The following is a 57671-nucleotide window of genomic DNA, read 5'->3' as shown; positions in this document are numbered from 1 at the left end:
ATCGAGCAAGCCAGCCCTTGGCTTTGTAAGCGAAGTTTCACTGAAAGTTGAATATAAGGTCAGCAGAGATAATACCTTGTATAACTAACCTTATATTATCAATGTATTGGTATTTTTAGTTGCTGAATATATATATGCTGTGTGGGGAGTAAATAAATCAAAGGTTGTAATTTAATGTTTAAAAAACTGTTGTTGCTACTTATCGTTATTAGTTTAACCAGTTGTAAAAGTACAGCCAATCTTGCCTCACTTCGCAGTGCCGAAACATTTATTAAACAAATAAAATCTGAAGACCCAGACCTCATTGCTATTGCTCAACAAGCGGTTAAAACAAATAAACTTATTCTACAAGATGTTAACAATATCAAGGCGTTGTTTGAAGAATTAACGAAACAGATTAACGAAGTTTGGGGCGAAGATAAGCCAAAAATACCTAACAATAAAAAGCTTGTTAAATATACCAACAACTACAAAGCGCGTGCCATTGTTGATTTTGAAAAAGGAACAATCTTAATCGAAACTTTAGCTGATAAGTCTTACGCTAAAACGCTGAATAATTTACAGCAAGCAATAGTAACAACTTTATTATCGACATCTGATCCTCAAAAAACTGATATATTTTCAAGCGACGCACCACTGTTATCAGGGCAACCTTACTTATACCAACAAGTGGTTGACCGAGACAACAAGCCGATTAAATACCAATGGCGCGCGAATCGATTCTCTGAGTATTTAACCGAATTTAAATTACAAAAATACAAAATAAATAAAAAACAAATTTATGCGGTTAGCATCAAAATGGTTGAAAAACATCAACACCTGCGTGAACAAAAATACAGTGTTCATGTACTGGCAGCCGCTAAACGTTATCAAATATCACCGCAACTTATATACGGTATTATTGAAACTGAAAGTAGCTTTAATCCATTTGCGGTAAGTACCGCTAATGCCTATGGCTTAATGCAAGTTGTGCCTAAAACAGCCGGCGCTGATGTTTTTCAACGCATTAAGAAGAAAAAGGGTATGCCAACCAAGCAGCAGCTATTTGATCCCGCGTTTAACATTGATATTGGCTCAGCCTACTTACACATACTCAACAACAATTATTTAAAAGCCGTAAAAAATGTAACCAGCCGACACTACTCTATTATTTCAGCTTACAATGGTGGCGCGGGTAACGTATTAAAAACGTTTCATGGTAATCGCAAAACAGCAATGAGAGTGCTCAATGCCAAGTTGCCTAAAGATGTTTACTATTTACTGACAAAAAAACACCCAAAAGCTGAATCTCGCCATTATTTAGAGAAGGTAACGAAGGCTGAAAAAACCTATTTATAAATAAGTGGTATTTTGAATACTATCGACTATTGAAACGCCAAAGGTATATAGCCTAAACACGAGAAATATTAATAGGTTATTTTAGGCAATAAAAAAGCCTTACAAAGTGTAAGGCTTGAATTGCTCGCTGTAGGTCTAGTTTATACTAGCTTCTTTTTAATTATTTCTTTTATTATTATTATTTTTATTTTGTGTACTTCTTTAACGCGGGGCAATTTATAGCAAAGCAAAAAAGCTAACGCAACAACTTTAATAGAGCATTTATACCACGATTTTTTTCGTACAAGTCACTTTTGTTACAATAAATTACACTTGTTAAAAATAAGTAACTGATAACGCATTGCTTATTACTCGTATAAGGTAATAAGCTTATATTATTACTGCTAAGAATTGATTTAGAACATAGACCAAAAAAATTGCTAATGATAGAATGCGCGCATATAAAAATGGGAAGATACTTCATGACTGAATTAAAAAACGATACTTACTTACGCGCGCTTTTGCGTCAGCCTGTAGATTACACACCCGTATGGATGATGAGACAAGCAGGGCGTTACTTACCTGAATACCGCGAAGTTCGCAAAAATGCGGGCGATTTTATGTCGGTATGTCGTGATGCTGATCTTGCCTGTGAAGTTACCATTCAGCCGTTACGTCGCTTTCCGCTTGATGCTGCGATTCTATTTAGTGATATTTTAACCATTCCTGATGCGATGGGCTTGGGTTTGTACTTCGAAACTGGGGAAGGACCAAAGTTTGAGCGTCCTATTACTTGTAAAGCCGACGTAGAAAAAATTGGTATTCCAGATCCTGAAGTAGAACTACAGTATGTAATGAATGCGGTGCGTACTATCCGTAAAGAATTGAAAGGTGAAGTTCCTCTTATTGGTTTTTCTGGTAGCCCATGGACATTAGCGACTTACATGATTGAAGGCGGTAGTTCAAAAGCGTTCACAAAAATCAAAAAAATGATGTTTGCTGAGCCAAAAACATTACACATGTTACTAGACAAATTAGCTGATTCTGTTATTTCTTATTTAAATGCACAAATTGCTGCTGGCGCACAATCAGTTATGGTTTTTGATACCTGGGGCGGCGTATTGTCTCCACGTGATTATCAAGAGTTTTCATTACAGTATATGGCAAAAATTGTTGACGGTTTAACTCGTCATAATGAAGGTCGTAAAGTCCCTGTAACCTTGTTTACCAAAAATGGCGGTATGTGGTTAGAGTCTATCGCGGCAACAGGCTGTGACGCTGTGGCGCTTGATTGGACCATAGATATTGAAAATGCAAAAGCACGTATTGGCGATAAAGTTGCTTTGCAAGGTAATATGGACCCTTCAATGCTTTACGCCCCCTTACCGCGTATTGAACAAGAAGTTGACAAAATTCTTGCAGGCTTTGGTGAAGGCGGTACTGGGCATGTATTCAATTTAGGTCATGGTATTCACCCCGATGTGGATCCAGAGCATGCGGGTCACTTTATAGAATCAGTACACCGCTTAAGTAAACCTTATCATAAGTAATTTATTAAAAGTTAAGCAATAAATTGTAAAGGAGCTTTATGCTCCTTTACTGCAACTATGCAAATAAAATGTTAATGTTTTCTTTCGTTTAGTGGATATTTTACCCAAATATAGTCATTATGATTAATAATTCTATTATCTTCATTTCAAATGGATTGTATGGCAGACCCTTTAAGTAATGAACGTGATAATCGTAACGAGAGCGATAACTTGTTAGCAAAGGAAACGACTGCTTTGCTTGTCAAATATCGCAAGCTAGAAGACCGCTATACAGCACTTTTTAAACTAAACCAGTTATCACATGACTGTGCTGATTTAAGCATGTTCTATGGTCAAGTTCATCAATCTATAGCTTCGGTGATGAGAGCTGAAAATTTTTATATTGCGCTTTATGATCAAACCTTTTCCACCTTAGAGTTTGTTTACGATATTGATGAAAAAGACGATTTTCCTTTGGGGAAGTCGCCCCTAGCCGCTTTTGCAGGTTCTATGACTTGCTATGTTATTGAAACAGCTAAATCATTATTAGCGACTCCTGAGGTTGTTGCTGAATTAGTGGCTAAGAATGCAATTAAACGTATGGGCTCTGACAGTACCGACTGGCTTGGTGTTCCCTTACTGAACGATGGTGTTGTTATTGGAGTTATGGCGGTACAGAGTTATTCTGAGAAAATTCGTTACTTGGTAGACGACCTTGAGTTGATGGAGTTTACCGCTCAGCATATTGTTACCGCGATGACTCGCTTAAAAGATCATGAGCGTTTACAAAATGCAGTAAATTCACGCACTCGTGAACTTATGAAGCAAATCAGAGAGCGAGAAAAATCAGAGCTATTGCAAGAGTCACTTTTTAAAATATCAGAATTAACCAATGATGCTACGCTCCACATTGATCAGTTTTATTCCATGGTTCATAACATTGTTGGCCAGTTAATAAACGCTCAAAACTTTTATATCACTAAATATGATCAAAATTCCAAAACACTTTCTTTTGTTTATTACTTAGATCAAAACTCTACTAATGCCGATGTTGACTCTCAGCCAAGAATATTAGGGAATGGTTTTACCGAGTACATTATTCGTACCGGTGAAACACAATTACTTAATTATCAGCAAATGCATGCTTTATATGAGCAAGGTGAGGCTAAAGAACCACAAGGCGAAACTAAATCTTGGCTGGGTGTGCCATTAATACATTCTGGTGTTGTACTTGGAGCAATGGTCTTACAAAGTTATAATTTAGCGACCACATTCACAGAGCAAGATGCAGAACTATTAAAGTTTGTTTCTCAACATGTTGCTTCGGCGATTAATCGACGTGACATATTAGAATTTGAACGACAATCGCATCTACTTCTTGAGCAGCAAGTTAAGCTAAGAACGGTCGCATTAGAAGACGAAATAAAGCAAAGAAAAAAGGCTGAAGAGAAGTTACAACATACGGCGTCACACGATATCTTAACAGGCTTACCAAATCGCACGCTGTTTATTAACTTATTGAATCATGCCATTGCTTGTCATAAACGAAAAGCTAAGATGAAATTTGCGGTGTTATTTTTAGATCTTGACCGCTTTAAAGTGGTTAATGATAGCTTAGGTCACCATGCCGGTGATTTGCTTTTACAAAAAATCGCCAAAGATTTAAAAATACTGGTTCGAGACAAAGACACCGTGGCTCGGTTAGGCGGTGATGAGTTTGTTATTTTAATTGAAGATTTAGATTCTAATAATGAAGCTTATGAAATCGCTCAGCGTATTACTGACTTTTTAGCCACTCCTTTTCTTATCGAAAACCAAAATATTTTTATTGGTACAAGTATTGGTGTGTTATTTAATCATGAACGTTATAACAGCGCTGATATTATGCTTAGAGATGCTGATACCGCAATGTACCATGCAAAAAATAAAGGCAAAGGCCGCTATGAAGTTTTCGACTCTAGTATGCAGAAAAAAGTTCAACATGCATTGGAATTGGAAACTGATATTCGTAATGGTATAGAAAACAGTGAATTTTCACCTTACTTTCAGCCGATTGTTGATTTAAAAACTGAAGCGGTTGTTGGCTTTGAAGCTCTAGCCCGTTGGCAGAGTACGAAACGTGGCTTTGTTTATCCTAATGATTTTATTCCCCTTGCCGAAGAAACTAATTTAGTGATGGCGATTGACTTTCTGATCCTAGAGAAGTCTTGTTTACAGTTAAAGCAATGGGAAAAAATGTGTGGTCGCGATGACTTGTACGTTAGTTGTAACTTATACGGTGATCATTTTTTTAGTGTAACGTTATCGGCAGATATTGAAGAAATAATTCAACGTGTTGGCATTAAACCTCAGCAATTAAGAGTTGAGTTAACCGAACGTGCTTTACTCGAAAATAGTGACATAGTGCTAAACAATATGAATGCACTAAAAACATTAGGCGTGAAAATTTTACTTGATGATTTTGGTACGGGTTATTCAAGTTTAAGTTACTTACATCGTTTTCCGATTGACGTGCTAAAAATTGATCGTTCGTTCATTAATAATGTACACGAGCATGATAATCATCAGGCGATCATAAAAACCATTATAGATTTAGCAACCAATTTACAAATGGGAACGGTAGGCGAGGGCATTGAAAACTTAGCTGACGCCGAACTTTTAACGGCTATGGGCTGTCGCTTTGGACAGGGTTATTATTATGCTAAACCTATGCCGGCGGCTGAAACAGAGGCATATTTGCTGAAGTAGTTGCTCTATTATTAAAATAAAATGGCGTTATTTCATTAGGAATAACGCCATTTTTAGCATGGGGTTTATGATCTTTAGTTAATAGCGCTTTAACGAATAACTTTATGTCTATACTGGCGTTTTATTTTTACAATCATTATAGTGATATAAATATATCGAGCCCGTCTAAAATATCTTAAAATTTAATTAATAATATGAAGAAGCCAATGAAATTTAAATTAATAGCCAGTGCAAGTTTATTAAGTATCGCGTTTTTATCTGCGTGTGGACAAAACAATGAAGCAACAAGATCAGTTGCTGAAAAAATGCCACAAGTAAATGAAAATAATATAAAAGCCCACATAGAATTTTTAGCTGATGATACTTTATTAGGGCGAGATACTGGTAGTGAAGGCTACCAAATAGCCGCTAATTATGTAAAGTCATACTTTAAGCAGTTAGGCTTAACCCCAATGGGGGAACGTGAAGGATTTGAACAAAAAGTAACCTTCAGAAAAGCATTCCTTGAAGAAAATAGCGCTGAGCTTTCTATTATTAATGCTTCAGGTACCGTTGAGTTAGCCTTTAAAGATGCTTTTATTATGTCAGGCGATAGTATCGTCACAGATGCCAGCATTACGGCTGAAACTGTTTTTGTTGGTTACGGCATTGTTTCTGAAGAATTTGGTTATAACGATTACGAAGATATTGATGTTGAGGGTAAAGTTGTTGTTGTTTTAACAGGACGCCCTGATGATCTACCGTCAGAAGAAGGTGCTCACATCGGCTCTAGCAGTGAAAAAATTCAACATGCGGTTAACAATGGAGCCGTTGGTTTTATTACTATTCATACCCCTAAACGTGATGCAGTAAGAACTTTTGCTAAAAGCGCATCTTATGCGGATGCTCCACGTTTAAGCTGGTTAAACAAAGAGGGCATGCCTTTTGGTAAACATCCCGAAATGAAAGGAGGTGCTTATTTAAGTTCAGAGTATGCCCAAGCCTTATTTGAAGGAGCAGAACGTACACTAGAAGCGTTACTTAGCGACGATACTAATAATATTGCTATTAAAGGTTTCGCTTTGAAATCAAGTGTTAAAATGGCGAATAAAAGTCGCCATGAAGAAATTACCAGCCCTAATCTTATTGCTGTTATTGAAGGAAGTGACCCTGTACTAAAAGACGAATATGTGGTCTTCAGTGCTCACCTTGATCACATTGGTATTAGCAGTCATGGAGACGAAGAAGATAAAATTAACAATGGCGCGTTAGACAATGCATCAGGCGTTTCAATTTTGCTAGAAACAGCCCGCTTATTATCGAGCATGCCTGAAAAACCAAAACGTTCTATTTTATTTGTTGTAGTTACAGGTGAAGAAAAGGGGCTACTAGGGTCTAGCTATTTTGCAACAAACCCAACGGTACCTTCGTCTCAAATGGTTGCGAACGTTAACTTAGATATGCCATTAATCTTATACCCATTTGCTGATATTATTGCTTTCGGTTCAACACATTCAAGTTTAGGTCCTATCGTTGCGAGTGCCGCAGAAAAAATTAATTTGTCGCTAAGTGATGATCCAATGCCAGAGCAGGCGTTATTTACGCGCAGCGATCACTACAGCTTTGTCAAAGCAGGTATTCCATCAGTCTTTTTAATGACAGGCTTTAAATCTAAAGATCCTGAAATTGATGGCGGTGCAGTATTTGGTGACTTCCTTAAAAATCATTATCATCAACATAGTGATGAAATAACCTTACCTATTCGTTACGATGCCGCTGCAAGCTTTGCAGAGGTTAATATGATGATAGGTTTAGAAATTGCTAATGGTGATAAACGTCCAACGTGGAACCAAGGCGACTTTTTTGGAAAAACTTTCGCTCAGTAAAATGCGTCAGTAAAAAAGATAAAACGTAGTGATGAAGATCACTGCGTTTTTTTTGTTTTCTGCTTTTAACTAAAAAGCTACACTATAAACATGACTCGATAAAAAATATTGATACCCACCATGGATGCTCACCAATACGCTTTACAAGCTAATGGCTCTTTTGCTCTTCCCGACGCTTGTTTCAAAATTAAAGGATTAATGGAGAATGAAGACTCTACGATTGAAGATTTTGCCAATGTAATTAGTGTCGACCCTTCAATGACTTCTCGTTTATTACAAATTGCTAATAGTGCTATTTATAGTTTTCCTGGCGAAATTAGCACTATCTCACGTGCCATCACAATTATTGGCACACAAGCCATTTATAACATGATGCTAGTGGATGTTGCGGCGACAGCCTTTAAACACTTTTCAAATCAGGCGATTGATTTAAAACGTTTTTGGCGGATGAGCATTTTTTGTGGTTTGGCGACTAAAAATTTAGCGATTAAGGCTGGGATCCGTGATATTGAGCGGCTTTTTGTCGCCGGACTTCTACAAAATTTTGGTGAATTGATTGTTGCAAAAATAACGCCTGAAATTGCTCAACAATGTGAAAAATATTCACCCGAGCAATTGCCTTGGGTATTGCAAAAACAAGCGTTGGGTTTTACTTATACCGATATATCTGCCGAGTTATTAAAAATATGGCAAATACCTGAAAAAATAATTTTACCTATTCGCCACTTTAACGAAGCGAAAAAAATTCAAATTAATAAAGATGTAAAAGTGCTTTATTTAGCCTCTCGTTTAGCATTAGTTGATAGCCATCCCGATGTGTTCGATTATGATGAAAGTATTGATGAAAGCTTATGTCAGAATTTAAATATTTCTAGTGATGACTTAGCTCAGGCGGTTGAATTTGCATCAGAAGAGGCGGAAAATATTCTCACCATCATCAATGGTGGACTTTTCTCAAAATAGAGGGATACGATTTGTGGAAGGGGCTATAGATGAGTTCTTGTTGAAATCATGAAATTTATAAGGTGATTTTACAGCTCTGTTTCTAGGTGCAACCATATTTATACACTTAATTACTAATACCTTCGTTCTAAAACAAGACATTAATTATAAAGCCTGCTAGCATCAGGCAATTCTTTTTTCGTATAGTTAATAAACTGTACAAAATATGCCCTACAAATAATTATAATTAAGGACATTTATGAGCGCATCTAGAGAGCAGTTTAGCTCTAAACTCGGATTTATTTTAGCCGCAGCAGGTTCTGCTGTTGGCATTGGTAACTTAGTCGGCTTTCCTGTGAATGCTGCTAAAAATGGGGGTGGTGCATTTTTAATTATGTACGCATTATTCGTATTTTTAATTTGTTTACCGGTAATGATTGCCGAAATGGCCGTTGGCCGTAAAACACAAAAAGAACCTGTTGGTGCCTATAAAGAACTCAGTGGTGGTAGTAGAGGTTGGGGAATCGCTGGGATCTTTGGTGTGCTTACGCCATTTATGATCGCTGTTTTCTATATGGTGTTAACTGTATGGCTTTTCGGTTATCTCGCGTTAACATTATCGGGTCAATTAGATTATTTAGCCAGCGGTAAGGGCTTTAGTGAATTTATTAATAGTTCCTATTTATTTGTGGCTATGGTTGCTGTTGCCGCCATTATAAACTTCATTTTAGTTGCCGGTGTAAAAGAGGGCATAGAAAAAGCAGCCAAAATACTGATGCCAGCATTGTTCGTTATGCTGTTAATCATGGTGGTTTATGTACTAAGCCTTGATAACGCTATGGCTGGTGTGAAATTTTTTATTATTCCTGATTTTGATAAAATAACGCCATCAGTCATTAACGGCGCCTTGTCGCAAGCGTTCTTTTCGCTATCGTTAGGTATGGGTATATTAATTACTTACGGTTCATATATTAATAATAAAACTGATATTGTTAATTCTGCAAAATTAGTAGCTTTAACTGATACTGCGGTTGCCTTTACTGCAGGCTTAATGATTTTACCTGCGGTATTTTCATTCAACCCTAATGTCAATCCAGCAGAGTTAAGTGACAGTTCTGTATCATTGATTTTTACTTTTTTACCTAAAATATTTTTAGCATTACAAACCTCAATTGGCTACTTTGGTGCAAGTGCCGTCGCTGCATTTTTCTTCCTTTTAGTGTTTTTTGCTGCTATTACATCATTAGTTTCAATTATTGAAGTACCGGTTTCTTATTTAGTCACAGAAAAAAAGCATAGTCGTAAAAAAGCCTTATCAATTTTAATGATTTTAGGTGGTGTATTAACTGTATTTGCTATGGTTTCATTTGGTATGGTGTCGTTCTTTACTGAATTTACAACGTATGCTGGCGGTTCACGTTCATTCTTTGATGTGGTTTATGATATTTTCTACGATACAATTTTACCGTTAAATGGCTTTCTTTTATGTATGTTTGTAAGTTATCGCTGGAAAAAACATAACCTTTCAGACGAACTAGCTATTGGCAACGATAACTATAAAGGTTCTTGGGTAGAGAAGTATGTTAACTTCTCGTTAGGTACTTTTATACCATTCATTGTCTTATGTATTTTCTTAAATACTGTTGCGCAAAAATTCTTTGCCTACAACATTTTTGCTTCGTAGTATGATGAGGTAATGTAAAGGAACAAACGATTTAACCAAAAGCCGCATAATTTGTTATTATGCGGCTTTATTTTATCTTTTAAACAATATAGTTATGACACTAAACCTTCAAGATCACCTTAAAACTTCGCTACAGTCTATTGAAAAACTCAGTAGTTTAACTGATTGCCAACGATTATTTCATGGTAGAGGTCATACTTATCCTGAGTTATCTCACGTCAATGTTGACTGGTTTTCGCCTGTTGTGCTCATTACACTTTACCAAGAGGTTGATGAAGCTTGGTTGAATGAACAAGTGACGGTGATAAAGCAGTTGATCCCAAACTGCCAATCGATTCAAGTACAATACCGTAGCCGAAAGTTTGCTCCTAGCGAAGTATTATGGGGAGAAGATATCACGGAATTAAATGCGCAAGAACATGGCCTTAAATATCATATTAGCTTAGGTAAAGCACAAAATTCTGGGCTTTTTCTTGATATGGGCAATGGCCGAGATTGGGTGAAAAATCATAGTGAAGGGAGGAACGTCTTAAATCTATTCGCTTATACTTGTGCCTTTTCTATTGCCGCTATTGCAGGGGGTGCTCGGCAAGTTGTTAATATTGATATGAGTAAAAGCTCTTTATCTAAAGGGCGTGAAAATCATAAACTTAATAAACAAGATGCGAGCAAGGTAAAATATGAAGGTGTTGATATTTTTAAATCGTACAATCGATTGAAAAAAAATGGCCCTTACGATTTATTGATTTGCGATCCTCCTTCATTTCAAAAGGGCAGTGTAAATATTGAGCGAGATTACAAGAAAATCATTAAACGCTTGCCTGAGTTAATGGCAAATAATAGTGATGTAGTGCTCTGTTTAAACTCTCCTGACTTAAGTGAGGATTTCTTATTAGCTGAAGTTGCTAGAGAGTGCCCTCAGTGCCAATTTCAGCATCGAATTGATAACCCCAAGGTATTCGTTGAAGCTGAAGCAGGTAAGGGCTTGAAAGTGCTCTATTTTCGCTACGTGGAAATGTGCTAAATAAATTGTATCTAGTTAATCACTATACGAGCAGCAAGTAGTATCAAAAAGCTGCCCGTTACTTTGTCAACAATATGGCTGTTCTCACGTAATTTATTAATGATATTACCGCGTGATAGTGTAAAAGTTACTAAGCAATACCATAAAGCATCAATGCTTCCTACTGTCGCTGTCATTATCATTTTTTGCTCACTGCTCGCGTCTTCTCCTAAAAACTGGCTAAATAGGGCGAGAAAGAAAATAGCGAGTTTTGGGTTTAAAAAAGCGATTAAAAATCCATCACGCCAACCTTTTACTGATGCGTTATTTAGTGAGTTTTCTTGAGAAAATACGTGGTCATTTTTTTTGCTTAATAAGGCTTTTACGCCTAAATAAAGTAAAAATGCTGCTCCGGCATATTGAATAATACTGAATATCAAAGGAGATTTAACGATTATAACTGCTATACCTGTTGCCGTTATTGCTGCATAAAGCGCAACACCTAAACCATGGCTAATAGCCGTGGCATAACCTTGTGGTGTTCCTCCAGACAAAGTGTTTTTGATGACTAATGCCAAGCTTGGGCCGGGAGATAAAGCGCCCATCATACAAATGACGACAAAAGATAACCATAAGTGAAATTCCATTAATTATTATTCTCTTTTTATAGGGGGCGATAGTCAGTTTTATAAATTTTACTGAATGAGTGTTAGCTCACGAATGCGTAAGAAGCTCGCAAATTTTGGCACACCTCGCGCGGTTTTACCAATGTATTTGTAAGTGACCGTACTACCAATAGCGGGTGGTCTTTCACGTTGCTTATCAGTAAAGCCACTACCAATCTTAAAGGTGAGACCTGAAGGCATTTTTACTTTTAACGAACCCATTTTATTTTTGTATTTCCCCTTACCTTTAATATGCGCAATAACGATAGCTTCAGCATCATCATGTTGTTTTAGCTTCATTAAATCATGACTTCTACCAACTTTGTAGTAGGCTGCTTGGTGATGCAGCATTAACCCCTCCCCGCCTATGTTGACGATATTCGCTAGTCGTTGGTGCAATAAGACGATTGAATTTATTTTTTCTTGTTTTATTGTCTGCCAATAATGGCTGGACGTTGATGCGATTAAATTATTCATCTGAGTAATACGCTGACTAAAAGTACCTGCATGTTTGGGTAAGTCAAAAACCATAAAGCGTATTTTATGCCAACAACTCATTTTATTTTTTGGTGCAGGCTGATGTTTTCTGACACAGCTGCTAATTTTTTCAAACTCGCCACGGTTGCTCCATAGTTCACCATCAAGGTGTATTTTGGGCCAACCTAGGGTAAACCACTCCGGTGCGTGAATGAGGTTACCTCCACGAGTGAATAAATTTTTACCATTCCAGTAACCACGAATACCATCGAGCTTTTCGCTAACAAAGTATTCATTAATACTGATAGGATTTTTCATGTCAGTTTTATAGGGTGTTGCGAGTTGAATTTTGGGTAATTCATTTGCATAGCACTGTGCCAAAAGCATGCAGCAAGCCAATAAATATAAAAACCTTACTGTAAACGAGTGCAACATTGAACGTCCTTGCTCATTTTAGATAAAACTGAGTATAGAACGTATTTGTCACTTTGTTAGTGTGATGTTAATTTTATGTACTATTATGTTAAGTGCCCTAGTATTGATTCAAGGAGGAACCGTGAAGAGTGTTTATTTTCAAATTTTTTTTGTTGGCATCATGTTAACTTTTTCTTATGAAAGTTATGCGGGGAAAAAAGAATGTCAATCTTATGCAGATAAATTGCGTAATGTTCAGTCACAACAAAGGCAAGGCCATGGCTTAAAACGCAGTGAAAAATTAAATAAACAAGAGAAAGTGGCGCGGAAAAAATGGTGGCAGTGCGAACGAGGTCTGTTAAAAAAGGTAAAAAGTAACCATAAAAAAAAGCAAAGAAATATTGCAATAAATATCCATCAGCCGTTATCAGCCACTTTCTCAAGAGATGTTAAAAAGGGCAGTAGTAAACCCTTTCAAACGTCAGCTCCCGTTGTAATAAAATCTCGTTATCAAGGTAAAAAATTGCAAGCATGGCTGAAATATTATCAACAGCCGAAAAAGTGTTTACGGCCTAAGACTACCCGTCAGTTTGCTTATTGCGTAGAAAACAGAAGAACACAGCAGTTGGCGTTTGAGAAAGGTGACACCACTATTATTGTTAAGTAACATCATTCTATCGAAATATTATTTCAGGTATTGCGCTTTTTTATCGTTGTAATGGCTAACAAGTGTATCAATAGTTGCTTGTTCATAATCTCTTAAGCCACTGAGTAGCATGTGCTTTTTACCATGACCGATAACTTCACCATTAGCCACTAAATCAAAAGGTAGTGTCGCTTTACCGCGTTTTCCATCAATAAGTAAACTGGGCGTTGTTAATTGCAATTGTATGTCAACAAAATCAAGTTTATCTAAATGAATAAACATGTTCTCGTACATCACCATTGGCCGTGTCGGATTGATCATTACACTGTTTTCAAACATTAATTTTACTAAAATATGTGGAAATGTATGGCCTGAAAACTCAACGTAGGCGCGGATCAATGCATTGATCGATTGGCTATTCGTTGTACATTCACCAGAGGCTTCTATTTTCATGTACTCTTTAGCATTATCATCGGTAACACAGGCTGATTCGACAATTTTCTCTGGAAAATCTAGTTTAAGACCATCAGTAACCATGCCCGAAAAAGTAAACCCCATGTTTTGTGATAAACCTGATTTTTCTAGTACCACTGAAAAAAGTAAGTCACCGGGTACACAAAAACGTTTTGCATCGACATCATGTAGCGGATTGAAATCATCGGCAATTTTTTTAGCAAAGTCACTGCCTTGTTGACGAGAGAAACTTATTTGACTGCCTGTTACGCTACAGTAACTTTCTAGAAACATAATACCTACATCTATTGTTTGAAAACCGCCGTATATTAGCAGTTACCCACAGATAAGTGGAAATTAATTGAAAAAACAGAGACTAAGCAGACCAGTATCGTCAGGGGACTTTTGTTAAAATATTGGGGGTAAAACTATGAACTAAGTTTTCTTTTTCTACCTTGGTAAACTTCTTTAATTGATATTCACGTTTGCAGGCTAGTTGGCGATTTTCTTGAGCTTCAGCGTAAACTAATTTTACCGGTCTACGCGCGCGCGTGTATTTAGCACCTGTTTTATTACAGGTATTGTGTTCAAAGAGCCGACGAATAAGGTCTGTAGTAACACCTGCGTACAAACTATTGTCAGCACAACGTAAATAATAAACAAACCAGGTTGGCTTGGGAGAGGTTTTTTTGTCTGGCATAAGCTTATTATGGCAATTTTTATCACTGAAATCGATAAAAAGCTGGCTGTCATTTCCAGAGTTTTATACCATGCCCTCTAAATTCCCCTTGAAAACTATCGAGACAATAAATGACCCATTACGATGCTGGTGCTTTGAGTAAAATGACTGCCCAATTAGATGAAAACGGACTTGTTCATTATCAATTACCTATCGGTGAACAGTTAATCGATATGAATGCGTTAATCGGGAAAAAAATAACCTTCGATTATCAAGGTAAAATAGCGTGTCGCCATTGTTCAAGGGTAACGAAAAAAAGCTATTCACAAGGTTTTTGTTATCCTTGTATGCAAAAGCTTGCACAATGTGACATGTGCATTATGAAGCCAGAAACTTGTCACCATGCACAAGGCACTTGTCGTGAGCCTGAGTGGGGCGTAAAAAATTGCATGGTAAATCATTATGTTTATTTAGCGAACACTTCGGGAATTAAAGTGGGTATTACTCGCCATACACAAATACCTACACGCTGGATTGATCAAGGCGCTACACAAGCTTTACCATTATTTAGAGTGAGTACGCGTTTACAATCGGGGCTTGTTGAAATAGCTCTCGCGAAATTTATTGCTGATAAAACAAATTGGCGAGCTATGCTTAAAGGATCAGGTGAAACCGTTGATTTAAAAGAAAAAGCGCAGGAACTGTTACCAGAGATCGCCGCGGAATTAGAAGACATTAAATTACGTTTTGGCGCTGATGCTGTTGAGTTACTTGATGAACCTGTCGTGAATTTACGTTTTCCGGTCGAGCAATATTTAGAAAAGATAGCGTCATTTAATTTTGATAAAACAGCACAAGTTTCAGGGCTACTACAAGGAATTAAAGGGCAATATTTGATCTTCGATAAGGGGGTTATTAATATGCGAAAATTTGGATCTTACCAAGTGGCACTAACGGTTGAAGAGTAATATCGATTATAATAATAAAAAGTCACTAATTATCAATTTAGTGACTATACTTGTTTTAATATTGATGATTCGCTAATTTACTGTATTTTAAATAGAAAGTGAGTCGTCAATCGTTTACATAATAGTAACATTCCCTCTCAAGTGGGTATGAAATAACCCTATAAATTTTTAGGACCTCCTTCATGAATGCTCCAGAATACGCCGAGAAGGCAAGTGAAATATTTGTTTTATCAGACTCTTTTATTCGTATTAAAGAATTGATTGATAATGAATCGTCAACTATTGATGATATTGCTGATGTTATTTTGCTTGATCCTGCTTTAGCGGGCACTATTTTAAAGCTCTCTAATAGCTCATTTTTCAATTATCCAGGTCAAATTGATACTATCTCAAAAGCTGTTTTAATTATTGGCATTACTGAAGTTTATAATCTAGTTATCGCTTATTTCACCACGAAAGCTTTTAGAAAAATCAAAGCAGACCCTGAATACTTAAACGATTTTTGGGAGCGTAGTGTTGATTGTGCATTAACGGTGAAATTCTTAGGCACTAAACTAAGCGTTCCAAATGCCGAGAGACTCTTTATTTTGGGTTTGCTACACAATTTAGGTGAGTTGGTTATGCATCAATTTATGCCTGAAAAAGTAGAGACCTGTAAACAGGTGAATTCAGATGAACTACCATGGACGAAACAACTACAATCTTTTGGTTTTTCCTATGCTGACGTTACTGCTGAGTTATTAAAGCAATGGCAGTTACCTTATAGTTTGATTGAGCCAATACGCGACCAAGATGACGAAGACTTTGAACACAGTACCGACGAAACCAAGTTACTTTATATTGCTAAGCGTGTGATGACGCTTAACCATGAATGTAAAAGTCATGATCCGTCAGCGGTGATTACAGATGATAAGCTAGACTCTCTGGCTGTTCAAAAAGAATTATTGCGTGATGCGAGTGACTTTTGTGATATGGAACGTTTAAGTATTTTGGCTGTTCTTAATCCAAGTGCTTGTATGCTTTATTAATATCTCATTGTTATTGTGCTTAACCAACACGAGTGAAATTGTTATTGCACCTACGGTGTAGTAACAATGGACAATCGTTAAATAAACGCGTTAACTAAAATTAAAAGCGTTCTTTCCCTCTACTTACCACACAACAATTTACTGTACGCATTTTCTGATTGGCCCCTTTCTTTCATTGATTTAATTATTTATCTCACAATAGATTTCTACGCCTTTTTTTGATGATTTTATTTTTCATTCGCCTGTTTATGCCATAAATATAACGTTCATTACCTCATGCACCAATTACAGTCATTCGCAATATTTCATGCACCACAGAAGTGCTTAATAACAGTTTTTATTTTAGCTTTTATTTTAACATACTGAATTTTATTGTTTTTAGTGCTTGGCATAACATTTGTATTGTTATGTACAAATCACAAATAAGGCTAAACAAAATGAAGATGGTTAACGCAATAATAAAACCTTTCAAACTGGACGATGTCAGAGAAGCTATTTCTGAAATTGGTGTCGAAGGATTAACCGTAAGTGAAGTAAAAGGCTTTGGACGACAAAAAGGTCATACCGAATTGTATCGTGGTGCAGAGTATCAAGTTGATTTTTTACCAAAAGTGAAACTTGAAATTGCAGTGAACGACGACGTTGTTGAACGTTTAGTTAAAGCAATTACAGAATCTGCACATACGGGTAAAATAGGCGATGGTAAAATATTTGTTTATGACTTACAGCAAGCTGTACGTATTCGTACTGGTGAGCAAGATGTTGAAGCTATTTAAGGGGTAAATCATGGAACAAAACATTTTTCAGTTACAGTATGCAATGGACACTTTCTATTTCTTAGTCTGTGGTGCCCTCGTTATGTGGATGGCAGCAGGTTTCTCTATGTTAGAAGCTGGTTTAGTTCGAGCGAAAAACACCACAGAAATTTTGACTAAGAACGTTGCGCTTTATGCGATTGCTTGCATGATGTATTTAGCGTGTGGTTATGAAATTATGTACGGTGGCGGGTTCTTCTTGTCGGGTATCGAAACGGTTGATGCTGAGGCAGTATTAAAAGAATTTGCTGGTCGTGAAGATGGTTTTAATGGCGGCGCTATTTACTCAAAAGCGTCTGATTTTTTCTTTCAAGTTGTTTTTGTAGCGACGGCTATGTCGATTGTTTCAGGTGCAGTTGCTGAGCGTATGAAATTGTGGGCATTCCTTGCTTTTACGGTTGTTTTAACCGCTGTGATTTACCCACTTGAGGGTAGCTGGACTTGGGGCGGTAACGCTGTATTTGGTTTATACACTTTAGGTGACTTAGGTTTCTCTGATTTCGCAGGCTCAGGTATTGTGCATATGGCCGGTGCATCAGCAGCACTAGCTGGCGTATTATTACTCGGTGCACGTAAAGGTAAATACGGTCCTGATGGTCGTGTAAATGCTATTCCTGGAGCTAACTTGCCAATGGCCACATTAGGTACATTTATTTTATGGATGGGCTGGTTTGGTTTTAACGGTGGTTCAGTATTAAAACTTGCAGACATTAACAGCTCACATTCTGTTGCTATGGTTTTCTTAAACACCAATGCTGCAGCCGCAGGTGGTGCAATAGCTGCATTGATTTTTGCTAAAATCTTATTTAAGAAAGCAGATTTAACCATGACATTAAATGGTGCGTTAGCGGGCTTAGTTGCTATTACGGCAGAACCTTCAACGCCTACTGCGCTGCAATCTACACTCTTTGGTATGATCGCTGGTGTCTTGGTGGTGTTATCGGTTATTGGATTAGATAAGTTGAAAATAGATGATCCAGTAGGTGCTATATCAGTTCATGGTGTTGTTGGTTTCTTTGGTTTACTACTTGTTCCTCTTACTAACCCAGCCTCAAGCTTTAGCGGGCAATTAATTGGTGCAGCAACAATATTTGTCTGGGTATTTAGTGCAAGTTTTGTTGTCTGGTATGTGCTTAAAAAGGTCATGGGTATTCGCGTGACTGAAGAAGAAGAATATGAAGGCGTTGATAAAACTGATTGTGGTATGGAAGCTTACCCAGAGTTTACTTAATACTCATTAGTTTATTAGATGAATAAAGATAAAAAAACAGCCTACGGGCTGTTTTTTATGTTCAGGATGAACGGTATGTCGTGTTGCCACGGATGGCAAAGAGCGACGATGTTCAGGATGAACGGTATGTCGTGTTGCCACGGATGGCAAAGAGCGATTATGTTCAGGATGAACGGTCATGACTTAGCGCCAGATAAATTATAAATCCCTGCGTCCATGCAGGCAATGGTGCACTTACATGAAGGTCAAAGAACAACTGAGTTTGTGCTTATTTTAATAAATCAAAAGATATACTGTCAATTTTAGAAAACTGTGTAAAATTAAGAAATTAACTCACGTTTTATTTTGGAAGTTTTGATGGCAAGAGAACAATTTGGTATTTGTGCGGAACCTAGTTTGCACGGCTATTATCTATTGTTTAATGTTTTAGATGATAAAAATGCTCATGTGCGTCTAGCCCTTTCTCGATTACCTGCCTTATTTGATCATTACGCTGATCGTTTTTCAGAATCAAACCTTGCAGGTGTTATTGCTATTGGCGCTAACTACTGGGATGAACTTTATCCTCAAGCAAGACCAAAAAATCTTAAGCCTTTTTCAGCTATTGAATGTGATGACCGCGCAGCGCCTGCTGATAGTTATGATCTCTATATTGAAATAAGAAGCGATCGTGCTGATGTCAATCACATTGTCAGTACAAAAGTGTGCGCTTTATTAGCAAATAGTGTTGAACTTGTTGAGCAGGTACGCGCCTTTAGGTTTCTCGATGGTCGTGATTTAACTGGCTTTGTCGATGGCACTGAGAACCCACAAGGCTCACACCGCCGTATAGTGGCGTTGGTTGCTAATGAAGATGATGCTGAATTTGCCGCGGGCAGTTATTTACATATTCAACGCTATCGCCATAATTTAAATCTATGGAACAGTTTAAAAGTTAAAGACCAAGAAGATATTTTTGGGCGTACAAAATTAGAAAATGAAGAGTATACGAGTGAAAACAAACCACCCACATCGCATACTAAACGTGTAAACCTAAAAGATGCAGACGGTAATGCTATTGAAATAGTACGCCAAAGCATGCCATACGGTGATATGAAGTTGCAGGGCTTATTTTTCGTTGCATATTGCCGATCGCCAGAACCTTTTGAGATGATGCTTAAAGCAATGATCAAAACAGATGCACATGGTCATTTTGACCATTTACTGAAATATACCCAGGCAGAAACAGGGGCGTCTTTCTTTGCCCCAAGTTTGAATTTTTTAGCTAAACTCGCTCAGTCATGAAAAAATACAGTTGATGGCGGGTCATTCTGAAATTATCTTCATTGATAGGTTATGAAGAAATTTTAGAATGACAATAACATATACGTTTGCTTCAACTCTTTTGGTGCTTGCTTAATTTAAGTTTCTAGAAAAGAGTAACTCTAACTTAGCAATGGTTTCTTCTATTTGGCCAACATGGGTTGGGGCTATAAAAATAGTATCATCTCCGGCAATCGTTCCTAGTACTCCGTCACTCTTACTTAAGCTGTCGAGTAATCGGGCAATGAGCTGTGCCGCTCCTGGGCTTGTTCTAACAATGATCATCACTTCATTGTATTCAATATCTATAACTAACTGGCGTAAAGGGCTTTTTGCTGTTGGAACGCCTAATTCAGCGGGTAAACAATACACCATTTCTTGGCGAGCATTACGGGTGCGAACAGCACCATATTTACTGAGCATACGCGAAACTTTCGATTGGCTAATATTATCAAAGCCTTGTTTTTTCAAAGCCTCAACGATATCGCCCTGAGAGCCAAACTGCTCTTGCTTTAATAAATCTTTAAAAGCTTGTGTTAATGCTTCTTGTTTTTGTGAAACTGTCATAATTTAACGGTACTCTTTATTATTTTTCTACTACACTTTTTTTAATCTTAAATTCTTAATGATGAGGAAGTAAGACCTAAGTATTATTTCATTAAAAGTATTATACGGTATCCTAATGCCATATATCGTTTAATATTAATTGTTTTTTAGTGGCCGATGCTATATCTTTTGGGCACGAAAATTTACGTATTTACTCAAATATTCTTTAACTACCGGAGACATCAAATGAAAGTTGCTGTTTTAGGCGCTGCTGGCGGAATCGGCCAAGCGTTATCATTATTATTAAAAACTCAATTACCAGCAGGTTCTGAGCTATCTTTATATGACGTTGCACCTGTTGTTCCAGGTGTTGCTGTTGATTTATCACACATCCCTACAGCGGTTAAAGTTGAAGGTTTTGGTGCTGATGCATTAGGCGATGCATTAACAGGTGCTGATATTGTCTTAATTCCGGCTGGCATGCCACGTAAACCAGGTATGGATCGTGCTGATTTATTCGCAGTAAACGCGGGTATTATTAAAACGTTAGCAGAAGGCATTGTTGCTAACTGTCCTAAAGCGTTGGTTGGTATCATTACTAACCCAGTAAACGGCACTGTTCCTATTGTTGCTGAAGTATTCAAAAAAGCAGGTACTTATGACGCTGCTCGTGTATTTGGTATTACTACACTAGACGTTATTCGCAGTGAAGCTTTTGTTGCTGAATTAAAAGGCTTAAACGTAGCTGAAGTTAAAGTTCCCGTTATCGGTGGCCATTCAGGTACAACAATTTTACCGCTTCTTTCACAAGTTGAAGGTGTTACTTTCACTGATGAAGAAATTGCTGCTTTAACGCCACGCATTCAAAATGCAGGTACGGAAGTTGTTAATGCTAAAGCGGGTGGCGGTAGCGCTACTTTATCAATGGGCGCAGCTGCAGCTCGTTTTTGTATGTCTTTGGTTAAAGGCTTGCAAGGCGAAGACGTGGTTGATTACGCTTACGTTGAAGGCGCAGGCGAAGATGCACAATTTTTCGCACAACCAGTACGTTTAGGTGTAAATGGCGTGAGCGAAATTTTATCTTACGGTAAACTAAGTGCTTTTGAAGAAAAAGCGAAAGTAGATATGTTAGACACATTAAAAGCTGACATTACTGAAGGCATTAACTTCATCAAAGGTTAATTTTGATGAACGTTAGCATTGATATTAATAGGTAAATTTATATTTATTGTTTGATATTATCTGCAAAAAAACCGCTACTCTGGAAAGAATAGCGGTTTTTTTATGCGTTAAAATAATGAATAAAAATAGCGTGATAAAGAATTAGTTTGTCAGGGTGAATAGATAATCGTTTAGCTTGGTTGCTTTTTCAAACCACTTTGGCTTAACTGAGTTCCTATCAATGAAAGTAAGCAATAAGCGGTAAAGAAATAAAACCCATGCCCTACAGAAGATAACGTTTCACTGCTGATCATTAAGTTAAGTTTAAAACCCATGATGTTGAGTGTTTGTTGGTTTGCCGTTTCTGCATGATTAGTGGATAACACGGCTAGAAATATTGCGACCACAAAAACATCTGCCATCGACCACTTACCAATAGTTCCTACAAAATTGATGATCTTTCTTTCTATCTGCGTATTTCTTTTAAAATAAGACCAAGCCACTAAGCACGCTTTGAGTAGTGGAATACAAATAGAGAAAATAAAAATTAACGCCGCCACTAATAAACGATCGTGTTGCCATAATTCTTGAATAGTTGTTAATAGCGAAAGTTCTTTATTTATCAGTTCAGAGGTAAGTGCAGGTCCGCTAATACTAGCGCTAACATCCATCTGTAAAAAGAACATCGGCAGAAATATGCCTGGAATAAATAATAATATAGCGATGAAATTAAAAAGAAAGCCAAAATGAGTCTTCATCATTACACCGTTCTATTTGCAGCAATATGAGCAAGACTAATTAACGCTTGCTTGTGTTCTGACTCAGGTAATACGTGTAAAGCACTAATGGCTTTGTCAGCTTCTAACTCGGCCTTCTTTTGTGTGTACACTAAGGAGCCTGTTTGCTCCATTGCGGCCAGTATCTCGTCTAAGTGCTCCATACCATTACAATGTTCTATAGCATCTCTTATTAGCTGCTTCTGCTGCGCATTACCGTGTTGCATTGCGTAAATCAATGGCAAAGTAGGTTTGCCTTCGGCTAAATCGTCACCAATATTTTTACCCATCGCTTTTGCATCAGCGGTGTAATCCATAATATCGTCGACTAATTGAAAAGCAGTCCCTAAATACTTTCCATATTCCTGCATGGCTTTTTCAGTTGTTTCATCTTGGCCTGCAATAACCGCAGCTAAACGCGTGGCGGCTTCAAATAGCTTAGCCGTTTTACAGTAAATAACTTCAAAATAACTTTCTTCTGTTGTGTCTGGGTCGTTACAGTTCATTAACTGCAGCACTTCACCCTCTGCAACAATATTGGTGGCATCAGATAATATATCCATTATTCTCATATTGCCCAATTGGGTCATCATCTGAAAAGAACGGGTATAAAGAAAGTCACCAACAAGTACGCTCGCACTATTACCAAACAAGGCATTTGCAGTTTCACGACCACGGCGCATATTCGACTCATCTACAACATCATCATGTAATAATGTTGCGGTATGAATAAATTCAATAATGGCGGCGATAGATATATGTTCTTCACCTTGATAACCAAATGCACGTGCAGATAGCACTGTTAGCATTGGCCGCATTCTTTTGCCACCCGCATTAACAATATAAACACCGAGTTGATTAATTAACGCGACATCAGAGTTTATTTGCGAATAAATTATATCATTTACCGCAGTCATATCTTTTTGAGCGAGGGCTTGTATATTTTTGATATCCATAGAAAGCTACAGCTACCTTTGTTGTTGTATTGAAGACATTTTATGAGGCATGAGTTTACACGAAATTATTGAGCAATAAAGGGCTGTAGCGGATTAGTTTAACGATAAGCAAATTAATTGGAAATAGATGCGAATTAGACTTGCCTGAATAAAAATCTTCGCGTAGAATTCGCGCCCTATATTTTAATATTTAGCGTCTAAATAAAATGACGCTGTACGGAGTAGGTATGTACGCTGTATTCCAAAGTGGCGGTAAACAACATCGCGTAACTGAAGGACAAACAGTTCGCCTTGAAAAGCTTGAGCTTGAAATTGGTGCAACAGTAGAATTCGATAACGTTTTAATGATCGCTAACGGTGAAGAAGTTAATGTAGGCGCGCCTTACATTGCCGGTGGTAAAGTAGTAGCTGAGATTGTAAATCAAGGCCGTGCTGATAAAGTTAAGATTGTTAAATTTAAACGTCGTAAGCATTCACGTAAAGAAGCGGGCCATCGTCAATGGTTCACTGAAGTGAAAATTACTGGCATTAACGGCTAATTAGGAGCGATTCAAAATGGCACATAAGAAAGCTGCAGGTAGTACACGAAATGGTCGCGATTCAGAAGCTAAACGCCTTGGTGTTAAGCGTTTTGGTGGCGAAGCTGTATTAGCTGGAAACATTATTGTTCGTCAACGTGGTACTAAATTCCACGCTGGAACAAACATGGGTATTGGTAAAGACCACACATTATTTGCTTTAACAGATGGTAAAGTACAATTTGATGTTAAAGGTCCTAAAAACCGTAAGTTTGTAAGTATTGTTGCTTAGTAACGCTACTCAATCTTAATAAAGACCCTGCTTTAAGCAGGGTTTTTTTTTGATACTTAATTAGATAAGTATCTTATACCAATTGCACTAATTAACTGTTCATTTTTAAATGACCTAAATAGACAATAACGTCGTTGCTTTCCATCGCAATGGTCAGATCTTGTTCAATCAAGCACCTTGTTCTTGAAAATTTATTCTCATTGAATTTTGTCATTTTAATTAATCCAAATGGTATTCATTTTGTATAAAAAATAACTTTGTTTTCGTAAGTGCGAAAAATAACTTATAATAAGGCAATAGTTTAATCTTGGAGTGTTTCAAAGCACCATGAAATTCGTTGATGAAGTTGAAATTAGAGTTGAGGCCGGTGACGGCGGCAACGGTTGTGTAAGTTTTCGAAAAGAAAAGTACATTGAATACGGCGGACCTAATGGTGGTGACGGCGGTGACGGCGGTGACGTTTATTTAATGGCGGATGAAAGCCTGAATACCTTAATTGATTATCGCTTCGAGCGTTTTCATCGTGCTAAGCGCGGTCAAAACGGTCAAAGTCGTGATTGTACGGGTAAAGGTTCAGACGATTTAATCTTGAAAGTACCTGTTGGAACACGTGCTGCTGATGTTGACACCGGTGAACAATTAGGTGATTTGACCCATCATGAGCAAAAAATGCTTGTTGCTAAAGGTGGCTGGCACGGTTTGGGGAATACGCGTTTCAAAAGTAGTACTAACCGCGCCCCTCGTCAAAAAACTGATGGTACGCCAGGCGAAATTCGTAGCTTGAAGCTTGAACTTCTACTCTTAGCTGATGTGGGTTTATTAGGTTTACCTAATGCGGGTAAATCTACTTTGATACGCAGTGTATCAGCGGCTCGACCAAAAGTAGCGGATTACCCATTTACTACATTAGTCCCTAACTTAGGTGTCGTTCGTTTAGATACCCAGCGTAGCTTTGTTATTGCTGATATTCCGGGGTTGATTGAAGGCGCAGCAGAAGGCGCAGGCCTAGGCACACAGTTTCTTAAGCATTTAGAGCGTTGTCGAATTTTATTACACATTATTGATGTGATGCCTGCTGATGGTTCTGATCCACTTGAAAACGCTAAAACTATTATCAGTGAATTAGAACGACATTCATCTAAGCTTTTTGCTAAGCCACGCTGGTTAGTCTTTAACAAGCTTGATTTAATGTTAGAAGATGAAGCGAAAGTGTTAACGGATAGTATTATCGCTGGTTTAGGTTGGCAGGGTGAAGTACGTAGTATTTCTGCAATCAATAGATCTGGCACCGGTGACTTAACACAAGGTGTGATGACCTTTATTGAAGGTCTACCTCCAGAAGTCGAAGAGACGCCTGAAGATAAAACGGTTGAATTTAAGTGGGATACTTACCACGAAGATGCTGTTGCAGAGGCTGGAGACATGCTTGATGATGAAGACTGGGATGAAGACGAATACGACGTAGAAGTTGAATATCGTAAATAGATTATTAATCTAGCATTTCAGTTTTTAAGAGAGCTCAAGTATCATTTACTTGAGCTTTTTTTATGTCCCAATTTTTATACCCCAAATTAATGGTCATGACTGTTCTTAGGCATTGATGCTTGCTGCTCGTCATTTATCAGGCAGATGTAAATCCCCTTAATAGATTGAAGCAATCTAACCCTAGCGTCGGTGGTAAAGTGTCACAATAACGTTTAAAGTGCCATGCAATTACTTAACTCATTAACAATAATAGTTTGTTATTTTATTAATAAAATAGTGAATTATTAAAATTATAGCGAAAATTTTAATGACAATACTTTCTATGATCGTCGCACATGCCAATAAGCGTATTATTGGCAAAGATAATGACATGCCTTGGCATTTGCCTGCTGATTTAGCTTACTTCAAAAAAACGACACTTGGTAAGCCTATTATAATGGGACGCAAAACCTATGAATCTATTGGCCGACCATTACCCGGTAGACAAAACATTGTTATCTCACGCGATGTAAACTACCAAGCTGTCGGCGTAGACTGTGCGACTTCTGTTGAGCAAGCGCTTATTTTGGCAGGAGATGTTGAAGAAGTTATGGTGATTGGTGGTGGGGCCATTTATAGACATTGTTTACCCTTTGCTCACCGTCTTTACGTTACCCATATTAAAGCCAACATCGAAGGGGACACCGAGTTTCCTGAATATGATACTGATAATGATTGGCAATTAACACAAAGTACTAAATGTAGTGCCGACGAAAAGAATCATTTTGATCTCGATTTTTGTATCTATCAGCGAAAGTAAGCCTTTTCAAAAGCCAAAAAAAACGCATAGCAAAGTATGCGTTTTTTCATTTAGTTTATAGCAAACTATAGCGGCTATTCTCTGCCAATAATCACAAGCATTAACGGTTATTTATTTTTCGTAATTAACTCATATGCACCTTGAATATCTTGCGCTTTTTGTTTGGCTATTTCCATCATTTCAGGAGGAAGCCCTTTAGCAACCATTTTATCTGGATGATGTTGTGACATTAATTTTCGGTAAGCTTTCTTAATATCTTTTTCTGGGGTGTCTGATGTAACGCCTAATACTTTATAGGCATTGTCTAATTGAGACTGTGAGCTTTTACCTGATTGCCCCTGGTGAAACTGTGCGCCAGCTATGATCATTTCTAATAGTTGGTCGAGCTCTTTACTTGAAAATCCTAAATGTTGCGCAATGGTATGCAAAGCTTGACGTTCGTCACTGTCTAATGTGCCGTCAGCGAAAGCTACTTGAATTTGAATCTCTAAAAAAAGTAACAATAAATCATGACGATTCCCACAAACCTGTTTAAATTTAGCTAAACGATCGTTTAGTGGAAAACCAGCCATTTTCCCTTCTCGAAAGGCATCTTGCGCTTGTTGTCTCAATTCTCCTTGCAGTGATAACTTGTCCATATAGGCATTTGCAAATTCAATTTCATGTTTAGACACTAAGCCATTAGCTTTTGCCATATAACCCATGACTGAAAAAGAGGTATAAAAAAAGGTGGTTTGACGTTCGCTTTCTGACTCTTTTGAACCAGATAAATGACCGAAATTCAGTGCTCTACCTTTATCAAAGTTATGGCCAATAAACATACCTATTAATGCACCCAGTAGGTTTTTACTCAGCATAAAGCCAAATATAAAGCCTAAAAGTTTTCCCCATATTCTCATTATCAATATTACCTGTATTATTTATTTAGATTAGCTAAACGCTCTGGTGTGCCAACATCGGTCCATGCACAAGATAATATGCTGGCTGAAACTTTACCTTTATCAACGGCTCTTTTAAGCATTGGCCCCAATTTTGATGCTTGGCAATTATTTTCACTTTTAAAAAAATCAGGATGAAAAACACTGATACCACTAAAGGTATAAGTCTGCAATGTTGTTAGTTTCAACGCTGACTGATTTTGAATGTTTTTTAGTTGATGATTATCAAAGATAAAATCACCCTTTTTATTATGCTCCGGATTGTTTACTAAGCAGATATGAGCTAAACAGTCGTTAGCTAATATCGGCATGTCAGCAAAGTTAAAATCAGTAAATACATCACCATTAATGAGCATAAAAGGTTCATTGCCTTTATTTTTAGTTAATAAAGGTAATGCCTGAATGATACCGCCGGCCGTTTCAAGCGCACCATTATTTTCAGGGCTGTAGCTTATATTAACACCGAATTGTTTACCATCCCCCAAATAGGTAGAAATCATCTCTCCTAACCAAGCGTAGTTAATCACAATATCGGTAATACCGCTCTGGGCGAGTTTATTAATGTGGTGTTCAATTAAGGGAATGCCAGCAACTTTAAGTAAGGGTTTTGGGCAATGATCAGTTAATGGCCTCATACGTTCACCCCGACCAGCGGCTAAAATCATCGCTTTCATGTTAACGCTTTCTCCTTGAACTTGTTCATTGCAGGCAGCACTTTATTTAATAAAAACTGATGTAAAAAGGCTAATTCTGGGTATTGCTGACTTATCTCTACGATGTAGGTAAGTGTAAGAGGAATATCAGCTAAATAGCTGCTTTTATTATCGCGGTGATGTAAGCGTGCAAATATTCCACTGGCCTTAATATGACGTTGTAACCCGGTTAAATCAAACCAGCGCTGCCATTGTTCGCGACTGATGTCAGTTAATGCATACTGCTGAGTTATCATTTCAATATAGTTGGTTAATAACAGTGCAACAGACTTGTTAGGCCACTTTAGGTAACAGTCGCGTAACAATGAAACGATGTCGTAAGTAATAGGGCCAATAACCGCGTCTTGAAAGTCAATAATTCCTAATGTATTGTTTTTTAAAACCATAATATTTCGACTATGGTAGTCACGGTGAACAAGAACTTGTGGCTGACTGAGTATATTTTCTGTCAGGATAGCAAAACAGTGCGCTAACTCTTTTTCTTCATTATCAGTTAATGTTAATGATAAGTGCTCTGCTAATAACCATTGTGAAAAAATATTGAGCTCAAGTTCAACAAATGCTTTGTTGTAATGTGGTAACTCTTTGGTGTTGTGAGGTAGCGCTGATTGAATTTTTGGTAAAATATTAATGGCTTTTTGGTAGTACGTTGCCATATTCTCAGTCGTTAAAACATCAGCTAAAAGTGTTTCGCCAAAATCAGCCAAACAAAAAAAGCCGAGTGAAAGGTCAACCGCAATAATTTCGGGCACTAAAACACTTTTGTTATTAAGGCTTTTTTGCATAAACAAAAAAGCAGCGTTGTTAGATTTTTCTGCAGGTGCATCAACAGCGATAAATGAATGACCACGAACAATAAAGCGATAATAACAGCGAAAGCCAGCATCGCCAGACAAGGGGGTTAAGTGAATGTGTTCGTTTGAAAATTGTTGATTCAACCATTGGTGTAGCGCTTGAACTCTAGAGCTTGGCAAGTTTTATATTCCTCAAGTAAATTATTCTCATGGTGACCATTAATGGCAGCAAAAATATGTAATGTCCATTAGGAGTACCAATATACCGAATTAGCACACTAAAGAAAATTGCTATATTATCTAAGTGTTTGAGTATAAAATGTTGCTCGCTTTTCTTTTTATTGCTTTAATCATTTACCTATCGGACTTTTAATGTCATTTCCGCGTTATTTAATTTTAATAATTGCTTGTTTATCAATAGCTAAATATAGCTTTGCTGAACAAGTAACACATGTTCTCGATGATATGGCTCAATGCCCTATACCTACTTACCCGCAATTAACTGAGCCTCAATCTATTGAAAATAGTAAAGCAATTACTATTTTGGCTGAAAAAACGGGTATTAATAAAAATAAAGTCGCCAAATTTACGGGTAATGTCATGCTGTTAAATAATCAGCAGACAGTTCTAGCTAATGAGGTAGAGCTAAACCGAGAGAAATCGACAATTAATGCGACAGGCGATATTCATTTTCAAAATAAAGGTATTGATATTTTTGCGGATCAATTGAATATTAGTGAAACTCTTGGCGCAACGACCTTACACAATACTCAATACCAGCTTACTGGTATAGCAGGTCACGGAGGTGCTGGAGTCATTGCCGTTTCTAAAGAAGGAACGCTGTCATTAATTGATTCTTCTTTTACGACTTGTTATGGCGCTTCACCTGATTGGCAAATGAATGCCAGTGAAATTAATATTTCTAAAAATGAAAATTATTTAGAAGCCTATCATGCAAGATTTTCAGTGTTTAATGTGCCGGTCTTATACCTTCCTTATTTTACCATTCCGATTGGTGATGAAAGACAGTCTGGCTTTTTATATCCTGAAATTGGTAGTTCGGGTAAATCAGGTTTCACCACATCAATTCCCTATTACTGGAATATAGCGCCTAATATAGATGCAACTATTACTCCTAAATATATGTTAAAACGCGGCAATCAGTTGATTACCGAATTTCGTTATTTGTACGATGAGCAACAAGGACAATTTGATCTCGAATACTTAGATCAAGACAATGAACAAGAACAAAGTAGTGATGCACGTTATTTAGTGCGTATGCAGCATGTAGGTACTTTTTCAGAAAGGTTTCGTGCTTATATTGATTACACCGCAATTAGTGATGATAACTACTTAGTTGACATTGGTAGTAAGCATTACAATGACAATGATGCTTATTTATACCAAACGGGTGAGTTAGCTTATTTCGCTGATAGTTGGCAAGCTAAAGTCAAACTACAAGATTTTGAGGTATTAGGTGATAATCAAACAAACTATAAAGCGCTTGCTCAACTTGAGCTGAATAGCCATCAAGAAATTGATTTATTAGATGGCCTGTTTGACGTTTATTCAGAAGTAACAAATTTTGATTCCGCGGATGAAACGCTACCGACAGCAAAGCGCTACCATGTAGAAGCGGGCTTTACTTTTCCGATGGTTACACCTGCATGGTTTTTAAATTCAGAATTTAAATTATTACAAACGCATTATGAACAAGACAATATTCCTGTAGACAGTAAGCTTGAAGAAAATGTCAGCAGAACCTTACCCAAAGTGCGCTTTCATGGTGGAGTTAACTTTGACCGACAAACGCGCTTTTGGGGAAAGGGTTTTACGCAGACCTTAGAGCCTCAGCTACAATATTTATACATTCCAGAGAAAGACCAAAGTAACATCGGGGTTTACGATACGACACCGTTACAAGATGATTATAATGGTTTGTTTAGGGATAAACGCTTTAGTGGTTTAGATAGAATAGCGCAAGCTAATCAATATTCTTGGGGTGTAACCAGTCGTTTATTAGATAGTACAAATCAAGAGCAATTTCGTTTGAGCTTAGGACGAATTGTTTATCTAAATGACAGTAATTTTACGTTAGATGAAAATCAAGGTATTGTCGCTGACACCTCTGCGCTAGCAGCAGAAGTATACGCACGTATAAATAGAAAATGGCAATTCAGCAGTGACATTCAATATAATACTGAAGATGATGTCACCAATAAGAGCCAAACCAGCATTGATTATCTTTTTAGTAAAAATCAAACAATACAATTGAACCATCGATATACTCGTGATGTCTCAGGTATGACATTAGAACAACTGTCTTTAGCGGGGAACGTTAGAATAAATAATAACTGGCAAGTTATTACGAGAATAACTCAAGATTTACAGCAAAATCGCAGCATAGAAACTTATGCAGGTTTACAGTACCAAAGTTGCTGTTGGTCACTTAGCTTTGCTTATCATCGCTATATCACTGCGAACTTTGATGAGACGTCCGGTAATAATGAAAATCGCGATGAATTCAACAATGGTTTTATGATAAGATTTAGCATGAGAACAAAAGACATTACAGATATGTTCAACTCAAGTATATTTGGCTACAAACGCCCTTACTTTCTCAATAATTAAATATAAGAAATAGACGATACATGAAAAAATCATTGAAATTTTTACTTTTAACAAGCGCTTTGGCGATAACTTCTTTTTTTCCAGTACAAGCGGAACAGGTTGAACTTGATCGAGTATCAGCTATTGTAAATGGTGGCGTTGTCTTAGAGTCTGAAATCAAAGACTTAATCGCAACCATCAAAAAGCAAGCAGAAAAGAAACAACAAGAATTACCCTCAGACAAAGCGTTAAGAACGCAGGTTACTGAAAAGTTGATTAACGATAGTTTAATTACTCAACTTGGTGAGCGTATGGGTGTGCAAGTGAGTGATGCTCAGCTTGATGAAACCTTAACGAATATTGCTAAAGAAGAAAAATTAACGTTAGAAGAGTTCCGCCAAAATATTGTTAAAGATGGCACAGATTACGACAAGTATCGTGAAGATGTTAGAACGGAGCTTATTTCTGGCGAAGTTCGCCGAAACAGTGTGCAGCGCCGTATTTATATTTCACCACAAGATGTGGCTAACTTACTTTCTTCAATGAAAGAGCAAACAACTGCTGACGTTGAATACCGCTTAGGTCACATACTTATTGAGTTTCCAACCGAACCAACACAAGCTGATATGAACGCTGCAAAAGTGCGTGCTGAGAAAGTGATTGAATTACTTAACAACGGCAGTGATTTTGCTAAAATTGCTATTGCTTCTTCTGGTGGTTCAAATGCTCTAGAAGGGGGTGACTTAGGCTGGAAAAACATCAATGAATTACCCACGCTATTCTCATCTATTGTTGATGGCGAAAGTAAAGAAGCAATTTTAGGACCTATCCGTACAGGCTTAGGTTTTAGTATCGTAAAAATTATAGATATTCGTGGTAGACAGATTGTTGAAGTAGAAGAAGTAAAATCACGACATATATTGATAGAACCATCCGTTATCTTAAGCGAGGCCAAGGCAGAAGCGCTGTTACAAGGCTATATGGATCAAATTAATGCTGGAGAAGCCGATTTTGCTGACCTCGCTAAAGCGCATTCTGACGGACCTACCTCAGTGAGGGGTGGTGACTTAGGTTGGGCAGACCCTGATGCTTATGACCCCGCTTTTAAGAATGCGTTAGCTCGTTTGAAAGTTGATGAAATACATAAGCCTTTTAGATCTTCATTTGGCTGGCATTTAGCACAGCTAACAGGCCGTAGAACGCTTGATGCAACAGAACAGATGAACGAAAATAAAGCAAGAAGAATTCTTTTTAATCGAAAGTTTAGTCTAGAAAGTGCGCGCTGGCTTAAAGAGCTTCGCGACGAAGCATATATAGAGATTTTCAATAGAGATAAAAAATAATGATAAAACGCATAGCCATTACTCCAGGTGAACCTGCGGGAATTGGCCCTGATTTAACTATCGCTATAGCACAACAAGATTGGTCAGTTGAGCTTGTGGTTGTTGCTTGTAAAAAATTGATGCAAGAGCGAGCAGCCACTTTAGGTTTACCACTAACACTTATTGATTATGATAGTGCGGTAGCTGCAAAACCACAAAAAGCAGGTACTTTAACAATACTCTCGGTTGATATGGCTGAACCTTGTGTTCCAGGTGAGCTTAATGCTGAAAATGGCAGTTATGTTATTGAAACATTAAGAATTGCCAGTGAAAAAAACATTTCGGGAGAAATCGATGCCATCGTTACGGGTCCTGTACATAAAGGATTAATCAATAAAGCTGGCATTGCTTTTAGTGGACATACTGAATATTTCGCCAGCCAAGCCAATTGTGCGGATGTCGTGATGATGTTGGCAACTGAAGGTTTAAGGGTGGCACTTGTCACAACGCATATTCCTTTAGCTTATGTGTCTAAAGCGATAACAGCAGAACGTTTACAAAAAGTAACGCGTATTTTAAATACCGACCTTATTAACAAATTTGGTATTAAAGAGCCTAAAATCTATGTCTGTGGCATAAACCCTCATGCCGGTGAAGACGGGCATTTAGGCCGAGAAGAAATCGATGTAATGATCCCCGCCTTAAATACCTTAAGGGATGAAGGTCTCAAGCTTATAGGGCCATTGCCTGCAGATACTATCTTTCAAGAAAAGTATCTAAAAGATGCCGATGCTATTTTAACTATGTATCACGACCAAGGACTGCCTGTATTGAAATATAAAGGCTTTGGTTCATCGGTTAACATTACCTTAGGCTTACCCTTTATTAGAACTTCAGTAGACCACGGTACAGCACTTGAATTAGCTGGTACAAATTTAGCTGATTCAGGAAGTATTATTGAAGCTATCACCACCGCCATTAAATTAGCAAATAATCAATCATGAATAATAAAACTCATTTAGGCCATCAGGCTAAAAAACGCTTCGGACAAAATTTTTTACATGACGAAGGTGTTATCAGCAAAATTGTTGATGCTATCGATCCAGAACCGGGTGAAAACCTTATTGAAATTGGTCCAGGGTTAGGGGCATTAACCGAGCCTGTCATTGAACGAGCAGGTGCTATTTCAGTGGTTGAACTTGATAGAGATCTTGCTCATCGTTTACGCCATCATCCTTTTATTGCCTCAAAATTGACCATTTATGAAGCTGATGCATTGAAATTTGACTTTAGTGAGATAGCGACCAAAGAAAAACCTTTAAGGATTTTTGGCAATTTACCTTACAATATTTCAACACCATTAATTTTCCACCTACTTACTTTTAAAGATAGTGTGAAAGATATGCATTTCATGCTACAAAAAGAAGTTGTTCAACGAATGGCTGCGAGTGAAAATTGCAAAGCTTATGGACGACTTTCAATTATGACTCAATATCAGTGCCAAGTTATTCCTGTTATGCAAATAGGGCCTGAAGCGTTTAAACCTGCGCCAAAAGTTGACTCTGCTATTGTAAGATTAATACCGCATCGCGAAATTAAAAATCCTGTAAAAGACATTCGCTCGCTCAATCAAGTTTGTCTAGCGGCATTTAATCAACGTAGAAAAACCATACGTAATAGTTTTAAAAAGTTATTTACTGTTGAGCAATTAGCCGATTTAGGTATTGATGCTAGGCTTCGTGCTGAAAACCTACCCATTAGTGACTACATCAAGCTTGCCAACTTTTTAACAGATAATCCGGTCGAGTTATGAGTGTAAAGTCACCGCTGGAAACAGTCGAGTCAATTGGAATGAAAGATGATATTTCAGTAAGCGTTAAAACAGAATACATTGCTTCGCAACTGATTGAAAACGAAAAAAATTATATTTTTAGTTATACCATTAGTATTACTAATAACAGTACCAAGCCCATTAAATTATTGTCTCGTTATTGGTTAATTACTGATGGCGACAATAAAACCTCGACAGTTGTCGGTGAGGGAGTCATTGGTAAGCAACCGACAATAGCCCCAGAAAAAAACTACAGCTACACCAGTGGTTGCGTATTAAAAACGCCTGTTGGCACCATGCAGGGGCATTATCAAATGCTCAGTGATGATAAAAACTTGCTACAAGTTGAGATACCTGTTTTTGGCTTAGCCCAACCTCTCATTTTAAATTAAGAGCGAGAACACCGTTATGGCCATTTATTTTGTTGGAGATGTTCAAGGTTGTTATCATGAGCTCCGCGCTTTACTTGACCAAGTCGCATTTGAACCGGTAAATGACCAGCTTTGGCTTGCTGGCGATCTTGTTGCTAGAGGCCCCGATTCTTTAAAAACACTCAGGTACGTAAAAGCATTAGGTGATAGTGCCAAAGTTGTTTTAGGTAATCATGACCTGCATCTATTAGCGATTCATGCAGGGTTAAAAAAAGCAAAGCCTGCAGATTTTTTTGATGAATTATTAGCGGCTCCAGATGTTAATGAATTAATGGACTGGCTCGCAAAACAGCCCCTGATTCAAAAAATGCCTAATGAAAATGTTTATATGAGCCATGCGGGTTTACCGCCATTTTGGTCTCCTGAAGAAGCAATACTACAAGCAAACGAAGTTAATAAAAAATTGGCTTCAGGGCTCCGAAAAGAATGGCTAGCAATTATGTATGGTGAAGAGCCTACACAATGGTCATTAGCTCAATCTCCTGATGAAAAATTTAGAATAACCGTTAACTCACTCACCAGAATGCGCTACTGCCAACTTAATCAGGCATTAGAATTTTCATGTAAACTTTCCATAGAACAAGCGCCAAGTCATATAAAACCTTGGTTTGATTTTGCTCAAAATAAAAACGATTATTCATGGGTATTTGGTCATTGGGCCTCATTAATGGGGCATTGTTCCGCTGAAAATATTTATGCGCTCGATACCGGCTGTGTGTGGGGCGGGCATTTAACGCTCTTAAGATGGTCTGACAAAAAATTATTCACAGAACACTCTCATAGAGAGAATAAACGAGAGAAAAAAAATAAAAAAACTCACGATAAAGCAATAACTAAAGATGAAAAATAGATTAAGCTTGTTATACTGAACTTCATGGCTTAATGTTTGATAACATTAGCCGATAATCTAATCGACAATAATCTATGATTATTGACTTTGAAACTAAAGAGTTGCAACTAAAAAATTAGCAGTTAATTTAGTTTACACTCGTACTCAATACTATCTATTTACACGGTGATATTTATGAATTTAACGGTAGCAATGAAAATAATGGGTGGTTTTGCCATTATTGCAGTTTTGCTGGTAATAACTAGTGCCATATCTTTATGGAATTTAAACATAATTAAAGGCTCTACAGTTCAGCAAAGTGAACTAGCGATACCCACCTTACAAGGCAGTAACAAACTTGCTACGACCTTAACGCAAATAGGTAATGTTACTTTACGTGCATACTACCAAACAGAGTTAGCGCCACTTAGTACTAACCTCGCTTCTTTTAACCAAGAAAAAGAAGGTTTTTCAACAGAGCTGCAAAAATTAAAAACTGTTGTCCAAAATGAAAATTCATTATTGTCTAATCTACGTAAAGTCGATTCAGTTTACGCGCAACTTGAACAAGAAATTGGCTTAGTTTTCAGTAATCGACAAATGAGCATTAATGAAGCGCTTACGTTACGTAAAAAAATCAGTAGCCTTGAAGACAAAGCGGATGATGCTGCAACGTTATTATTAGATCTCGCGGACCATGACCTAGCTGACACTAAACTACAGCGAGCAGTTAGTTTAGGTGAGAGTATAGAAACTCTGCTTAACGGTGTTGTAAGTTCGGCACTTGAATACAGAGGATTACTTGATAGATCATCAGTAGATTTAGTTGGTAATCAAATTACTAATGCTTTTGTAGATGTTAAAAAATCATTTATAGATATTATTTCTGAATTGTCTAATAACGGCGCAGAAGACGTAGCAGATGATTTATCAGTGGCTTTAAGTGAATTGACTAACCTCATTAACTCTAACGATGATATTTTTTCTCATAAAGAAAAACAGCTATTAGCCTTACAAACGGCAACAGACAACTTAGATGCTGCTGAAAAAGATATCAAAAAAGCCAATGCTATATTAGCAACGCAAGTAGACCTTGCAGATAAAACTGCCAAAGATGCAGGTCACCTTGTTCAAGAGAAAGTTTCTGATGGTACGACACAAACTATTGGTATTATGATTTTTTCAATTGCTGCCGCAATTACTATTGCATGGTTTACCCTTATCAGTATTACTCGCCCATTAAGCCTTGTGAATAAAATGCTAAACATTGTTTCCTCTGGCGACTTGTCACATAAATTAGATGAAAGTGGCAATGATGAATTTGCAGAATTATCACGTAACTGTAATTTATTAATTGATAGTTTACGTACCCTTATTCAGGGTATTGTCAGTCGATCAACACAACTGGCAACTGCTGCAGAAGAAACTTCAGCGGTAACAGCACAAGGTACGGTTGCGATTGCAGAGCAACGTTCACAGGTTGAACAAGCTGCCTCAGCAACAACACAAATGAGCAGTACTTCTCAAAGTGTTTTATCAAGTGCTAATGATACGCTGGGTGAAATAAAACAAGCTGATGATGAAGCGAAACGTATCAAAATTATTTCTGAACGTAATCGTCAAACCATTGGACTATTAGCTGATGAAGTGGATGAAGCTGCGCAAGTTATTAATAAACTACAACAAGATAGTGCTTCTATTGGCGGCATTCTTGATGTTATTCGTGGTATCGCTGAACAGACCAACTTACTGGCATTAAATGCTGCCATTGAAGCTGCACGAGCGGGAGAACAAGGTCGTGGATTTGCGGTTGTTGCTGATGAAGTAAGAACGCTTGCCAGTAGAACACAAGTATCAACACAAGAAATACAAAATATGATTGAGGTACTACAAAGTGGTGCTCAACGTGCGGTTAGTGTTATGGACATTGGTAAAAAACAAGCGGCCAATTGTGTTGAGCAAAGTGAAGAAGCTGAGAAAGCACTGCAAACGATCACTCACTCGGTTCATGAAGCCTTTGACAAAAGTACTCAAATCGCTTCTGCTGCAGAAGAGCAAAGTGTTGTTGCTCATGAAATCAGTGAGAACTTAGAGTCTATTGTTGCAATTGCTGAGCAAACCACGGCAGGTGCGCAACAAACAGCTCAATCAAGTAATGAAGTGGCTAAGTTAGCTGAAGAATTACAGCAATCAGTGCAAGAGTTTAAACTATAATAACTTAAAATGAATGGCGACTAAGTTGTCGTTTCTTTAAGCATAAACGATTAAAAAAGGCCTGTTGAATAAATATATTCAACAGGCCTTTTTGTTTGTTGTTCTTATCTTGTCTTTCTTTACTACTGCAGACTGTGGGTGATCATTTTACCAACCAATTGATTTAAGCCAACCGTTTATTGACCTCAATAGTTGCTTCTCAGGATAATAGCCTACTTGGTTATTATGTAATTGAGTTTGTCGGTAATACACTTTCATTTCTTTTGTCGCTTGTGCTTTACGAAGTATTGCATCGGTATTTGCCAATTGATGCTCTCTTGATAAGTAGAGGTCTAAGACAGGAAACTGACTTTTTGCCAGTGACTTGGCAAATGAGAGGCTATCAACTGCTGTATTCATATACCCACTAAGTATTACCAATGCACTGGGTGATTGAAGCTTTCCTGCGGCGTATAAGTCGGCAAGTAATATTGCATGACTACCTTGTGATACCACAACAAATATTCCAGGATAATCTTTCGCCTTCTCCATTACTGCAGTCATCATTAAGGTTAATTTTTCTTGGTGTTCAATTAAGTGTTTGTTATTTTCTTCAAGTTGAAGCGGTAGCTTCAATGCATTAGAAGGGTAATCGACTGGCCTACTGGGAGGTTGAATAGCAATCGTCGTCCAGCCTTGATTTGGTAGCATTCTTTGTAAGTAATTTAACGCATTACTACTTTTTGCACTCATTTCCCAGTCAGGCAGTAATATCATTACCCCCTTTTGATTGCTTGCCGTATTTTCATTAATGATGGTAATAAAGTCTTGAGCTCCAGCGAGCATAGGTGTCAATTTTTCAGCGGCTAAGTAATGGCTCAGGTCTTGTTCTTTTTGTAGAAGGGCATTAATAGGGGCAAAAATTTCAGGGCGCTTTTTAATGATTATTTTGTCTGTATCATCGGGCTTATCTTCCCCTTCTTTGGTTGCTGCTTTGTTCTCTTTTGTTTTTTTCTGTTCAGTTTTAGTTTCTTCTTGATAGCGTAAACCATAACTATTACCCGCACTAAAAGTGAATAAGCAAAGAATGATTAACGAAGTTAAAAAACGGTTTAACATAAGTTCCTTAAAGATCGAAGGGGAAAAATTTACCGATAATTTGTTAAAAGGTGCTTTATAAGTTATCGGCAGAAACTTTATTTTCTTAACAAGAAAGAGCTTAGCATCAAATAAAAGGACAAGGAACGTTGAAAGTGAGTGTCTTGTCATTTACAGGATGCGCTAGTTCTAACATTTGTGCATGTAGCAATAAACGTGGGCTAGCGGTAACTGCTTCTTCGTGTGAGTATAATCGGTCACCGAGAATAGGATGACCTAAAAATAGCATATGGACACGCAATTGATGAGAACGCCCTGTTATAGGGGTTAATTCTACTAAAGTGCTTGGCACAGCATTTTCATCGGTATCTCGAGATAAAACTTTGTAGTGAGTCAGTGATTGTTTGCCACGTTCATGATCAACCATTTGTCGAGGACGATTTGGCCAGTCACAAATAAGTGGCTGATCAACCGAGCCACTCTCTGCTTTCATATGACCATATACTCGCGCAATATAACTTTTCTTAGTTTCTCGTTGTTGAAACATCCGGCTAATTGCTACATGCGCAGGCTTGTGCAATGCCATAATCAAGATACCTGATGTTGCCATATCGAGTCTATGCACAACGGTTGCCGTAGGCAGGACTTTATTAACTCTGCTTTGTAAACAGTCTTTATGAGCGGGCAAACGGCCTGAAACAGTGAGTAAGCCACTTTGTTTATTAAGCACAACAATATCATTATCTTGATAAATGATATCAAGATAAGGAGACATTGGAGGGCAATAAACAAAGTCAGGATTTGGAACCATTCGCACAACTTTTTGTTGTGCTTGTAGCTCAGTTTGTTTTTCTTTATTGGTCGACATGATTAGTTACTCACCACAATTAAGCGTATCGCTTCAAACTTTAATTGTGCTTTACTAATATAGTGACTTAATTCATTTTGTTGTACTTTGATAAAATCTAACTCTTGTTGACGAACACTAGGATTAATTGATTTTAATGCGGTTAATCGTTGAAATTTCTCATCTAAATTTTTATGCATATTTGCAAGTGCTTTAGCTTGAATATTAATAACTTGAGGTTGAGCATGTCCTTCAGCTTTAGCCACTAAAGGTGTTACTTGCTCTCTCAACGCCTTGACTAATTGCAAAGCGACTTGCTTTTTAACCGGTGCGAGCTGCTGATCTAAAACGTTCTCACTGACTTTATCCGCCAAGTCGTTACCGTTTTTATCAACAAGCACACGAATGGGGGTAGTGGGTAAATAACGGCCAAGTTGTAGATGGTTTGGCGCAGTTGCTTCAACAGTAAAAATACACTCGATGAAAAATGTACCTGCAGGTAATGCAGGGTTCTTCAATAAGCCGATGCTGGAGTTGCCGGTTTGATCGCTAAGGACTAAATCCATAGCGCCACGGACCATAGGATGATCCCATGTTAATAAATGATAATCTTCACAGGCTAATGCCGTATCCCGATTAAACGTGATGGTAGTACCATCATCAGGTAAGCAAGGGAAATTACCACAAAGCATATGTTCACTGGGCTGTAAAGCAATTGCATTATCTGACTTGTCGTCTTGGGTGATACCAAAAACATCAAGTACTTGAAACATGAATTGTGGCAATTCAATTTGTTGATCTAGTGCAGATATTTCTTTGACTAATTCGTGTGAACGGCCTTGTCCAGAAGAGCGCAATTCTAATAACTTATCTCGTCCTGATTCTAAATTAGCTTTAAGGGTTAAATGCTTAGCATGACTTTCATCAATTAATTTTTCAGCTGCGCTAGACTGCCATTGTGCCGCTAAAGCTAAATCAAATAATTGCTCACCAAAGTCATCAAAAATAGCACGACCCGTAATACAAGTATGTTCAAATGCATTTAAACCATTTTGATACCAGTTAAAAAGTAAACCTTGCGCCGAATCAGCAAAATAAGGCACATGCAAGCGTATCGTTTGTGTTTGCCCTATACGGTCTAAACGGCCAATACGTTGTTCTAAAAGATCGGGGTTTTGAGGTAAATCAAATAACACCAAATGATGTGCAAATTGGAAGTTTCTCCCTTCACTGCCAATTTCAGAACACAGTAAACATTGTGCACTGTCTTCGTCTTGAGCAAAATAAGCGGCCGCTTTGTCTCGTTCAAAAATACTCAAACCTTCATGGAAAACAGCCGCTCGAATACCTTCTTTTACACGTAATGCGGCTTCTAAATCAATAGCTGTTTGAGCATGTGCACAAATGACCAGTAGCTTTTCTTTCTTTAGGGTTTGTAATAGCTCTATTAAATAGTCAACACGGGGATCAATATCGGTCCAGTTTTCATGACTATTTAACGAAAACATAATTTCAGGTGTAAAAATATGTTTTGCTTGTGATAACGCTTTTAAATTCTCACTACTGTCTGACAACAAAAATTCATTAATGTGGTCTTGATAAGCTTCAGGCAAGGATAAAGGTGTTGAATGTAATTCTCGTTCAGGGAAACCTTTGATGGTATTTCTGCTGTTTCTAAAAAGAATACGCCCTGTGCCATGACGATCAAGTAGCTGTGTAAGTACTTGCTCACGTGAAGCTGTTTGTTCAAGTGCTTCTTTATCCGTTTTAGCGATGAGATTAATATTTACCAGGTGTTTACTGATATCTGTTTCTTTTAATAGCTCGGTCAGCGTAACTTGCTGTTCTACAGATAAAGCAACTTTAGCAACTAAGGCATTGGCAGCATTAGCAACCTCAGTATAGTGGCTTTCTTCTTCAGTAAATTTTTGATAATCAAAGAAACGATCAGGGTCAAGTAAGCGTAATCGAGCGAAGTGGCTTTCATGACCGAGTTGGTCAGGCGTCGCTGTTAATAATAAAACACCCGGGATACTTTGGGCCAATTGTTCAACACATAAATACTCAATACTGGGGTTATCTTGATGCCAATTTAAGTGATGAGCTTCATCAACAACCATTAAATCCCAGTCTTCTGCGATCAAGTCTTCGTACCATTCTGGGTTTTGTGTGACAAAATCCAAATTAACTAATACCAGTTGCTCAGTACTGAATGGGTTTTCTTGTTCACCCGAGTTTTTAATTTCTTGGCAGCGTTCACTATCAAAAATGCTGAAATGTAAGTTAAAGCGTCGTAACATTTCAACTAACCACTGGTGCATCAGTGACTCAGGTACAATAATCAAAATACGCTTGGCGCGACCTGTTACGAGTTGCTGATGAATAATTAAACCTGCTTCAATCGTTTTACCTAAACCTACTTCATCGGCCAGTAATACACGAGGCGCAAATCTGCAACCGACTTCTTCAGCGATATATAATTGATGAGGAATTAAACTGACTCTGCCACCACTTAAGCCCATCAAGGGAGATTGCTGTTGAGTGTGTTGGTGTTTTAAACTGTCTTTACGTAAACGAAACCAGTCGAGACGGTCAACTTGACCATTTAGCAGTCGATCGTGTGGTTTATTAAATTTGATAAAATGGTCAATCATCACTTCTTTTAGTGATGTTTCTTCACCATTATCTTGGCGTTTACCGTGATAGGTCAGTAAATTATCAATGTCTTCAATTCTGTCAACGGTTAACATCCAGCCTTCATGGCTCGGAATGTTGTCACCTTGGTTGAAAATAACACGGGTTAATGGGGCGTTTGCTATGGCATATTGGCGTGATTCACCGGTAGCGGTAAATAGAATTGATACAAATCGGTGTTCAACCGTTAAGACCGTGCCTAATCCTTGATCCGACTCTCCGTCACTTATCCATCGTTGACCAGGGTAAAAAACCATATAAAAACTCCAAAATTAAAATCTTGCACGATTATAAAAAACTTGTGCAACAGAACACGCCAAAGATGGCATTAAAAAAGGGCGCTATAGTAACGTTAATCATAGCTATGATCACCAAAAAATGCAGAGAATTTATAAAACGGTTCAATAAAGTTTGTCTGAGGATAAATAATCTTAAGATGTCACTTGCCAGTGATAAATTTAGCTGGCAAAGTAGAATTATCATTCAGGTAATAAGGTGATGGTTACTGTTTTTGGTTTTTTAGTCAGCAGCTGAATACTCGGTGATTAGCTTACATACCGATTCTTCTGTTTCTTTTAACTTAGATCGGAGATCTTTGTATGAATGAAGAAAAAATTATTTACGTATTAGACACAAATATTTTATTACACGAACCCTTTGCTTTCCTCTCCTTTAAAGAGCATGACGTAGTCGTCCCCATGACCGTCCTTGAAGAATTAGACTCCATTAAAGACCGCCAAAAAGATGTTAGTCGAGATGCCCGTGTTGCTATACGTGCACTTGAAGATGTACTTGTCGACGCCACACCTGAAGAAGTACTCGCGGGTGTTAAATTGCCTCAAAATGATGCAGAACATCCCAGTGGTTGTTTATCTATTTTCAATGATTATACGTTGGAGCAAAAAACAGGTTGCTTATCTTTCAATGAAAATGACAACCGTATTATTAATGCCGCTTTATATATGCAGGAGAAAAAATCGCCCAATAAAGTGGTGTTAGTGACTAAAGATATTAATATGCGTTTAAAAGCTAAAGGGGCAGGTTTAGCTTATGTTGAAGATTACCGAACAGATCAACTTATTGATGATATTAAGTTTTTAACTAAAGGTTATCATAAGTTTGAGGGGGATTTTTGGCAACATGTCAAAGAGTGTGAAAGCGAAACAGAAGGTCGAAATACCACCCACTATATTAAACGTGATGTACTCCCCAATACTTATATGAATGAATACCTTATTGATGAGAGCGAACACTTTGCGGGTAAGGTCATTGGTTGGGACGATGACAAACTTGCGGTAACAGATTTGAGCCGAGAACGTTTAATGGCGAAACAGGCATGGGGTATTCATCCAAAAAACATCTACCAAGGTATGGCAATGGACGCTTTACTCGACCCTACAATAGATTTAGTCATTCTTACAGGCCCAGCGGGGTGTGGTAAAACATTATTAGCATTGGCATCAGCGCTTGAACAAGTCATTGAACGTGGCTTATACGATAAAGTTATCGTAACACGTAGTACCCCTGAAATTGCCGAATCTATTGGCTTCTTACCCGGTACCGAAGAAGAGAAAATGGCACCTTGGCTAGCGGCAATAACAGATTCATTAGAAGTCTTACATAAACAAGATGAAAATATGAATGGTAGTCTTGATTACATTATGGAAAAAGCCAACATTCAATTTAAATCAGTGAATTTTATGCGTGGTCGAAGTATTCAGAATTCTTTGGTGTTACTCGACGAATGTCAAAACTTAACAGCATCGCAGTTAAAAACGATTATCACACGTTGTGGTGAAGGGACAAAACTCGTGTGCTCAGGTAATCTTGCGCAAATCGATAGTAATTACTTAACCGCTGTTACGTCAGGGCTGACCTATATTGTTGAACGCTTTAAAGATTTTTCGGGTAGCTCAACAATCAACTTAAATGGTGTGGTCAGAAGTCGGTTAGCCTCTTTTGCAGAGGAAAATTTATAGGGGTGATAGTTGTTTAGATATTAAGATGAATAAGGCTCATTTTTGAGCCTTTTTTGTTAGTGATATTTGCACGACTTAGCCTGCAGACTAGTTATCAAAGAATATTTTCAGTAAGATGTCTTACTCGAAGTGAATAACAAATTATCAGAATAAATATAAGGTTGTTGCATTGTTTGGTAAGTATTCTAAAGAACAGGTATTTAGTCGTTACAATCGCTCTGTTTTAGCGGTATTTATTGTTATAACATTCATTGCTGTTTCGATAGCTTCTTATCGATATTTTGTTGAGCTAGACTCCTATCAAGCTCGAGAACTTCGCACGTTAAATACACGTGCCAAACAGCTAGAAAACACTCTTATCTTGGGATTGAAAAGCATCGCAGGAATAAAAAAGTTTGCAAATTATCACCTTTCCTTTCCTGAAGAGTTACTCTCCACCACACCACCACTTGCACAAGATGGTAATGAGTTCTATTTAAAGAAAAATAGTCGAGACTCATTCGCACACCGTAAAAATTATCGAGGAAGTATAACAGGAATAGGTCAGGTTGCTGATTTTGATGAGTTACAAAAGCAGGAATTAGCAATGGCTAATGCATTAACACCCGCTTTTATTATTGCAAAAAATTCAATTAAAGAATCGACTTGGTTTTATTATGTGTCTTTAAATCAATTTGTCAGTCTTTACCCTTGGATAGGACGTGATAGTTGGCGATTTTCAGAACATAACCTTAATAATAACAATATTAATAGCATTAAAACCTTGTTGCCGGGAGAGAATAATTTTTTTTGGTCGCCACCTTATTTAGATTCAGCAGGGAAGGGGTTAAGCTCTTCATTAGGGACATCAGTCTATCGCAATAAAAAACTAGCAGGTGCGGTGCTAATGGATTTTAGCCTATCAAGTTTAAGCGATGGCTTGCCTGAGGTTAATAAACCTAATCAAGGGCTTGTGCTCATTGATGAAAAAAACAACATACTTATTCATAAAACAGCGGATAATAAAGCTTTATCAACGAAAATTACTTGGCAAGATATTGCACCAAAGCAACTCATCAATTATTCCTATAAGCGCCTCAATAAATTACCAAATAGCTATCGAGTGGGCTCATGGCTTATTCAAAAATATCAATTACCTATAAACGGTTGGGTGTTACTTAAGTATCAGCCTTATCAAGATTTTACTGCGCCTATTTTGAACCGCTTTATTGTGATGCTGATTTTGCTATTCTTAGGGCTATTTGCGTTTATGAGTATCATTTATGTTGTTACGCGAAAAACTTTTATGAAGCCGACTAAAGAATTTATCAATCATATTGAGCATTGTTCACAGGGCGATCCTGGTAAAGTAAAGCCGCCTGCCGACTGGTCATACTGGTTTAAAATTGTTGAAGATATTTTCGGACAAAATCGTACTTTATTACAGCAACTTAAAGATCAAAATATTATTCTCGATACGCGGGTTAATGAGAAAACTCAAGCGCTACGTCTTAAAAGTGAACAACATCAACGTGACTATGCTTTGTTGCGTTCGGTGATGGATGCTATTCCAGATTATATTATTTTTAATGATTTAGATGGGGCAATGATTGGTTATAACAAAGCGTTTGAAACTTTTGTTCAAGCGGCCTCCTTAGATCTTATTGGTAAGTCTAGTGATGAAGTGGTCTGTCTTGAGTTAGGGCAATCATTAGTTTCAATGTCGGCGGCGTCGTTAACCCGAAAAACTGATCAAGGATTAGCGCAGGTCGTTGAAACTTCATCTAATACCTATGAAGTTTTTAGTAATCAGCTTTACAGCCAGACAGCTGAAATTGTTGGTACTATTAATTTAGTTCGAGATGTTACTGCGCAATATGCAGCGAATATCGCTTTGGAACAAGCAAAAAACCAAGCCGAGTATGCTAACCAAGCAAAAAGTCAGTTTTTAGCCAACATGAGTCATGAAATACGTACGCCCATTAACGCGATTAAAGGTATGTTATTTTTATTAGCAAGAACACGGTTAACTAATGAGCAGAAGCAACATTTATTAAATGCAGAGGGGGCATCAGTATCATTGTTACACTTGGTTGATGAAGTTCTCGATTTAGCTAAAATAGAATCGGGGAATATGTCTATTGTAAAAATGCCAGAGAGTATTGATGAAATTGTTGACCAAGCGGTTAAACTGAATATCGGTATGATAAGCGAAAAGCAATTATCTCTGAAAATTAATATTGATTTTGATGTTCCCGATATTGTCCTAACTGATGGTATGAGACTGGTTCAAGTACTGACAAACTTACTGAATAATGCCATGAAGTTCACCCATCAAGGTGAAATTTCACTCAGTGTTGAAAGGGTTGATTCAACCACCGACTCTTTAGAAAGTACACTTGCTCATTCACCCGTTTTTGTTCGCTTCACTGTTGCTGATACCGGCATAGGTATTGCTAAAGATAAGCAAGGGCATTTATTTGAGGCGTTTCGTCAAGCTGATGAGTCAATGACACGCGAGTATGGTGGTTCAGGATTAGGTTTGTCTATTTGTCAGCAAATTGTTAATCTTTTATCGGGTGAAATTTCACTGAAAAGTGAATTAGGTACTGGGACTATATTCAATTTTGTCCTCCCTTTTAACGTTGTCCAAGACAGCTCATCAAAAGAGGCATTAGCGCTAACGTTATGCAGCTTTCCTCAAGGTTTATCTGCACCGTTAAAAGAAAGCTTATCAGCATATCAAATAAAGCACGTTAATATTACGTCGTTCTCAGCACTTGAAAATTACAAGAATGATAAACATGTCGCTATGATTATTGACGAAGAAGATATTCATGAAAACCCGGAAGAAATATATAAAACCTGCCTTGATAATCAAGTGTTATTAGCAATAAGTCATCAAATGGCGAAAGGAATATCGTCGAAGATAATCGAACGAATTGAAACATTGAAACTTCCTTATGTGTTACTAGAAAAACCCCTTTACCGAAGTTTTATCCGTAAGCTCTTCTTGGCGGTTGACAACAAATCACTTGTGGTAAAAAGTATCGATAATCAATTGCTTGCTGATAAAATAAATCCACAAAAGATTAATAATTTAAAAGGTATTACTGTTTTACTCGTTGAAGATAATTTAGTGAATCAGCTGGTCGCAAAAGAACTACTAAGAATGATGCAAGCTGATGTTATTATTGCCGAAAATGGTAAGGAGGCATTGGATGTTCTGGCGAGTAAAGATCAAGGTATCGAAGTGGTACTTATGGATATTCAAATGCCAGTGATGGATGGGTTAACAGCAACTCGTAAAATTCGACAGCAAAAAGAATTTGATCATTTACCCATTATTGCTATGACGGCTCACGCTCGACAAGAAGACAAAGAAAGAAGCTTTGCGGCAGGAATGAATAAGCATATGGCAAAACCTATTAATGCTGAATTATTACTTTCTGGTATTTTAGAAGTACTTCATAAAAAGACTTAATTATTGTTGCTCATCAGTGATTGCCGTGTCTTTTTGTTCAATCGTCTTTTGGGGTTGAGGTTTTACTTTTGCATGGAATAGCTCTGCGGTGAAATGCCCATTACCTACGGCCAATTCAGATACCTGTGCTATTTCACCTAAAGGTAATAGTATCGGGCCTGTTGGCTCAGCGAGCACATATGTTATTTCATCAATAACAATGGTTTGGTCATTAGCTTGCACGGGTACTTTTATACCCAATAAAGCGTGATTATCAATAAAGACTAAAATCATTTTTATACGTGGCATCAGACTGCGCAGAATCGCAGCCGTTAGCGTTACTTTACTGTCACAATCTCCTTGGTTTTCCCATAATAGTTTTAATGGCGGATTAAATCCGGCACCAGAAGCGGTTACCCTTGATTCTAACGTTGCGTAAGGAATACTTTGTACAAACCCTAGAACATAATCAGTCACTTTTCGAATATTTCTTATTGAAAATTTCTCAAGAATTATGGGTTTCACTGACTTTAAATCGATGCTAGAAATACTGGCAAATTGGCCATGATTGGGTTTTACAGCGTTTATTTGATCGTGAGTTATAAATTGATGATAATAATTTTTAGCTAGGTATTCATCACCTAACGTCTGTTTAAGTTGATATATTTTGGCATAAGCTGAATTGATTGCTTGGTTATTTCTACCTTTTATGACAATTTCACCGTCATCGGTATTTTTGCTAAAATTTATCATTACGTCATTAATAGGCTCTGCACGCAGCTTTTTTTGTAGCGCATTATTAATTGAGAATTTTGCCATCTCAGGCTTAAACACTTTGAAATTTCTGAAACGATCAAACAATGCTCGCTTAGTCAGTATAAACTGCAGGTTTTGCGTGTCACCTTGAGAGTCGAGCCATTGATAATTAAATTGATAGTTGTCACCTTTTTCTATTTTTGAAAAGGCAAGTTGATCGGCAAAAGCCAAAGAAGGCATAAAAAAGTAAAGAGCAATGCAAAGAATTTTATTTAAAATATCGCGAATCATCGAGAATAATCAAACCACTAACAAAAATATCATCTAATCTAACATTAACGCATTTTTACTTTTCATACCAATGGCAAAGCGATAACGGAATATTTAATCGTTGACGCTTTACTTTTAAGGAGATTTTGCTATATTCAAACGCATGTTTGAAATGATTGTTTCAAAAGTTAAATTAATGTTATTTGTAGTAACATAAAAAACGAGGAGAATACCGTGGCTGATTATCAAGCACCATTAAAAGATATGAATTTTTTGTTATATGATGTTTTTTCAATGGAAGCAATGTGGCAGTCAATGCCTAGTTTATCAGAACATGTTGATCGCGAGACAGCACAAGCCATTTTACAAGAATGTGCCAAAATAGCTGAACAAGAAATTGCACCTCTTTCACGCCAAGGCGATGAAATTGGTGTGAGCTTTAATGAAGGAAAGGTAACAACTGCTCCTGGTTATAAAGAGGCATTTAAAACTTATTCTGACGGTGGTTGGACAAGTTTAGGTGGTGAACCTGAATTTGGTGGCATGGGTATGCCTAAAGTCATTACTGCATTACACGAAGAAATGCTGTGTTCAGCTGATATTGCTTTTTCATTATATCCAGGATTAACGGCAGGTGCCGGTTTATCTATTGCTAAACATGCGACAGATGAATTAAAAGAGCGTTATTTAACGCGCTTATATGCTGGCGACTGGATGGCAACGATGTGTTTAACTGAACCACATTCCGGTACTGATTTAGGTTTGATTTATACCAAAGCTATTCCTCAAGAAGATGGCAGCTTTGCGGTAACAGGTACAAAAATATTTATTACCGCTGGTGAACATGACATCACTGAAAATATTGTCCATTTAGTACTGGCGAAATTACCAGGCGCACCAGCGGGACCTCGTGGTATTTCCCTCTTTTTAGTGCCTAAATATCAAGTTAATGAAGATGAGTCCTTAGGCGACTTTAACAATGTTACTTGTGGATCAATTGAGCACAAAATGGGTATCCATGCTTCTGCAACTTGTGTAATGAATTTTGATGGTTCAAAAGGTTACTTGGTCGGTGAAGAAAACAAGGGTCTAGCTTGTATGTTCACCATGATGAACTTTGAGCGCATCGGCGTCGGCATCCAAGGTATTGGTGCGGCAGAACGTTCCTACCAGAACGCTTTAGAATATGCTAAAGAACGTTTACAAGGTCGTTCACTGTCGGGTGCTAAATATCCAGAAAAAGCAGCTGATCCTATCATTGTTCATGGTGACGTACGTCGTATGTTACTGAACATGAAGGCATTAACTGAAGGTTCACGAGCATTGTCTACGTATATTTCAATGACACTTGATATGGCAACTTATGGTGAAGGTGAATTAAAAGCCAAGGGCGAGAGTTTGTCTGCACTCATGACACCTTTAGCAAAAGCTTTTTTTACCGATTTAGGTCTTGATAATACCGTTGCAGGTCAACAAATATTGGGCGGCCACGGCTATATTCGTGAATGGGGACAAGAACAGTTAGTGAGAGATGTTCGCATTGCACAAATATATGAAGGCACTAATGGCATTCAAGCGATGGATTTATTAGCGAGAAAAGTTTCGGCAAGTAAAGGCGAATTAATGCAGGTTTTTATCAATGAAGTGAACACTTACATTGAGCAAACATCAGCAACTAATATGCAAGAATTTATCCAGCCGTTAAAAGATGCCAATATTGATTTAGCTGAATTAACCCAGCATATTCTTAAAGCCGCTCAAGGCAATATTGAAGAGTTGGGTACATCAGCTAATGATTATTTACATGTCTTTGGTTACACAGCAATGGCATTTGTTTGGGCAAAAATGGCTGAATCAGCTTTGGCTCAAGAAGGTTCAAGTGATGAATTTTACGAAAGTAAAATAAAAACAGCGCGCTACTACTTTGCACGTTTGTTGCCACGTCGTTTGTCACTCGCAGCCTCTATTAAAGCCGGTTGTGATACGCTATTTGATTTAGATGAAAGCTTGTTCTAACCCTCTAAAATTTCCATATAAATAGTATAATTAAAAAAGGCGCTATCATTTTATGATAGCGCCTTTTTACTCTGTTTTTGCAACGATTTACGGTTAGAAAGTATAGGTTGTACCAAACACAGCCACTTGTTCTTTTTGCATATTATAAACGGGCAAGCTATTCGATGATTCTTCATGAGCTGTAGAGGTTAGTCCGCCAGTTAAATACCAATTACTGTTGATTGAGTACTGCCCCAAAATGCCGAACCTAGCATAAGATTTTGAACCAGTGGCATTTGTGGCAGCTGTTTCGCGAGAAACAAAGTCATTACTATAAAACTGATAAATGGAATGCTCATTCAAAGACTCTATTTTTGCGGTGACGAGTAAGGTGAAATTTTCTTCTTGTAGCACCCTATAGCTACCTTGAATAAAAAAAGCTTGCTCACTGACTTGGTCGACTTTTTTGGTTAAAAAACCACTTTGGGCACTAAATGCGTCATTTTCAAAAATGACCGCAACTTGATGCGTTTCAAGCTTGTTCATTAATGGTGTATTTGTAGGGCTGATATTTTCGTTTGAAATGGGGAAACCTAATGCTTCTAAATCATAGGCTTGATTTAATGAATTAAAAATTAATGCCGAGTTGGCCCAGTCGCTAATTAATGCTCCATCAATAATGCTATTGGAATTTTTTTCCTCGCTATAAGCGTGTGCATTAAATAATACACCAACTATAAATAGCATTGATAAGATTAATTTTATAAATATTTTCATTAAATAACCTATTGGAAAAATTAAGACTTCATGCTCTTTTTAACTATAGGCAAGTATTATAAAAAAGGCGTTATTTTTAATAGGAATATTATTTTATTATCTTATTTATTGATATTTATAAGGATTAAAGTTAATGAGCAACAGAACAAAACAGAAATAAAGTGGCATTGATAAAATATAAATAGATCATTAATACGCTTTATTTTAACAATTTAGTGGCTGAGTTAGCTTAACGGCATCCTTTGCTTTTTTGGAGCACCGTAAATAGTCAGTTATAATTATATGCAGAGATAAAAGCATATAATATTGAATTAATAAGGAAAGTCGTGCGATTTAAAAGCATAGTTATTGTGTTGTTCATAACAGCGTGTAGTGCTAATCCCCAACCGCCACTCGAAGTAAAAGCAGAGACTTGTGATATTGAATACACACAATATCAAGCGACGGTTACAGGGTATTGTCAAGAAGCTGAAGCTGCATTACCGACAGAAATTCCCACCATTGAAAAAGAAATAGCACTGCGTTCTGTCGCGTCGATTCCTGACGTGTTTTGGTATAGCACTAAAATGAAATATTCATTAGTAAAGCAAGAAGAAAAAGCTCCATTAGCTTTTGTCATTGCTGGTACCGGAGCAAGTTACAATAGTGCAAAGATGATTAGCCTACAAAAAACCTTATATCAACAAGGCTATCATGTCATATCTCTTTCTTCGCCGACATATTCTAATTTTATCATTAACTTAGATTCGAGTACTGATTTCCCAGGTGTGCTAGAACAAGATGCTAAAAACCTCTATCGCATAATGAAAAAGGTTTATCAGCAAGTTATCACTGAAGACAATGTTGTCGCCACCACCTTTTCATTAACAGGTTATAGCTTGGGTGGGGCTCATTCTGCCTATGTTGCTCAACTTGATGAAAGTGAACAGATTTTTAACTTTGAAAAAGTCGTTCTGATCAATCCTCCTGTTAGTTTATACAACTCAGTTAACATACTTGATAGCTATTTAGATTTAAAAGAAGGTGGTCCAGATGCGGCTTCAACGATGCTTGATGATATATTTTTAAGGTTTGCTGACAGTTATGCAGAGCAAGAGTCATCTTCATTTTCTCAAAGTGCTATCTATGCTTTATTTAGAGATGCTAATTTGTCAGAAGAGGAACTAAAACTGTTAATAGGTGCATCGTTTCGGATGTCGTCAACAGATATGTTGTTTGCATTAGATGTTAGCTATAACGTTGGTGGTATTATATATAAAAATCATAAGATTAATAAATTTGAAAGTATTACTCATTCTATGTATCGAGCAAGTGTTATTACCTTTAAAGAGTACTTTGAAAAAGTGCTGGTACCTTGGCAACAAGAAAGCGATGCGAGTTTAACGCGCGAGGCACTGATTGCTCGGCTGAGTTTAAAAAACATAGAAAACTATTTACGCCATTCAGACAAAATAAGTTTAGTGACTAATGCTGATGATATTATTTTAGCTAAAGGTGAAGTGGAATATTTACAAGATGTTTTTGGTTTGAGGGCAAAAATATTTCCTCGTGGCGGACACTGTGGAAACATCGACAGAGTCAGTTTCGTTGAGTACCTCAATAGTCAATTTCAAGGTGCTAAACAATGATGGCGTTTTTTAAATTATTAACACAAAGTCTCGCTATTTTATTGATTGCGCTACTTTCTGCATGTTCATCTATACCTGAATTAGAAGACAATGTTGAAAAACCACGGGTTAAATTGTCTTCGGTCTATGAAGAAAAAGCGGTTACTAATCAATATGATGATCCTTGGGAAGGATTTAATCGCCGGATGTATTACTTCAATGCTAAAGCCGACGAATATGTACTATTACCAATTGTTGCAGGTTATAAAGCGGTAACACCTGATCTTGTTGAGAAAGGTATTAGTAACTTTTTTAAAAACTTAGGCGAATTCCCTGTTTTTATTAACGCTATTTTACAAGGTAAGCCCAGCGTCGCTTCTGAAACTTTGGGTCGCTTTGCGGTAAATACCACCGTGGGGGTTTTGGGGTTATTTGATGTGGCGACATCAATAGGCTTGGTCGAGCAAAATGAAGACTTTGGTCAAACACTGGGAGTGTGGGGAGTTAATCCCGGACCTTATTTAGTTCTACCATTATTAGGACCATCTTCATTACGTGATGCTGCGGGGACTTCGATAGATATGTTTGCTTTGCAAGTTGTCATCGATGAACTCGGTATGACAGCAGAAGAAGAAATGTTTCTTTCATTATTGGGAAGTATTAATACTCGTGCTAATTTGCCGTTTAGGTATTACGCCTCGGGTTCGGCTTTCGAGTATGAACGCTTCAAAGTGCTGTATATGAAATATCGAGAAATTCAAATAGCGCGCTAACAAAGATGAGTGCGCAATGAGAAGTCTTTAAATATCCCCTTAAATCGACTTTAACAGTAAAGGTTAAAATAGATAAATATAGTGAATATTTTGTATAATATTATGACGGAAATTAATATTATACAAAGCACATCATCTTTGATGACGTGGCGCATATAAAAATACAACAACCGGCACTTTTAGAGGCTACCACCACAACTTGATTAGGTGGTGAAGTTACTGATAGTCCCATTGCTTAGGCGACTCTGTAAATAGGGTAGTGCAGTCGAACATCTATAAGGTATACTGCGCCGATATATAATAATTAGGATATAAATTTGTTAGCTGTAATTCGTTTTATTTTAATGACACTTGCTTTAGTTTTTATTTCCACTGTGGCATGTTTTTATAGCATATTACGGCCATTTCATCGAAATAATGTTTTTCATACTGCGCGTTATATGAGTAAAGTTTCGACACTTCTGGGCTTAAGTATTGAAGTAAGAACACCTGAAAGTATTAAAAATGTGGGGCCGGCCGTTTATATTTGTAACCATCAAAACAGCTACGATATTTTTACTGTTGGTGCTGCTGTTCAGCCTTCTACGGTGAGCGTTGGTAAGAAAAGTTTAAAGTGGATCCCTTTTTTCGGACAAATGTACTGGTTAACAGGTAACATTTTAATTGACCGTTCAAATTCAAGTAAAGCGATGAACACTATTGCGTTAACCGCGAAAAAAATTACTGAAAAAGAACTCTCTGTTTGGTTATTTCCTGAAGGAACGAGAAGTAATGGTAAAGGGTTACTTCCTTTTAAAACCGGCGCGTTTCGAACAGCACAACAAGCCAATGTACCTATTATCCCGGTCTGTGTAAGTAACAGCCACGGAAAAATAAAGTTAGGGCGTTGGAACAATGGTAAATTGATTATTGAACTATTAGATCCTATATATTTTAATAATGATGCTAAAGAAAGTATTAGAGAAGTTGCTAATAGCGCACATAAAAAAATGCTTGTTAAGATTGCAGAGCTCAGTAAAGAGTCTGGAAACGAGCTCATCGTAAACAAGAACGTTAAAAATTGAGAAAATAATGATAGATGAAGAATTACAGCAATGGCAAGAGCATACCAATAATTTGGTTAATACACTGATAGAAGACGGTACCAACGAAGAGGTGCATCATACTATTGAACATCATTTTTCTAGTTCAGATTTTGATGTACTAGAGAAAGCGGCTATCGCTGCTTTCAAAATGGGTTTAGAAATAGAAGACCCTGAAGAAGCTGAGTTAGAAAATGGCGATAAAGTTTTCGCTTTTGATATTATTACTGAACAGCCACTTGACGAAGAAATTATTTTTGAAGAAACAACAAAGATGTTCGAGTTAGCAAAGCAATGTAAAGTTGACTATGATGGTTGGGGCACGTATTTCGAAGAATAGTGAATAGGCTCCACGAAAATATTTTGAAAGGACTTGAAAATGGGATGGATAGAAACGCTACTTAACCCTGCGACATTATCATTATTAATACCAATTATTGCTATTGTTGGTGCTTTTTCTATTGCGGCATTAAAAGCGCATCATCGCCATCAAGAGCGAATAGAGAAAATTAAGCACGGTTTAGACCCTGATCAATAAATCAAATAACGAGCAGTGGTTTACTTTTAAGTTAATTATTGATGTTAAGTGAGTTATATTGATAAAAAAAGCAAAGTGCATGCACTTTGCTTTTTTGATTATACTCACTTACCAAGCACTAGAAGCGGTATTCAGCACCCGCGTAGAAGTAAGCACCATTAAAACCAAAAGGTGCTGAGCGACGTGAATAAGTAAACACCCCAGGGCTACTCACAATAACATTGCCACTTGCGTCAACAATGGTACCTGAACGAGAATTACCTATTTCATTTTTATCTGGGTAAACATCAAAAATGTTATTGCCACCAAAGTTAAATGAAAGCTCATCGTTAAACTGATAATTTACACGTAAATCAGTTAATACTTCAGCACCGTAGGTTTGTCTTTCGCCGTCAAGCACTGTGTATTCACCGTAACGATTAAAGGCTAAATTAATAGTGAAATCGCCAACTTTATATAAGCCACTTAAACTAATGCGGTCTTGAGGTTGCCATTCTTCAATAATAGAAATCGCTTGCTCAGAAAAAACATCATCAGGTGAAATCCCACCTAACGCACTACCTTCTGGTGTATAGGTATCGGTAACGTCTGTTTCAGAGAAATTTGCAGCTAACGTTAAGTCTAAAGTGCCCGACATAAGCTCTGTCTTCCAAGTGGTGATAATATCCACACCTTTGGTTTCAGTGTCTGCCCCATTTAAAAAGAATTGCCCCGCACCCGCTCCAGAAGAGGTTAATGCGGCATCAAGTGCTGGTGATAAACCTTGACCTAATGAATTACTCAACACAATACGGTCTTCAATATCGATAGAGTAGAAATCAATCGTTAAATTAATATCATCAGTAACTTTTACAACAGAACCGATACTAAAATTAGTGGACACTTCTTCTTTGAGCTCTGGAATGCCAATGGCTTGCGCTAAAATACTGTCATTGCGGAAAGTACCTATTTGCACAGCAATTTGGTCACCACCATTTGGATTAGTTTGGAATTGGGTACTGATATTATCTGTATAAAGCTGTTGCATTGACGGAGCTCTAAAACCTGTACTCATAGCGCCACGTAATGAGACATCTTCAGTAATTGACCAATTAGCAGCAAGTTTAAAATTAGTGCTATCTCCAAAACCGTCGTAGTCATCATAACGTACTGCGGTACTGATAATCAGTTCATCGGTAACTTCTGCTTCGGTATCGATATAAAATGAAATCACATCACGAGATTCATCAACAGATTGCAACGGCGCCGTACCGCCAAACCCTTGAGTACCTGCACTTCGGTCGGTAGCATATAAGCTGTTACCTTGTGCGTCGGTATCATAATCACGATAAGAGTATTCATCACCGGCGCTAACTCTAAATTCATCAGTGCGCAGTTCAGCGCCCATTGCTAAAGAAAACCAATCAAAAGCTTTGGTATAATCAATGTTAAGCGTTTGTAATGTCAGTTCTAATCCGTAAGCAAAGGCTTCACGGGGAATGGAACTACGTATATCATCAGCGGATAATTCCGAAGTGTAGATTAATGAGTTTGCATAGGATGAGTTAATCGTATCTTGGGTGGTGTAATCAATATTATTTTCACCATAGGTATATGATAAATCTAATGATGAGTCATTATTAAATTCGGTTTTATAGCCAAAGTTATATGAAATATCTTTTATTTGAGTATTGATTTTAGGTAAGAAGCCAGCAGGAATGGTTGCATCACCATCTTGAAGTTGAGCGTTACCTCCACCGTTTGCATTATGACGAAAGAAAGCGGCTGATTCATTATCACGGCTTGAATAAGTGATAAAACCATATAACTCCCCATCGGCTAAATCGTAACCTGTATTGATGGTTAGCCCTATT

51 protein-coding genes (1 of these 51 only partly in view) are annotated in these 57671 nt (G+C 37.5%); 33 read left to right on the top strand and 18 right to left on the bottom strand.

What is annotated here, in order from left to right; genetic code table 11:
- Positions 1–174: 174 nt before the first annotated feature.
- The 7 genes from H4J39_RS02390 (at position 175) to H4J39_RS02360 (ending at position 11109) form a co-directional block, all read left to right on the top strand.
- The gene (locus H4J39_RS02390) at positions 175–1338 is read left to right on the top strand and encodes a murein transglycosylase domain-containing protein (protein ID WP_182225812.1); all 1164 of its coding nucleotides are present in this window, start codon (positions 175–177) and stop codon (positions 1336–1338) included.
- A 461-nt stretch (positions 1339–1799) separates the two neighbouring features.
- Complete coding sequence (hemE, locus tag H4J39_RS02385; RefSeq protein ID WP_182179062.1) at positions 1800–2867, top strand: uroporphyrinogen decarboxylase; 1068 nt, start codon at positions 1800–1802, stop codon at positions 2865–2867.
- Between the two features lie 159 nt (positions 2868–3026).
- Entirely contained in the window at positions 3027–5594 is a 2568-nt protein-coding gene (locus tag H4J39_RS02380; RefSeq protein WP_182225811.1) for an EAL domain-containing protein, read from the top strand.
- Between the two features lie 206 nt (positions 5595–5800).
- Positions 5801–7459, top strand: a complete 1659-nt coding sequence (locus tag H4J39_RS02375) for a M28 family peptidase (protein WP_259368726.1) — start codon at positions 5801–5803, stop codon at positions 7457–7459.
- A 120-nt stretch (positions 7460–7579) separates the two neighbouring features.
- Complete coding sequence (locus tag H4J39_RS02370) at positions 7580–8422, top strand: HDOD domain-containing protein (protein ID WP_182225809.1); 843 nt, start codon at positions 7580–7582, stop codon at positions 8420–8422.
- A 238-nt stretch (positions 8423–8660) separates the two neighbouring features.
- Positions 8661–10085 carry a sodium-dependent transporter gene (locus tag H4J39_RS02365; protein WP_182225808.1) on the top strand — a complete coding sequence of 475 codons (1425 nt, stop codon included), beginning with the start codon at positions 8661–8663 and terminating at the stop codon, positions 10083–10085.
- Positions 10086–10179: 94 nt separating this feature from the next.
- Positions 10180–11109, top strand: a complete 930-nt coding sequence (locus H4J39_RS02360; protein WP_182225807.1) for a class I SAM-dependent methyltransferase — start codon at positions 10180–10182, stop codon at positions 11107–11109.
- Positions 11110–11120: 11 nt separating this feature from the next.
- Here the strand turns inward: H4J39_RS02360 and H4J39_RS02355 are convergent, their stop codons facing one another.
- On the bottom strand, positions 11121–11735 hold the full coding sequence (locus H4J39_RS02355; protein ID WP_182225806.1) for a LysE family translocator: 615 nt from the start codon (positions 11733–11735) through the stop codon (positions 11121–11123).
- Between the two features lie 48 nt (positions 11736–11783).
- Complete coding sequence (locus tag H4J39_RS02350) at positions 11784–12665, bottom strand: DNA ligase (RefSeq protein ID WP_182225805.1); 882 nt, start codon at positions 12663–12665, stop codon at positions 11784–11786.
- Between the two features lie 121 nt (positions 12666–12786).
- Here H4J39_RS02350 and H4J39_RS02345 point away from each other — a divergent pair, with 121 nt between their 5' ends.
- Positions 12787–13311 carry a hypothetical protein gene (locus H4J39_RS02345; protein ID WP_182225804.1) on the top strand — a complete coding sequence of 175 codons (525 nt, stop codon included), beginning with the start codon at positions 12787–12789 and terminating at the stop codon, positions 13309–13311.
- Between the two features lie 18 nt (positions 13312–13329).
- Here the strand turns inward: H4J39_RS02345 and H4J39_RS02340 are convergent, their stop codons facing one another.
- Positions 13330–14037 carry a DUF3581 family protein gene (locus H4J39_RS02340; RefSeq protein ID WP_182225803.1) on the bottom strand — a complete coding sequence of 236 codons (708 nt, stop codon included), beginning with the start codon at positions 14035–14037 and terminating at the stop codon, positions 13330–13332.
- A gap of 100 nt (positions 14038–14137) precedes the next feature.
- Positions 14138–14443, bottom strand: coding sequence for a GIY-YIG nuclease family protein (locus tag H4J39_RS02335; protein ID WP_182225802.1), 306 nt, complete (start codon positions 14441–14443; stop codon positions 14138–14140).
- 110 nt (positions 14444–14553) lie between these two features.
- Between H4J39_RS02335 and H4J39_RS02330 the strand changes: the two genes are divergently transcribed.
- The 4 genes from H4J39_RS02330 (at position 14554) to H4J39_RS02315 (ending at position 18464) form a co-directional block, all read left to right on the top strand.
- Positions 14554–15390, top strand: a complete 837-nt coding sequence (locus H4J39_RS02330) for a DUF2797 domain-containing protein (protein ID WP_182225801.1) — start codon at positions 14554–14556, stop codon at positions 15388–15390.
- A 182-nt stretch (positions 15391–15572) separates the two neighbouring features.
- Entirely contained in the window at positions 15573–16418 is an 846-nt protein-coding gene (locus H4J39_RS02325; protein WP_182225800.1) for an HDOD domain-containing protein, read from the top strand.
- Positions 16419–16855: 437 nt separating this feature from the next.
- On the top strand, positions 16856–17194 hold the full coding sequence (locus H4J39_RS02320; RefSeq protein WP_070375731.1) for a P-II family nitrogen regulator: 339 nt from the start codon (positions 16856–16858) through the stop codon (positions 17192–17194).
- A 10-nt stretch (positions 17195–17204) separates the two neighbouring features.
- Positions 17205–18464: an ammonium transporter gene (locus H4J39_RS02315; protein ID WP_182225799.1), complete on the top strand. Its 1260-nt coding sequence runs from the start codon at positions 17205–17207 to the stop codon at positions 18462–18464.
- Between the two features lie 6 nt (positions 18465–18470).
- Here H4J39_RS02315 and H4J39_RS02310 read toward each other — a convergent pair whose 3' ends face one another.
- Positions 18471–18644 carry a hypothetical protein gene (locus tag H4J39_RS02310; protein WP_182225798.1) on the bottom strand — a complete coding sequence of 58 codons (174 nt, stop codon included), beginning with the start codon at positions 18642–18644 and terminating at the stop codon, positions 18471–18473.
- 177 nt (positions 18645–18821) lie between these two features.
- Between H4J39_RS02310 and H4J39_RS02305 the strand changes: the two genes are divergently transcribed.
- Entirely contained in the window at positions 18822–19748 is a 927-nt protein-coding gene (locus H4J39_RS02305) for a Dyp-type peroxidase (protein WP_182179091.1), read from the top strand.
- Between the two features lie 111 nt (positions 19749–19859).
- Here H4J39_RS02305 and argR read toward each other — a convergent pair whose 3' ends face one another.
- On the bottom strand, positions 19860–20333 hold the full coding sequence (gene argR, locus H4J39_RS02300; RefSeq protein ID WP_182179093.1) for a transcriptional regulator ArgR: 474 nt from the start codon (positions 20331–20333) through the stop codon (positions 19860–19862).
- Between the two features lie 225 nt (positions 20334–20558).
- Between argR and mdh the strand changes: the two genes are divergently transcribed.
- On the top strand, positions 20559–21494 hold the full coding sequence (mdh, locus tag H4J39_RS02295; RefSeq protein WP_070375734.1) for a malate dehydrogenase: 936 nt from the start codon (positions 20559–20561) through the stop codon (positions 21492–21494).
- A 170-nt stretch (positions 21495–21664) separates the two neighbouring features.
- Here mdh and H4J39_RS02290 read toward each other — a convergent pair whose 3' ends face one another.
- Together H4J39_RS02290 and ispB are read right to left on the bottom strand one after the other, a co-directional pair.
- A complete protein-coding gene (locus H4J39_RS02290) occupies positions 21665–22234 on the bottom strand; it encodes a paraquat-inducible protein A (RefSeq protein WP_310649707.1) in 570 nt (189 codons plus the stop codon).
- Positions 22234–23205, bottom strand: a complete 972-nt coding sequence (gene ispB / locus H4J39_RS02285) for an octaprenyl diphosphate synthase (protein WP_182225797.1) — start codon at positions 23203–23205, stop codon at positions 22234–22236. Before ispB ends, H4J39_RS02290 begins: the two co-directional genes overlap by 1 nt.
- Before the next feature lie 227 nt (positions 23206–23432).
- On the opposite strand from ispB, the gene rplU reads away from it, so the two are divergent.
- Positions 23433–23744, top strand: a complete 312-nt coding sequence (rplU, locus tag H4J39_RS02280; RefSeq protein WP_182179099.1) for a 50S ribosomal protein L21 — start codon at positions 23433–23435, stop codon at positions 23742–23744.
- Positions 23745–23760: 16 nt separating this feature from the next.
- Positions 23761–24015: a 50S ribosomal protein L27 gene (rpmA, locus tag H4J39_RS02275; protein ID WP_070375738.1), complete on the top strand. Its 255-nt coding sequence runs from the start codon at positions 23761–23763 to the stop codon at positions 24013–24015.
- Between the two features lie 91 nt (positions 24016–24106).
- On the opposite strand, the gene H4J39_RS19045 is transcribed toward rpmA, so the two are convergent.
- Positions 24107–24229 (bottom strand): hypothetical protein, encoded by a 123-nt coding sequence (locus H4J39_RS19045; RefSeq protein ID WP_259368725.1) that lies wholly within the window; start codon positions 24227–24229, stop codon positions 24107–24109.
- 113 nt (positions 24230–24342) lie between these two features.
- Between H4J39_RS19045 and cgtA the strand changes: the two genes are divergently transcribed.
- On the top strand, positions 24343–25500 hold the full coding sequence (gene cgtA, locus H4J39_RS02270) for an Obg family GTPase CgtA (protein WP_182225796.1): 1158 nt from the start codon (positions 24343–24345) through the stop codon (positions 25498–25500).
- A 307-nt stretch (positions 25501–25807) separates the two neighbouring features.
- Positions 25808–26299, top strand: a complete 492-nt coding sequence (folA, locus tag H4J39_RS02265; RefSeq protein WP_259368724.1) for a type 3 dihydrofolate reductase — start codon at positions 25808–25810, stop codon at positions 26297–26299.
- Positions 26300–26406: 107 nt separating this feature from the next.
- On the opposite strand, the gene djlA is transcribed toward folA, so the two are convergent.
- From djlA to H4J39_RS02250, 3 genes are read right to left on the bottom strand one after another with little or no spacing between them, the layout of a single operon-like run.
- Positions 26407–27198 (bottom strand): co-chaperone DjlA, encoded by a 792-nt coding sequence (djlA, locus tag H4J39_RS02260; protein ID WP_182225795.1) that lies wholly within the window; start codon positions 27196–27198, stop codon positions 26407–26409.
- Between the two features lie 17 nt (positions 27199–27215).
- Positions 27216–27911 (bottom strand): N-acetylmuramate alpha-1-phosphate uridylyltransferase MurU, encoded by a 696-nt coding sequence (murU, locus tag H4J39_RS02255; protein WP_182225794.1) that lies wholly within the window; start codon positions 27909–27911, stop codon positions 27216–27218.
- Positions 27908–28924, bottom strand: coding sequence for an aminoglycoside phosphotransferase family protein (locus tag H4J39_RS02250; protein ID WP_182225793.1), 1017 nt, complete (start codon positions 28922–28924; stop codon positions 27908–27910). Before H4J39_RS02250 ends, murU begins: the two co-directional genes overlap by 4 nt.
- Positions 28925–29116: 192 nt before the next feature.
- Here H4J39_RS02250 and H4J39_RS02245 point away from each other — a divergent pair, with 192 nt between their 5' ends.
- The 7 genes from H4J39_RS02245 to H4J39_RS02215 all read left to right on the top strand — a co-directional run bounded on the left by H4J39_RS02245 (position 29117) and on the right by H4J39_RS02215 (position 37981).
- Positions 29117–31375 (top strand): LPS-assembly protein LptD, encoded by a 2259-nt coding sequence (locus H4J39_RS02245; protein ID WP_182225792.1) that lies wholly within the window; start codon positions 29117–29119, stop codon positions 31373–31375.
- A 20-nt stretch (positions 31376–31395) separates the two neighbouring features.
- Complete coding sequence (gene surA / locus H4J39_RS02240) at positions 31396–32697, top strand: peptidylprolyl isomerase SurA (RefSeq protein WP_182225791.1); 1302 nt, start codon at positions 31396–31398, stop codon at positions 32695–32697.
- Positions 32697–33680, top strand: a complete 984-nt coding sequence (gene pdxA, locus H4J39_RS02235) for a 4-hydroxythreonine-4-phosphate dehydrogenase PdxA (protein ID WP_220462102.1) — start codon at positions 32697–32699, stop codon at positions 33678–33680. Before surA ends, pdxA begins: the two co-directional genes overlap by 1 nt.
- Positions 33677–34489 (top strand): 16S rRNA (adenine(1518)-N(6)/adenine(1519)-N(6))-dimethyltransferase RsmA, encoded by an 813-nt coding sequence (rsmA, locus tag H4J39_RS02230; protein ID WP_182179126.1) that lies wholly within the window; start codon positions 33677–33679, stop codon positions 34487–34489. The genes pdxA and rsmA overlap by 4 nt, the downstream gene beginning before the upstream one ends.
- Positions 34486–34899, top strand: a complete 414-nt coding sequence (gene apaG / locus H4J39_RS02225; protein ID WP_259368723.1) for a Co2+/Mg2+ efflux protein ApaG — start codon at positions 34486–34488, stop codon at positions 34897–34899. The genes rsmA and apaG overlap by 4 nt, the downstream gene beginning before the upstream one ends.
- A gap of 16 nt (positions 34900–34915) precedes the next feature.
- Entirely contained in the window at positions 34916–35788 is an 873-nt protein-coding gene (locus tag H4J39_RS02220) for a symmetrical bis(5'-nucleosyl)-tetraphosphatase (protein WP_182225790.1), read from the top strand.
- Between the two features lie 174 nt (positions 35789–35962).
- Positions 35963–37981 carry a methyl-accepting chemotaxis protein gene (locus H4J39_RS02215; protein ID WP_182225789.1) on the top strand — a complete coding sequence of 673 codons (2019 nt, stop codon included), beginning with the start codon at positions 35963–35965 and terminating at the stop codon, positions 37979–37981.
- 147 nt (positions 37982–38128) lie between these two features.
- Here H4J39_RS02215 and H4J39_RS02210 read toward each other — a convergent pair whose 3' ends face one another.
- The 3 genes from H4J39_RS02210 to rapA all read right to left on the bottom strand — a co-directional run bounded on the left by H4J39_RS02210 (position 38129) and on the right by rapA (position 42856).
- Positions 38129–39079, bottom strand: a complete 951-nt coding sequence (locus H4J39_RS02210) for a DUF3530 family protein (protein ID WP_182225788.1) — start codon at positions 39077–39079, stop codon at positions 38129–38131.
- Between the two features lie 106 nt (positions 39080–39185).
- Entirely contained in the window at positions 39186–39869 is a 684-nt protein-coding gene (locus H4J39_RS02205) for a pseudouridine synthase (RefSeq protein WP_182225869.1), read from the bottom strand.
- 59 nt (positions 39870–39928) lie between these two features.
- On the bottom strand, positions 39929–42856 hold the full coding sequence (gene rapA / locus H4J39_RS02200) for an RNA polymerase-associated protein RapA (RefSeq protein ID WP_182225787.1): 2928 nt from the start codon (positions 42854–42856) through the stop codon (positions 39929–39931).
- Between the two features lie 342 nt (positions 42857–43198).
- On the opposite strand from rapA, the gene H4J39_RS02195 reads away from it, so the two are divergent.
- Both H4J39_RS02195 and H4J39_RS02190 read left to right on the top strand, forming a co-directional pair.
- The gene (locus H4J39_RS02195; protein WP_182225786.1) at positions 43199–44578 is read left to right on the top strand and encodes a PhoH family protein; all 1380 of its coding nucleotides are present in this window, start codon (positions 43199–43201) and stop codon (positions 44576–44578) included.
- A gap of 169 nt (positions 44579–44747) precedes the next feature.
- Positions 44748–48041: an ATP-binding protein gene (locus tag H4J39_RS02190; RefSeq protein ID WP_182225785.1), complete on the top strand. Its 3294-nt coding sequence runs from the start codon at positions 44748–44750 to the stop codon at positions 48039–48041.
- On the opposite strand, the gene H4J39_RS02185 is transcribed toward H4J39_RS02190, so the two are convergent.
- Positions 48042–49067: a hypothetical protein gene (locus H4J39_RS02185; RefSeq protein ID WP_182225784.1), complete on the bottom strand. Its 1026-nt coding sequence runs from the start codon at positions 49065–49067 to the stop codon at positions 48042–48044.
- Between the two features lie 213 nt (positions 49068–49280).
- On the opposite strand from H4J39_RS02185, the gene H4J39_RS02180 reads away from it, so the two are divergent.
- Positions 49281–51062, top strand: coding sequence for an acyl-CoA dehydrogenase C-terminal domain-containing protein (locus H4J39_RS02180; RefSeq protein WP_182225783.1), 1782 nt, complete (start codon positions 49281–49283; stop codon positions 51060–51062).
- A 93-nt stretch (positions 51063–51155) separates the two neighbouring features.
- Here H4J39_RS02180 and H4J39_RS02175 read toward each other — a convergent pair whose 3' ends face one another.
- Positions 51156–51818, bottom strand: a complete 663-nt coding sequence (locus H4J39_RS02175; protein WP_182225782.1) for a hypothetical protein — start codon at positions 51816–51818, stop codon at positions 51156–51158.
- Positions 51819–52144: 326 nt separating this feature from the next.
- On the opposite strand from H4J39_RS02175, the gene H4J39_RS02170 reads away from it, so the two are divergent.
- The 5 genes from H4J39_RS02170 (at position 52145) to H4J39_RS02150 (ending at position 55818) form a co-directional block, all read left to right on the top strand.
- Positions 52145–53446: an alpha/beta hydrolase gene (locus H4J39_RS02170; protein WP_182225781.1), complete on the top strand. Its 1302-nt coding sequence runs from the start codon at positions 52145–52147 to the stop codon at positions 53444–53446.
- Positions 53443–54198 (top strand): VacJ family lipoprotein, encoded by a 756-nt coding sequence (locus H4J39_RS02165; protein WP_182179150.1) that lies wholly within the window; start codon positions 53443–53445, stop codon positions 54196–54198. The genes H4J39_RS02170 and H4J39_RS02165 overlap by 4 nt, the downstream gene beginning before the upstream one ends.
- A 317-nt stretch (positions 54199–54515) precedes the next feature.
- Entirely contained in the window at positions 54516–55262 is a 747-nt protein-coding gene (locus H4J39_RS02160; protein WP_182179152.1) for a 1-acylglycerol-3-phosphate O-acyltransferase, read from the top strand.
- Between the two features lie 7 nt (positions 55263–55269).
- On the top strand, positions 55270–55620 hold the full coding sequence (gene rraB, locus H4J39_RS02155) for a ribonuclease E inhibitor RraB (RefSeq protein ID WP_182179154.1): 351 nt from the start codon (positions 55270–55272) through the stop codon (positions 55618–55620).
- 39 nt (positions 55621–55659) lie between these two features.
- Positions 55660–55818 carry a hypothetical protein gene (locus H4J39_RS02150; RefSeq protein WP_182179156.1) on the top strand — a complete coding sequence of 53 codons (159 nt, stop codon included), beginning with the start codon at positions 55660–55662 and terminating at the stop codon, positions 55816–55818.
- A gap of 118 nt (positions 55819–55936) precedes the next feature.
- Here H4J39_RS02150 and H4J39_RS02145 read toward each other — a convergent pair whose 3' ends face one another.
- Positions 55937–57671 carry the 3' portion of a TonB-dependent siderophore receptor gene (locus H4J39_RS02145; RefSeq protein ID WP_259368733.1) on the bottom strand. Its footprint extends 809 nt past the window's final position, so the window shows 1735 of its 2544 coding nt (coding positions 810–2544); its start codon lies beyond the right edge, outside the window; its stop codon occupies positions 55937–55939.

The organism is Colwellia sp. Bg11-12 (assembly GCF_014076955.1).
GTDB lineage: Bacteria > Pseudomonadota > Gammaproteobacteria > Enterobacterales > Alteromonadaceae > Colwellia_A.
The sequence above is the reverse complement of the archived record's forward strand: the minus strand, read 5'-3'. Positions and strand labels throughout refer to the sequence as shown.

Bases quoted from the DNA above. Each gene is read 5' to 3' on its own strand.
- H4J39_RS02245 (WP_182225792.1), top strand. From the start codon at position 29,117: ATGTCATTTCCGCGTTATTTAATTTTAATAATTGCTTGTTTATCAATA.
- rplU (WP_182179099.1), top strand. From the start codon at position 23,433: ATGTACGCTGTATTCCAAAGTGGCGGTAAACAACATCGCGTAACTGAA.
- argR (WP_182179093.1), bottom strand. From the start codon at position 20,333: ATGACAGTTTCACAAAAACAAGAAGCATTAACACAAGCTTTTAAAGAT.
- H4J39_RS02210 (WP_182225788.1), bottom strand. From the start codon at position 39,079: ATGTTAAACCGTTTTTTAACTTCGTTAATCATTCTTTGCTTATTCACT.
- rpmA (WP_070375738.1), top strand. From the start codon at position 23,761: ATGGCACATAAGAAAGCTGCAGGTAGTACACGAAATGGTCGCGATTCA.
- H4J39_RS02215 (WP_182225789.1), top strand. From the start codon at position 35,963: ATGAATTTAACGGTAGCAATGAAAATAATGGGTGGTTTTGCCATTATT.
- mdh (WP_070375734.1), top strand. From the start codon at position 20,559: ATGAAAGTTGCTGTTTTAGGCGCTGCTGGCGGAATCGGCCAAGCGTTA.
- H4J39_RS02165 (WP_182179150.1), top strand. From the start codon at position 53,443: ATGATGGCGTTTTTTAAATTATTAACACAAAGTCTCGCTATTTTATTG.
- H4J39_RS02220 (WP_182225790.1), top strand. From the start codon at position 34,916: ATGGCCATTTATTTTGTTGGAGATGTTCAAGGTTGTTATCATGAGCTC.
- H4J39_RS19045 (WP_259368725.1), bottom strand. From the start codon at position 24,229: ATGACAAAATTCAATGAGAATAAATTTTCAAGAACAAGGTGCTTGATT.
- cgtA (WP_182225796.1), top strand. From the start codon at position 24,343: ATGAAATTCGTTGATGAAGTTGAAATTAGAGTTGAGGCCGGTGACGGC.
- H4J39_RS02320 (WP_070375731.1), top strand. From the start codon at position 16,856: ATGAAGATGGTTAACGCAATAATAAAACCTTTCAAACTGGACGATGTC.
- H4J39_RS02325 (WP_182225800.1), top strand. From the start codon at position 15,573: ATGAATGCTCCAGAATACGCCGAGAAGGCAAGTGAAATATTTGTTTTA.
- H4J39_RS02370 (WP_182225809.1), top strand. From the start codon at position 7,580: ATGGATGCTCACCAATACGCTTTACAAGCTAATGGCTCTTTTGCTCTT.
- H4J39_RS02175 (WP_182225782.1), bottom strand. From the start codon at position 51,818: ATGAAAATATTTATAAAATTAATCTTATCAATGCTATTTATAGTTGGT.
- H4J39_RS02195 (WP_182225786.1), top strand. From the start codon at position 43,199: ATGAATGAAGAAAAAATTATTTACGTATTAGACACAAATATTTTATTA.
- H4J39_RS02185 (WP_182225784.1), bottom strand. From the start codon at position 49,067: ATGATTCGCGATATTTTAAATAAAATTCTTTGCATTGCTCTTTACTTT.
- rapA (WP_182225787.1), bottom strand. From the start codon at position 42,856: ATGGTTTTTTACCCTGGTCAACGATGGATAAGTGACGGAGAGTCGGAT.
- H4J39_RS02305 (WP_182179091.1), top strand. From the start codon at position 18,822: ATGGCAAGAGAACAATTTGGTATTTGTGCGGAACCTAGTTTGCACGGC.
- folA (WP_259368724.1), top strand. From the start codon at position 25,808: ATGACAATACTTTCTATGATCGTCGCACATGCCAATAAGCGTATTATT.
- H4J39_RS02365 (WP_182225808.1), top strand. From the start codon at position 8,661: ATGAGCGCATCTAGAGAGCAGTTTAGCTCTAAACTCGGATTTATTTTA.
- H4J39_RS02390 (WP_182225812.1), top strand. From the start codon at position 175: ATGTTTAAAAAACTGTTGTTGCTACTTATCGTTATTAGTTTAACCAGT.
- rraB (WP_182179154.1), top strand. From the start codon at position 55,270: ATGATAGATGAAGAATTACAGCAATGGCAAGAGCATACCAATAATTTG.
- pdxA (WP_220462102.1), top strand. From the start codon at position 32,697: ATGATAAAACGCATAGCCATTACTCCAGGTGAACCTGCGGGAATTGGC.
- rsmA (WP_182179126.1), top strand. From the start codon at position 33,677: ATGAATAATAAAACTCATTTAGGCCATCAGGCTAAAAAACGCTTCGGA.
- H4J39_RS02350 (WP_182225805.1), bottom strand. From the start codon at position 12,665: ATGTTGCACTCGTTTACAGTAAGGTTTTTATATTTATTGGCTTGCTGC.
- hemE (WP_182179062.1), top strand. From the start codon at position 1,800: ATGACTGAATTAAAAAACGATACTTACTTACGCGCGCTTTTGCGTCAG.
- H4J39_RS02360 (WP_182225807.1), top strand. From the start codon at position 10,180: ATGACACTAAACCTTCAAGATCACCTTAAAACTTCGCTACAGTCTATT.
- H4J39_RS02150 (WP_182179156.1), top strand. From the start codon at position 55,660: ATGGGATGGATAGAAACGCTACTTAACCCTGCGACATTATCATTATTA.
- apaG (WP_259368723.1), top strand. From the start codon at position 34,486: ATGAGTGTAAAGTCACCGCTGGAAACAGTCGAGTCAATTGGAATGAAA.
- surA (WP_182225791.1), top strand. From the start codon at position 31,396: ATGAAAAAATCATTGAAATTTTTACTTTTAACAAGCGCTTTGGCGATA.
- ispB (WP_182225797.1), bottom strand. From the start codon at position 23,205: ATGGATATCAAAAATATACAAGCCCTCGCTCAAAAAGATATGACTGCG.
- H4J39_RS02355 (WP_182225806.1), bottom strand. From the start codon at position 11,735: ATGGAATTTCACTTATGGTTATCTTTTGTCGTCATTTGTATGATGGGC.
- H4J39_RS02380 (WP_182225811.1), top strand. From the start codon at position 3,027: ATGGCAGACCCTTTAAGTAATGAACGTGATAATCGTAACGAGAGCGAT.
- H4J39_RS02330 (WP_182225801.1), top strand. From the start codon at position 14,554: ATGACCCATTACGATGCTGGTGCTTTGAGTAAAATGACTGCCCAATTA.
- murU (WP_182225794.1), bottom strand. From the start codon at position 27,911: ATGAAAGCGATGATTTTAGCCGCTGGTCGGGGTGAACGTATGAGGCCA.
- H4J39_RS02315 (WP_182225799.1), top strand. From the start codon at position 17,205: ATGGAACAAAACATTTTTCAGTTACAGTATGCAATGGACACTTTCTAT.
- H4J39_RS02375 (WP_259368726.1), top strand. From the start codon at position 5,801: ATGAAATTTAAATTAATAGCCAGTGCAAGTTTATTAAGTATCGCGTTT.
- djlA (WP_182225795.1), bottom strand. From the start codon at position 27,198: ATGAGAATATGGGGAAAACTTTTAGGCTTTATATTTGGCTTTATGCTG.
- H4J39_RS02335 (WP_182225802.1), bottom strand. From the start codon at position 14,443: ATGCCAGACAAAAAAACCTCTCCCAAGCCAACCTGGTTTGTTTATTAT.
- H4J39_RS02205 (WP_182225869.1), bottom strand. From the start codon at position 39,869: ATGGTTCCAAATCCTGACTTTGTTTATTGCCCTCCAATGTCTCCTTAT.
- H4J39_RS02310 (WP_182225798.1), bottom strand. From the start codon at position 18,644: ATGACCGTTCATCCTGAACATAATCGCTCTTTGCCATCCGTGGCAACA.
- H4J39_RS02290 (WP_310649707.1), bottom strand. From the start codon at position 22,234: ATGATGAAGACTCATTTTGGCTTTCTTTTTAATTTCATCGCTATATTA.
- H4J39_RS02340 (WP_182225803.1), bottom strand. From the start codon at position 14,037: ATGTTTCTAGAAAGTTACTGTAGCGTAACAGGCAGTCAAATAAGTTTC.